General features: G+C 43.3%; 43 protein-coding genes and 3 pseudogenes (2 of these 46 running past the window's edge). 4 read left to right on the forward strand and 42 right to left on the reverse strand.

Going from position 1 to position 57,671, the window contains the following annotated elements; genetic code table 11:
- The 12 genes and pseudogenes from ACY3LV_RS07590 to ACY3LV_RS07645 form a co-directional block, all read right to left on the reverse strand.
- Positions 1-8,645: the 5' portion of an amino acid adenylation domain-containing protein gene (locus ACY3LV_RS07590; protein ID WP_464863604.1), read on the reverse strand. The gene continues 6,493 nt to the left of window position 1, outside the view; 8,645 of the gene's 15,138 nt are visible here — the first part of the coding sequence; its start codon is at positions 8,643-8,645; the stop codon falls past the left edge of the window.
- Positions 8,646-8,690: 45 nt separating this feature from the next.
- Positions 8,691-9,440: a polyketide synthase gene (locus tag ACY3LV_RS07595; RefSeq protein WP_148961767.1), complete on the reverse strand. Its 750-nt coding sequence runs from the start codon at positions 9,438-9,440 to the stop codon at positions 8,691-8,693.
- Between the two features lie 41 nt (positions 9,441-9,481).
- Positions 9,482-10,261: an enoyl-CoA hydratase/isomerase gene (locus ACY3LV_RS07600; protein WP_464863605.1), complete on the reverse strand. Its 780-nt coding sequence runs from the start codon at positions 10,259-10,261 to the stop codon at positions 9,482-9,484.
- Entirely contained in the window at positions 10,249-11,511 is a 1,263-nt protein-coding gene (gene pksG / locus ACY3LV_RS07605) for a polyketide biosynthesis 3-hydroxy-3-methylglutaryl-ACP synthase PksG (protein ID WP_333560397.1), read from the reverse strand. The genes ACY3LV_RS07600 and pksG overlap by 13 nt, the downstream gene beginning before the upstream one ends.
- A complete protein-coding gene (locus ACY3LV_RS07610) occupies positions 11,512-12,759 on the reverse strand; it encodes a beta-ketoacyl synthase N-terminal-like domain-containing protein (protein WP_333560398.1) in 1,248 nt (415 codons plus the stop codon).
- Entirely contained in the window at positions 12,737-12,985 is a 249-nt protein-coding gene (locus ACY3LV_RS07615; protein WP_087991461.1) for an acyl carrier protein, read from the reverse strand. Before ACY3LV_RS07615 ends, ACY3LV_RS07610 begins: the two co-directional genes overlap by 23 nt.
- An 87-nt stretch (positions 12,986-13,072) precedes the next feature.
- Complete coding sequence (gene fabD / locus ACY3LV_RS07620) at positions 13,073-15,382, reverse strand: ACP S-malonyltransferase (protein WP_333560399.1); 2,310 nt, start codon at positions 15,380-15,382, stop codon at positions 13,073-13,075.
- The gene (locus ACY3LV_RS07625; protein ID WP_333560400.1) at positions 15,379-16,353 is read right to left on the reverse strand and encodes an acyltransferase domain-containing protein; all 975 of its coding nucleotides are present in this window, start codon (positions 16,351-16,353) and stop codon (positions 15,379-15,381) included. The genes fabD (ACY3LV_RS07620) and ACY3LV_RS07625 overlap by 4 nt, the downstream gene beginning before the upstream one ends.
- A 507-nt stretch (positions 16,354-16,860) precedes the next feature.
- Entirely contained in the window at positions 16,861-17,727 is an 867-nt protein-coding gene (gene fabD, locus ACY3LV_RS07630) for an ACP S-malonyltransferase (protein WP_333560401.1), read from the reverse strand.
- Positions 17,724-17,994: pseudogene (locus tag ACY3LV_RS07635) on the reverse strand (hypothetical protein). The gene fabD (ACY3LV_RS07630) and the pseudogene ACY3LV_RS07635 overlap by 4 nt, the downstream one beginning before the upstream one ends.
- 111 nt (positions 17,995-18,105) lie before the next feature.
- Positions 18,106-18,783 carry an MBL fold metallo-hydrolase gene (locus ACY3LV_RS07640; protein WP_333560402.1) on the reverse strand — a complete coding sequence of 226 codons (678 nt, stop codon included), beginning with the start codon at positions 18,781-18,783 and terminating at the stop codon, positions 18,106-18,108.
- 180 nt (positions 18,784-18,963) lie between these two features.
- A complete protein-coding gene (locus tag ACY3LV_RS07645) occupies positions 18,964-19,581 on the reverse strand; it encodes a TetR/AcrR family transcriptional regulator (RefSeq protein ID WP_148961775.1) in 618 nt (205 codons plus the stop codon).
- A 119-nt stretch (positions 19,582-19,700) separates the two neighbouring features.
- On the opposite strand from ACY3LV_RS07645, the gene ACY3LV_RS07650 reads away from it, so the two are divergent.
- Both ACY3LV_RS07650 and ACY3LV_RS07655 read left to right on the forward strand, forming a co-directional pair.
- Positions 19,701-20,258: a hypothetical protein gene (locus ACY3LV_RS07650; RefSeq protein ID WP_333560403.1), complete on the forward strand. Its 558-nt coding sequence runs from the start codon at positions 19,701-19,703 to the stop codon at positions 20,256-20,258.
- 1,057 nt (positions 20,259-21,315) lie between these two features.
- Positions 21,316-21,696, forward strand: a complete 381-nt coding sequence (locus ACY3LV_RS07655; protein ID WP_333560404.1) for a hypothetical protein — start codon at positions 21,316-21,318, stop codon at positions 21,694-21,696.
- 209 nt (positions 21,697-21,905) lie between these two features.
- Here ACY3LV_RS07655 and ACY3LV_RS07660 read toward each other — a convergent pair.
- Positions 21,906-22,040, reverse strand: a pseudogene (locus ACY3LV_RS07660) (hypothetical protein); the annotation flags it as partial.
- 279 nt (positions 22,041-22,319) lie between these two features.
- Between ACY3LV_RS07660 and ACY3LV_RS07665 the strand changes: the two are divergent.
- Positions 22,320-22,561, forward strand: a pseudogene (locus ACY3LV_RS07665) (LCI family antimicrobial peptide).
- Positions 22,562-22,790: 229 nt separating this feature from the next.
- Positions 22,791-23,147 (forward strand): Ig-like domain-containing protein, encoded by a 357-nt coding sequence (locus ACY3LV_RS07670; RefSeq protein WP_333560405.1) that lies wholly within the window; start codon positions 22,791-22,793, stop codon positions 23,145-23,147.
- A 684-nt stretch (positions 23,148-23,831) separates the two neighbouring features.
- On the opposite strand, the gene mutL is transcribed toward ACY3LV_RS07670, so the two are convergent.
- The 29 genes from mutL to asd form a co-directional block, all read right to left on the reverse strand.
- Positions 23,832-25,718, reverse strand: coding sequence for a DNA mismatch repair endonuclease MutL (gene mutL / locus ACY3LV_RS07675; RefSeq protein WP_333560406.1), 1,887 nt, complete (start codon positions 25,716-25,718; stop codon positions 23,832-23,834).
- Positions 25,719-25,733: 15 nt separating this feature from the next.
- The gene (mutS, locus tag ACY3LV_RS07680; RefSeq protein WP_333560407.1) at positions 25,734-28,310 is read right to left on the reverse strand and encodes a DNA mismatch repair protein MutS; all 2,577 of its coding nucleotides are present in this window, start codon (positions 28,308-28,310) and stop codon (positions 25,734-25,736) included.
- A 131-nt stretch (positions 28,311-28,441) separates the two neighbouring features.
- Positions 28,442-28,987 carry an outer spore coat protein CotE gene (gene cotE / locus ACY3LV_RS07685; protein ID WP_087991664.1) on the reverse strand — a complete coding sequence of 182 codons (546 nt, stop codon included), beginning with the start codon at positions 28,985-28,987 and terminating at the stop codon, positions 28,442-28,444.
- A gap of 256 nt (positions 28,988-29,243) precedes the next feature.
- Entirely contained in the window at positions 29,244-29,675 is a 432-nt protein-coding gene (ricA, locus tag ACY3LV_RS07690) for a regulatory iron-sulfur-containing complex subunit RicA (protein WP_148961783.1), read from the reverse strand.
- Between the two features lies 1 nt (position 29,676).
- Positions 29,677-31,206 carry a tRNA (N6-isopentenyl adenosine(37)-C2)-methylthiotransferase MiaB gene (gene miaB, locus ACY3LV_RS07695; RefSeq protein WP_087991662.1) on the reverse strand — a complete coding sequence of 510 codons (1,530 nt, stop codon included), beginning with the start codon at positions 31,204-31,206 and terminating at the stop codon, positions 29,677-29,679.
- A gap of 144 nt (positions 31,207-31,350) precedes the next feature.
- Complete coding sequence (locus ACY3LV_RS07700; RefSeq protein ID WP_333517563.1) at positions 31,351-32,529, reverse strand: glycine C-acetyltransferase; 1,179 nt, start codon at positions 32,527-32,529, stop codon at positions 31,351-31,353.
- Positions 32,530-32,542: 13 nt separating this feature from the next.
- Entirely contained in the window at positions 32,543-33,586 is a 1,044-nt protein-coding gene (tdh, locus tag ACY3LV_RS07705) for an L-threonine 3-dehydrogenase (protein ID WP_087991660.1), read from the reverse strand.
- Between the two features lie 265 nt (positions 33,587-33,851).
- On the reverse strand, positions 33,852-34,112 hold the full coding sequence (spoVS, locus tag ACY3LV_RS07710) for a stage V sporulation protein SpoVS (RefSeq protein ID WP_003154135.1): 261 nt from the start codon (positions 34,110-34,112) through the stop codon (positions 33,852-33,854).
- 199 nt (positions 34,113-34,311) lie between these two features.
- Positions 34,312-35,106, reverse strand: a complete 795-nt coding sequence (gene ymdB, locus ACY3LV_RS07715; protein ID WP_333560408.1) for a 2',3'-cyclic-nucleotide 2'-phosphodiesterase — start codon at positions 35,104-35,106, stop codon at positions 34,312-34,314.
- A 73-nt stretch (positions 35,107-35,179) separates the two neighbouring features.
- Complete coding sequence (gene rny, locus ACY3LV_RS07720) at positions 35,180-36,742, reverse strand: ribonuclease Y (RefSeq protein WP_003221010.1); 1,563 nt, start codon at positions 36,740-36,742, stop codon at positions 35,180-35,182.
- Positions 36,743-37,018: 276 nt separating this feature from the next.
- The gene (locus tag ACY3LV_RS07725) at positions 37,019-38,194 is read right to left on the reverse strand and encodes a serine hydrolase domain-containing protein (RefSeq protein WP_333560409.1); all 1,176 of its coding nucleotides are present in this window, start codon (positions 38,192-38,194) and stop codon (positions 37,019-37,021) included.
- Between the two features lie 168 nt (positions 38,195-38,362).
- Positions 38,363-39,406 (reverse strand): recombinase RecA, encoded by a 1,044-nt coding sequence (gene recA / locus ACY3LV_RS07730; protein ID WP_333560410.1) that lies wholly within the window; start codon positions 39,404-39,406, stop codon positions 38,363-38,365.
- A gap of 172 nt (positions 39,407-39,578) precedes the next feature.
- Positions 39,579-40,829, reverse strand: coding sequence for a competence/damage-inducible protein A (locus ACY3LV_RS07735; RefSeq protein WP_464863606.1), 1,251 nt, complete (start codon positions 40,827-40,829; stop codon positions 39,579-39,581).
- A gap of 18 nt (positions 40,830-40,847) precedes the next feature.
- Complete coding sequence (pgsA, locus tag ACY3LV_RS07740) at positions 40,848-41,429, reverse strand: CDP-diacylglycerol--glycerol-3-phosphate 3-phosphatidyltransferase (RefSeq protein ID WP_087991656.1); 582 nt, start codon at positions 41,427-41,429, stop codon at positions 40,848-40,850.
- A 49-nt stretch (positions 41,430-41,478) separates the two neighbouring features.
- The gene (gene rodZ / locus ACY3LV_RS07745) at positions 41,479-42,393 is read right to left on the reverse strand and encodes a cell shape determination protein RodZ (protein WP_464863607.1); all 915 of its coding nucleotides are present in this window, start codon (positions 42,391-42,393) and stop codon (positions 41,479-41,481) included.
- An 18-nt stretch (positions 42,394-42,411) separates the two neighbouring features.
- A complete protein-coding gene (locus ACY3LV_RS07750) occupies positions 42,412-43,203 on the reverse strand; it encodes a DUF3388 domain-containing protein (protein WP_087991654.1) in 792 nt (263 codons plus the stop codon).
- A gap of 130 nt (positions 43,204-43,333) precedes the next feature.
- Positions 43,334-43,591, reverse strand: a complete 258-nt coding sequence (locus tag ACY3LV_RS07755) for a DUF3243 domain-containing protein (protein WP_087991653.1) — start codon at positions 43,589-43,591, stop codon at positions 43,334-43,336.
- A gap of 80 nt (positions 43,592-43,671) precedes the next feature.
- Complete coding sequence (gene ymfI / locus ACY3LV_RS07760) at positions 43,672-44,400, reverse strand: elongation factor P 5-aminopentanone reductase (protein ID WP_464863608.1); 729 nt, start codon at positions 44,398-44,400, stop codon at positions 43,672-43,674.
- Positions 44,401-44,453: 53 nt separating this feature from the next.
- A complete protein-coding gene (gene yfmH / locus ACY3LV_RS07765; RefSeq protein WP_464863609.1) occupies positions 44,454-45,740 on the reverse strand; it encodes an EF-P 5-aminopentanol modification-associated protein YfmH in 1,287 nt (428 codons plus the stop codon).
- Entirely contained in the window at positions 45,737-47,017 is a 1,281-nt protein-coding gene (yfmF, locus tag ACY3LV_RS07770; protein WP_148961792.1) for an EF-P 5-aminopentanol modification-associated protein YfmF, read from the reverse strand. The genes yfmH and yfmF overlap by 4 nt, the downstream gene beginning before the upstream one ends.
- A gap of 339 nt (positions 47,018-47,356) precedes the next feature.
- A complete protein-coding gene (gene bcbE, locus ACY3LV_RS07775; RefSeq protein ID WP_464863610.1) occupies positions 47,357-48,568 on the reverse strand; it encodes a bacillibactin exporter BcbE in 1,212 nt (403 codons plus the stop codon).
- Positions 48,569-48,706: 138 nt separating this feature from the next.
- Positions 48,707-49,432 (reverse strand): GntR family transcriptional regulator, encoded by a 726-nt coding sequence (locus ACY3LV_RS07780; RefSeq protein WP_087991649.1) that lies wholly within the window; start codon positions 49,430-49,432, stop codon positions 48,707-48,709.
- 142 nt (positions 49,433-49,574) lie between these two features.
- Positions 49,575-51,944, reverse strand: a complete 2,370-nt coding sequence (gene spoIIIE, locus ACY3LV_RS07785) for a DNA translocase SpoIIIE (protein ID WP_464863611.1) — start codon at positions 51,942-51,944, stop codon at positions 49,575-49,577.
- Between the two features lie 130 nt (positions 51,945-52,074).
- The gene (locus ACY3LV_RS07790) at positions 52,075-52,287 is read right to left on the reverse strand and encodes a YlzJ-like family protein (RefSeq protein ID WP_148961795.1); all 213 of its coding nucleotides are present in this window, start codon (positions 52,285-52,287) and stop codon (positions 52,075-52,077) included.
- Positions 52,284-53,021 (reverse strand): translocation-enhancing protein TepA, encoded by a 738-nt coding sequence (gene tepA / locus ACY3LV_RS07795; RefSeq protein WP_087991646.1) that lies wholly within the window; start codon positions 53,019-53,021, stop codon positions 52,284-52,286. Before tepA ends, ACY3LV_RS07790 begins: the two co-directional genes overlap by 4 nt.
- 115 nt (positions 53,022-53,136) lie before the next feature.
- Positions 53,137-54,804: a ribonuclease J2 gene (gene rnjB / locus ACY3LV_RS07800; protein ID WP_148961797.1), complete on the reverse strand. Its 1,668-nt coding sequence runs from the start codon at positions 54,802-54,804 to the stop codon at positions 53,137-53,139.
- A gap of 179 nt (positions 54,805-54,983) precedes the next feature.
- Complete coding sequence (dapA, locus tag ACY3LV_RS07805; protein WP_464863612.1) at positions 54,984-55,856, reverse strand: 4-hydroxy-tetrahydrodipicolinate synthase; 873 nt, start codon at positions 55,854-55,856, stop codon at positions 54,984-54,986.
- A 30-nt stretch (positions 55,857-55,886) separates the two neighbouring features.
- A complete protein-coding gene (dapG, locus tag ACY3LV_RS07810; RefSeq protein ID WP_464863613.1) occupies positions 55,887-57,101 on the reverse strand; it encodes an aspartate kinase in 1,215 nt (404 codons plus the stop codon).
- A gap of 91 nt (positions 57,102-57,192) precedes the next feature.
- Positions 57,193-57,671 carry the end of an aspartate-semialdehyde dehydrogenase gene (gene asd / locus ACY3LV_RS07815; RefSeq protein ID WP_087991642.1) on the reverse strand. 562 nt of this gene lie beyond the right edge of the window, so the window shows 479 of its 1,041 coding nt (coding positions 563-1,041); its start codon lies beyond the right edge, outside the window — the gene reads right to left on this strand; it ends in the stop codon at positions 57,193-57,195.

A 57,671-nucleotide genomic window follows, 5' to 3' on the forward strand; every position in this document is an offset into this window, starting at 1 on the left:
ACAATGGTGCATCGAACGGCTCGATCGGCAATTTCCTTTGCAAACAGAAGGCCTAAGCTTCCTGCTCCGCCTGTGATGAGATAAACGCCCTCGTCTCTCCACGGCATATGATGGTCATCAGCGGAAGGCAGAGCCATTTCCCGCCAGCCTTTCACAAAGCGGTTTCCAGCCTCATATCGAATCTGTTTATCAGCAGGCCTCCGGCAGTCGTCTTTCAGCTTGAAATGAAGATCATTCATCTCTTCAGGCTTCTCAATCTCGATGACCTGAGCTGTAAGTTTGCTGAATTCTAATTCAGCTGTTTTAAGCAGACCGGAAACACCAGCAAACAATTGTTTCTCTTTATTCAGCGGAACGATGGCTTGAATGATAACACGGCCTGCAGAATGCTCACGGATCTTTCTTTGCACGAGCTCAAACACGTTCTGCGCGTATAACTGATAACGTTCTGCAATATGCCCTTCAGCTTCATCCAGAGTTATGACACGGGCATCCTTCATGTTTGATGCAAGGCTGTCTATGACACTTCGTTCAGTTTCAAAGAGAACAACGATATGCTCTGCGAATGAAAGGTCTTCGTCCACAAATCCGCCATTCTGTTCTCTCCATACCGGCTCGAGCATTAAGCGTTCATGCCGCGGTGAAGACTTTGATGAGTGAACCTCCCCTTCCAATACTCTCGTGGAGAACCCTTTGATCCTGACACATACATCTCCGCTTTCGTCAATGACATCGATATCCGCTTTCTGAACAATATCCTCGGAGTGATGGCTGTCACTTAAACGAGCATAAGCCCACATAGAAGACGAACATCGATTGATCACCTCAAGCTCTTCAAGCGCAAATGGCAAAATCAGCTTCTGATCCGTCAATTCCTGCATGATGCATATTGTTGCCGTCTGCAAGGCGGAGTCCATGATACTTGGATGCAACACAAACTGTTCCTTCGTTCCAGAAACGATTTCTGGAAGCTGCAGCTGCGCCAAAACCTCTTTGTTTCCTATATTCACATTCTTAATTCCTTGGAAGGCCGAACCATGGAACATCCCCCTGCTTCTGCCTTCTTCGTAAAATTGATCAGCTGACATCTTTCCTTTGCCGCAGCGGCGTAATATTTCAGTGAGATCTGCGACCGGCGTTTTGGCGGCAGATACCAGCTCCGCACTGCCTTGACTATGAATAACCGGGTCGGCCCCGTCTTCCTGTGTACTGTAAATGTCAAAAGTGATTTTCCCATCTTCTTCAGGAAAGAGACCGATATCCACTTGAGCCGAATGATTGTCAACCACAACAGGCTGAACCCAGACTGTATGATTCAATCTGATTCTGACCCCTTTGCCATTATCGCTTCCTGCCGCCTGCTTGATAGCCGCGCGTGCCATTTCTAGGTATGCAACACCAGGGAGCACCGGCTTTCCTCTTACCACATGGTCTCTCAGAAAGAATTCCTCACCAGTGAAAACCGAACTGAATTTCTGTTCAGAAAAATCAGATGTATTCTGATGGAGCAGCGGATGAATGGAACCGGTCTCTGTCTGATCTCCGGATATATGACTCGACGGCTTGCGGTCAGCCTGAGACGGCCAGTATCGTTCCTTTGCAAATGGATATGTCGGCAGATTCATTCTGTATGGACGCTCATCTTTGTAAAGCTGAATCCAATCCATATATGCTCCCTTGCTCCAAATTTCCGCAAGCTTGTTCACTTTTCCTTTGGCCATCCACTTACGGATCAGTTCAGCGCTGTCCTCGTCCTCCGTCAGCCATGAAACTTCCCTGGAATTCTGCTGACTTCCTTGAAAACAGCCTTCAATCACTGTTTTTCCGCTGATAAAATCTGTGAGCTTCTGTTTTAACTCATTCACATGATCGGCAGTAAAGGCAACGCGATAGTCCATCGCTTCCCGCCCGACCTGAAGGGTATACGCAAAATCAGGCAGCTGTTCGTTCTCAAGCCCTTTTCTATCCAAATAGGCCATAATATCTCGTACATACTCCTGCAGTCTCTCTTTATTTTTTGCCGAGATCGGTATGATACAGGTCCCGTCTATCTTTCTCTTATCAGAATCCTTTTTGTATTGTTCAAAAATGGCGTGAGTGTTTGTCCCGCCTAGCCCGAACGAGCTAAGTGCAGCCCTGTGCGTTTTGATATCACGGCTTAACGTTTTCTTTTGATTGACGACGTAAAAAGGAGAGTTGGCTAAATCTATATTTGGATTCGGCTCCTTATAATTGATGCTCGGTGCCAGCTCCTGATGATAAAGACTCATCACGACCTTAATGCAGCCCGCCAGACCGGCAGCTGTATCTAAATGTCCGATGTTGGTTTTGACCGACCCAATGCCGCAAAATTGCGTTTTATTTGTATATTTCCGGTAAACGTTCGTTAAAGCCGCCAGCTCGATTGGATCTCCAAGCTTCGTTCCGGTTCCGTGCGCTTCCACATAGCGGATGGTTTCAGGCTGTATCTTCGTTTGATTCATGACCTTTTGCACCACATCAGCCTGGCCTTTGACGCTTGGAGCATAAAAACCGACTTTGTCAGCGCCGTCGTTATTTACACCTATGCCTCTCAGCAAAGCATAGATATGATCTCCGTCTTTTACAGCATCAGCCGCTTTTTTCAGCAATACTACGGCAACACCCTCACCGCCTATCATTCCGTCAGCTGATGCGTCAAAAGCTTTAATATGTCCGTCGCTCGAAAAGTTCAGTCCCGGCTGATGCATATATCCGATATTTGACTCGGTATGGAGCGTAGCACCGCCAACTAAAGCATAAGCAGATTCACCCGACAGCAGGCTTTTATAGGCAGAATGCATTCCAATCAGGGACGATGAGCAGTTAGCATGGACAAAATAGCTTGGCCCTTTCAGCCCGAGCTTATGAGAAATCATTGTCGGAATCGTCCCGCTCTGCGCAAGCACCCACGAGACATAACCGTCCGGCGTTTCCAGACTCTCTGTTGTATCTGGCGGCAGCAACGCGCGATAAGAATTGTTGCTTGCCGACATAAAAACACTGGTTTGCGGAATCTGTTTCGCAGCATAACCGGCATCTTCTATTGCTTTCCATGAGTGAGTCAGCAGCATTCGAAACTGCGGATCCATAAATTCAGCGTCTTTAGGAGAGATTTGAAAGAAACTTGGATCAAACTTGTCTTTGCCATCAATAGAAGATTTAGCTGGGACATAGTCGGCATTTTCCGCCATCTCCTCTGAAATGCCAAAGCGCTGAAGCTCTTCTTTACTGAAAAACGTAATGCTTTCCTTGCCGTCTCTGAGGTTCTCCCAAAACTCATCATGATTTTTCGCCCCTGGAAATTCACACGATATGCCAATAACCGCTACACTATCCTCATAATAATCTGGCAGATCGTTCCCCTTGAAGGACTGATCTATATAAGCTGCCGGTTCTGTCGGCACAAAGATACTCGTATCCGCCATTCGCTGTTCAGTGATGTATTGGCTGATATTTTTGATCGTTGAGTACTCAAACAGGTCTGTGACAGAAAATTCACAGGATAATTCATGTTTGATGCGGTCAGCCACAGTAACCGCGAGAAGCGAATCCCCGCCCACATCGAAAAATCCGTCTTCCCGTTCAATGTCAGTCATTTTCAATACATCCTGCCAAATGGCCAATACAGCATCCTGAATGTTCTTAGGAGAGATCTCTCTTTCTTTTGAATGCTTCGCAGTTAGTCCGCTATTCTTAAGTCTATTTCTGTCTATCTTTCCGTTCGGTGTTAACGGCATATGGTCAATCTGAATAAAATAAGAAGGCACCATATAGGCAGGCAAAGCGTCTTTCACATAATGACGCAGCTCTCTTGCTGCAAGAGAAGTATTTGCATGTTTAGCTGTATAATAGGCAGCAAGCTTATCCATTCCATTCTCTTCAGCCGCGACCACGACGCATTCCTGAATGCCGGGATGCTCACTGAGCCTGCTTTCAATATCGCCAAGTTCAATACGGAATCCGCGTATTTTCACCTGATTATCGATACGGCCTATATATTCAATTCGTCCTCCCGGAAGCCAGCGCGCCATGTCTCCCGTTCTATAAAGCTTCGATCCAGACTCAAAAGGGCTGTCAATGAATCTCGTATTCGTTAATTCTGGCTTTTTGTAATAGCCTTTCGCCACGCCGTCCCCCGCAATGCAAAGCTCTCCGGGAACGCCAGCCGGTACTGGTGCAAACTGAGAATCTGTAATATAGATTTGTGTATTGGCGATTGGCCTTCCTATCGTGGCATGAGAGCATTCTTCATCAATACGCTGAACCGCTGACCAGATGGTTGTTTCGGTTGGCCCGAACATATTCCAAGCTTCGCTGCCCGTATGTAAGAAATATCGTTTCAATGTCTCAGGCAAAGCTTCGCCTCCGCATAGAATTTTCACCCTCTCTTCATTTTCCCAGCCTGAATAAAAGAGCATCTTCCATGTAGCCGGCGTTGCCTGCATCACTGTCGGTTTGATCGTTTGGATGTCCTGTTTCAGTTTTTCAACGTCTTTCGTATGCTCCGTTTGGCAAATATGGCAGTGTGCGCCCTTTATCAAAGGCAAATATAACTCCAGAGCCGCGATATCAAAACAGTAGGTTGTGACAGCGAGCATGTTATCCTCTGGTGAAAGACCTGGTGTTTCTCCCATCGAAACGAGAAAATTGGTCAAAGCTTTATGCGGTATCATGACACCTTTTGGCTTTCCTGTGCTGCCGGATGTATAAATGACATATGCCAAGTTTTCGGGCGTGACAGTGCGTGTAAGCACTTTTCGATCAGAGGCTGTGTGAGCGATCTCATCCCAGTCTTGATCTAACAGAGCAGTCTTGACACCGCTCCAACTCAACGTGTTTACTAATTCTGATGTCGTCAGCGTGATGGAGACTTCACTGTCCTCCAGCATGTACTCCAGTCGCTCAGCCGGATAGGAAGGGTCAAGCGGCACATATGCTCCTCCAGCCTTGAGAACCGCCAATAATCCCACCAACATGTCCAGCGACCGATCCACATAGATTCCTGTCAAGCGGTCCGGACCCACTCCATGTGCCTGCAAATAAATGGCCAGCTGTGTGCTTCTTTCATCAAGCTCTCGATACGTCAATGTTTGATTTTCATAGCTGACAGCCGCTCTATCAGGCGTCTTTTTCGCCTGCTGCTCAAATAATTCATGAAAACATGTATATGGATACGTTTTTCCAGTGTCGTTCCATGTTTTAAGAATTATCTGCTCCTCTGCTTCAGGCAGTAAAGAATACTCTTTTAAAGGCTGAGAAGGATTCAACACTGCCTGTTCTGTTACATAAACAAATTGATCGAACATCGCGGATACAGATGCCGCATCAAATAGCCCAGTATTGTATTTAATGTTCAGCTCCATTATTTCTTCAGTTTCCCAAAGTTCAAATACTAATTCGTATTCACCCTCTTGATGAATACGCTCAACGAAATCGACAGAAAAGAAGTCAGCATAGCGGCTCAACAAGTTTTGATAGCTTCCTGTTTGAAGAAAATTCTGATAGAAAAAAGCAGTTTGAAACACCGGTGAGCCCGCTTCGCTGCGAGGAATATTCAAATCCCTCACCATTTTCGGAAACGGATAGTCTGCATGATCAAGCCCATCCAACATGGTAAATTGCAATTTAGCCACAAATTCAGAAAAAATATCTTCCGGGTTCAGTTTACTGCGAATCGGGAGCATATTAAGAAAATGCCCAATGGAAGCATCAAATCTTTCTTCCGGTCTCACCATCGCCGGCATGCCGACAATCTGTTCCTTTTGTCCGGTATAGCGGCCCAACAGCATCATATAGCAGCTTAAGAATACCGTCGAAACATTCACAGAATGCTCTTTCGCAAACGTCCTGACCCGATTCATGAAGCCGCTGGACAGCTGCCGGGTGTATGTATCCTCTTCAAACTCAGAATCGGCTGAACTTGTGCTGACCTTAGGCAGCTGAAGATTCGGCAAAGTTCCCGATAGCTGTTTCTGCCAGTATGAACGATGCTTCGCGCCGTCTTTTCCGGCAAGCATGTTCTGCTCCCAGGCCGCAAAATCGTGATAAATGGCAGGAGAAACAGTTATTTCCGGCTGCTGTCCTTCTAAAAGAAGCTTATAGCTGTCAAACAGACTGCGTATAAATGTTACAGACGAAACCCCGTCAAAAATCAAATGGTGAATGACAACTAGTAAAAACTGCTCTTGTTCAGATCTGGAAAAACTCATGACACGCACTAACGGGCTGTTTTCCTTTACATACGGTTCCTTTCCTTTCTTTCTAAGAAAAGAAGGAATGTCAGACTCTTTCATTCCTGAGATGTCTTCTGTCTTGATTTCAAGTGAAAGCGCTGGATCATGTGTAAGATATGGCACTCCGTCTTTCTCTTGGATGACATGCTTTAAGATCGGATGCTGATGGAATACAAAGCCGAAAGCCTCTTGTAATGTTTCAAGGTGAAGCCCTGACGAAAATCGAAAACAGAGAGGTACATGATAGGCACTTTTTTCAGGTGACATTTTTTGCAATGTCCACAATCCTTTTTGTACCTCAGACAGAGACTGAAAAGCTGCCTGACTCTTTTCCGGTTCCGTTTTAGATGTGTCAGTACCCGCTGTGTCATCAGAGAGGCTGCTGATACCTTCTTGTTTAGATAGATAGCCAGCCAAGCGTTCAATCGTAGGATACTGATGTATCTCTCTGGCTGTGAGTTTGATACGGTATTTTTTCTCGACCGACCGAATGAGCTTCATCATCTTGATAGAATTCACTCCAAGGCTCTGGATATTAGCATTTGGCTCCACCCAATCGCGGGAAACGTGCAGCTCCTCAGTCAAACAGCTGAGCAGATGCTCCTGTATCTCTTCCCTTATTCTTCTCACATGATCTGCTTGCTGCATGTCCTCGTCTTGGACCGCCCCGTTCATCCGGTTGGGGTTATGAAGCAAGTAATCGAAATCTCCATTTTCAAATGACGTTTTCAGCTGGGTGCGCTGGATCTTTCCGATAGCCGTTTTCGGAATCTCTTCTTTTTGTACCGGCAGCAAATATTCCGGGGTGACGCCGATCGCCTGTGAGACATGGGATTGTATGTTTCTAAGAAGCTGAGACATCTGCTCATCATTCATGTTTGCGGAAGTAACAAAGAAGATAGCCAGCTGGTCCGTTGAATTCTGATCCACGCGGACTGCGCAGGCAGCAGTATAAGAAGTTTCGATTTCCGCTAATTCTTCAACAGCAGACTCAATCGCATGACTGTAATAATTAATACCATTAATGATAATTGCATCTTTCGTGCGTCCTGTAATGGTTAAGCGCCCATTTCGCAAATAGCCAAGGTCTCCGGTTTCAAACCATCCATCTTCCGTAAACACACTCTCATTTAAATCCGGGCGCCGGTAATAACCGCTTGTAACGGAAAGACCCGAAACTTGAAAACGGCCAATCTCGCCTTCCTCAACCAAATCATTATGGTCATTCACTATTCTCATAGAGAATCCAGGGATTGGAGAACCGATTTCGACAAAATGATCATCATCACTTGTTGCAGCCCGGGTAAATTCATGAGAGAAAATAACGCCGGATGACGTTTCGGACATTCCCCATGCAGGCCGGATCGCATCAGCAGGCAGTCCATGGGGTTCTAAAAGCTCAAGCATTCTGCGCCCTACCTTGGCGACCATTGCTTCACCGCCATTGAGCATGTAACGCATTGAGGACAGATCCCATTTCCTGTTTTTCATTTCTTCTGCAAAATCAGTGACAAGACCGAACGCAAAATTCGGTGCCCACGTAACAGAAGCACGGTAATGATCAATCCAATCCAGCCATTTCAGCGGCTCCATTAAGATCGTTTCACTTGAGACGTTAATTTCTTGGCAGCCTAGATAGACATCCCGCAAATGCAGCATTCCGATGCCTCCGACATGATCAAACGGCATCCAGTTAAATGTGATATCTTCTCTGGTGAAGCCTTTCATTTGAATAATCCCTTTCACCATGCTCATAATGTTTCGATGATTCAGCATAACTGCTTTGGGCGTTCCAGTACTGCCTGAAGTCAGCAATAAAAGCGCTAAGTCTTCAGGACTGGATTGATGCCAATCCGTCTCTGCCTCGGCACTGAGCAGATCTTCCGCAGCAATTGCACGGAATCCTTCAAGGCCTTGTTCACTTGCCCAATCGATCATTTCCTGGTGCATGTCCCGGTCCGTAATCACCGCCGGCTTGTCAAGAAGCGTCCATGCATCTTTCAGCTTTTGAGTCCCGCTGCTGGATTCAGCGTACGTTGGCGGAACGGCTAACGGAGCCGGAACAATTCCTGCTAAAACACACCCCCAGAACGCAGGGAGAAGCTGAGAATTGTCGCCCAGCTGCAAAATCACGTTTTGTTTTGCTTTCAGGCCTGATTGCCGGAGCCCCTTTACGATACGCAGTGCATCATTCCACAATCGTCCATATGATTGATACACTTCTTTTCCATCCGGCTGCAAATAAATGATTCCCTTTGTATCCCCGAGCTCAGCAGCAGTTCTGTATAAAACTTCAGGTATTGTTGCCGGCTGCTCTTCAGATAGATGTAAAGGCTCACCGTAGCTGACAGAAGGATTAGCTAAAATGCGTGTATTATCATTATTTCTCATCGCGCTGCCTCCATTTAATCTGCAAATTTTCATGTGGATTTCTGGTTAATTTCCATACAAACCTTTGATTCTCATTTTGACTTCCTCATGATGAAATGTTTTCTCGTGCATCATCAATTCCTGTTCTATGACGTGAGGCAGCTGCTCACGAAGCGGGGCAACCAAATGGTCTTTTAATGTAATCAATGAGTTTCTCGGCTTTTCCGCGAATTCATGCGCCAGTTCCACCGCATAATCTAATACTTCCGCACGAGGCAGGACTTTAAAGGGAACCCCTCTTTTTTCGAGATCAGCTCCGCGGTAGCTGCCCGCATTCATTAGTATTTCCTGAGCCAGGCTGAACCCCAGTTTTTTAGGAACGATAAAGGTAGCGCCCATTCCAGGCGTAAATCCGTATTTCATAAAATTAGCCGTATACACACTCTCCCTGGCCAGAATGACAATGTCAGCAAAAAGCCCCATGACAAAGCCGCCTCCAATTCCGTGTCCCTGCATTGCCGCGATGACTGGAATCTCGCAATCCAGCGCCAGCGAATAAAGATTGTCATCCGTGAACTTGGTCAATCCCTGCTGAATTCGAAGCAGCCCTTCTTGCGTTCCTCCTGAAGCAAAATAGTTATCATACCCTGTCAAAATGACTGCTTTATAATTGGGGTTTTTCCGAATGAATTCAAACGCTTGAATTAAACCGTCTGTAAGTTCTTGTGAAAACGCGTTTTTATGAGTGCGGTCATGCATTTTTACCTGAATAATAGCAGGCTCAACTTCGATGAGCTCTACAACAGAATGCGTCATGATGTCCTCCTAACGGTTCTGATTGTCATCTTTTCAAATGATTACTGTTCCTCCCATGGGAATTGTCCTGTTTCAACATACCTGATGATTCCCATCTGGTTTTGAGGGTCAGTAAACATGTCTTGATTTGCAGTTAAAGCGATGGATTTCGAACGGCTGACTTGATGATCAAGTGAGCTGATAAACTGTTTATAATCCGCGATTCCCTTTTTATTCAGTCTTCGCAGCCGCAATAAATGCTTTCTCAGCAGCACCTCACTTTGAGCATCAAAGGCATCTATTAACCCCCATTCACCGGCTTCCTGTACGGAAATCGGCTTTGTCATCAGCGTCATATAATGTGCTTTCTGCCAGCCGATCCGGCGGATCAGAAACGGTAAAACACAAGCCGGATACAAACCGAATAACAGCTCAGAGAGACTGAATGACGCCGTTTCATCAGCTATGGCAATATCTGTGGCAGATACGAATCCAAGACCGCCGGCATTCACTTTTCCCCTGACATGCGAAATTGTGACATAAGGGCCTGTCTGCAATTTCAGCCACAAATCATAGAGAGGCTCTTGGGAGCTTGCCTGTTTCCTGCCGCTTTTCATTTCCTGATACATTTCTTGAAAATCTGCGCCGAAGCAAAATACTTCGGGAAGCCCTTCTAAAACGACAACCGTAACCGATGATGTTTCACATTGGTTTAACACTTGCAAACATTCTTCTCTGAGTGTGTCATTAATCGTATTATTCGCTTCAGGACGGTGAAAGGTGATATAGCAAACCGACTCTTGAATGCGGACCTTTATCGTTTGATAGGTCACGAGATCCACCTGTACTTCCGATGAAACTCAGAAATTTCTTCTAAAAATAAGCGCGGCTTCTCTTGAGTAAACTGCATGATGCCCGGTATCATCTCAACATCCAGCTTTACATTGCGCGTTCCGAACCGCACCATCCCGTTCCCCTTAAACAGCTGCTCATACTCTTCCATTGAGAGCTGATATCGGCGATCTAAATGCTTCTCAATGCCAAATGAGCGCTGGCGTTCCTGACCTTGCGGAGTTGTAATACCGCTGTAAAATTCAGAACAGCAGCCTGATCCGTAGGAAAAACAGCCGATTCGTTTAGGTGAATCAAACCGCCCTTGGTCTATCGTGCTGGCCAACGCCAGAAACAAGGCAGCTCCCATAATATTTCCAACCCGTTGGCAATAGTTTAAACCTGGCTTTACCCGATTTAAAAAATCCGTTTCAATCTCAGCAGTTTTCACCTTCGCCACCTTACGCATCATTGTTCGGTGCGCACCTTTCACCATCCCGCCAAAAGGCGTATGGTAAGCAAGGTATTGGAACGTGTCCTGATAACTGGCACCGGGCACACGTTTTTGGTATTCCAGAAAGGTTTGTTCGCAGCAATCCAGATATGACATTAAAGACAGGTCAGAATCTCCCGCTTCACTATCGGGAATAGGACGGCACGTATCCATCACTTCATAGCCGTAATAGCCATTTGCTCCGGGATCTATTTGAAACACCTCGGGATTTTCGCCTACTAAAATGGCCACCGCTCCCGCTCCGGCGCTCGGTTCAGCATAAGACCAGTCTTCACTTAAAGCGTCTCCGCCCTCGGCGATTAAGAAACGTGAAATATCACTGGCGATAACCAGCGCTTTGGCACCCGGAGACGTCTGGGATAATATAAAATTGACCGCCATCTGAAATCCTGCGGTTCCTGAATAACATGCCTGTTTAATCTCAAACAAACGGCAATTGCGGTTCAGGCCTAAATATTCATGGATATATGTACTTAACGATTTCCCAAAGTCGATCCCGGATTCAGAACAAGTGATCAGCAATTCAATCCGGTCCTTCTCGGCTTCAGATAATGCATCAATAATCGGCTTAGCCGCATTGACTCCAAAGGTCACTGGATCTTCATAAGGCAGCGCTACCGCTTTTTCTTTCATTAATAAGTTTTCAAATCTGGCAGTATCTAAGTGTCTATATTTGGCAAGTTCCATGACATCAAGGTATGCCGTCCCGCCAAAGACATTCATCGCTTCTATTCCGGCTGAAACCATTTATGATTCGCCTCCACATTTCTCAATGTTTTGTATACAAACCGCGGTGTTCATTCCGCCAAACCCCATGCTTAAGCTCAGCGCATTTTTGATGCGGTATGAAATCGATTTCTCATTTACCCAATGAAAAGAATCATCAATTGGATGATCCAAATTCCGGCTCGGATGCAGGGCAGATTTTCTCATTTGCAGCAAAACAGAAATCACCTCTACAATGCCTGCGGCGCTGAGGCCGTGCCCGATTATCGATTTTGTTGCGTTAATATAAGCGTGGGAAAGCCCGCACGCATGCAGCGCCTTTAATTCAATTTCATCTCCAATAAAAGAACCCGTGCCATGGGGATTAATATAATCAATATCTTCTGGTGAAAGGCCGGCACGCTCCAGCGCCTCCTGGATGACATGAATCTCCCCTTCTAAAGAAGGATCGGGATTCCGGTTCCCGTCTAGTTTGATTGACCATCCAGACAACGCTGCATAAGGCTTGACACCTCGGCGGACAGCGGTCTCCTTTCGTTCTATCACCAATGCGCCGCACGATTCTCCATAAATAAACCCGTCTCTGTTCTGATCGAAGGGACGGCACGCTTTTTCAGGCACCTCCGCAAATTTGTCCGTTCCCATAGCGCCTAAAGCCCTAAGCGCCTCGCATTCCATATAAGAAAGGTCCATTAATGCACCAAGCGCTATGCAAATATCTACCTCGCCTGACAAGACTTGCTGAATCGCATGAATCACTGCTAACTGGCCGCTGGCCGAGGCTCCTCCCGCGGTATAAGCTAAGCCCGTAATGCCAAACTGATCTGTGCATAATCCGCAAAGGTCGCTATCCATGAAAGACAGGCCATACGCAGGCGAAATAAAACCAGAGCGATTTTGATAACTTTCATAAAGCTGTAAGGTTTCTCTCTGCTGAAAATTTGATCCACCGACTACCAGTCCGATACGTGCGGAATCGACTTCGTTTAATTCAGCTTCCTCCCAAGCCTCTGAGAGAGTCACCAATGCAGCACGGCTGGAAAATGACGCTTTTCTTAATAATTTTTTAGAAAGCCGGTCGGGATAAGACAATGACGCAATTTCAGCTCCAATAAACCGGCTGTCTTTTTGTCTGCCCGAACGCTTCATAACATCAAAGGCATGCCTGCCGGACAGCAGCGAAGAAGCAAAGGCCTCTTTCCCTTGACCGATAGCAGCCGTTACGCCTACACCGGTCACCACCACCTCAGACAGTTTGTACTTTGTCATAAAGCACCTCAGCCAACTCGCCGATGTTTTTCACCCCAGACAGCTCAATGCGGGGAATTTTTAATGATAAATCCTCTAGCACCATTGTGATAATTTCAGCTCTGTCTACAGAATCAGCTCCTAACTCAACTAACTGATCTTCAGGCTCGAATCTGTGTCCGTCTAATTCAGGAAGCACCTCGCAAATATTGGTGACTAACACTTCAAAGATTCTCTGTTTATCCATAACGCGCTCTCTCCTTCAAGGGTTCATTTGAGTACTTTTTATAGGTATATTTTCGTAATATTCAAACTATCAATCTTATACTGTCTTTTAAAACGAAGGTTGATACATTGATTGCATCCTTTCATGAAGCAATGCTGCCGTTTCTGTCATTAATGTTTTTCCGATCTCATCCACATGGCGACTGCGCCAGTTTTCTAATTCAGAACCTTTGGCCCATTGATTAAAGGCTCCCAGCGCCGGACCGCAGTGAATTTGATAATCGACCTTCGAATGTTCGCTTCCGCTGATTGCCAAGTTGGAGCTGTATCTGAAGTACCACCTGAAAATCAAAGCCATTTTATGCTTCGGATTTCGTTCGGCCTTCTCAATTTCTGCCGCAGGATAATGCAATGTCATATCTTTATAGATGTCTTCTATACTGCGTTTGAAGTATTTCTCCTCCAGCTGAGTCAACGTCTTTGCATCCAGCTCACGTATTGACCCGTATCGCTGGTACAGTTCATATAACTTGCTTGCCCGCGCCGGAAAGAACACGCCTTTTTTCAGCACTTGCACTTTGCTGCCCGACTCAAACATATCACCCGCAGGCGCGTAGGCTGTATCTTGTACATTCATCTGTTGAAGCAAATCCTTTACTTTATCACTTGTCGCCGCCTCAACCGTACATTGATTGATTGAGCCTGTTACAATAAAATCAGCACCAAGCATAAAAGCTGCCACCGCTGCATCAGGCGTTCCAATTCCTCCAGCTGCACCAACTCTAATTTTTTTCGGATATTGATATTTTTTCATCATTTCATCTCTTAATGACGTCATCGCCGGCATCAGGCTGTATGCCACACCTCCATCTGTATGGCCGCCTGAATCAGCTTCCACACAAATATCATCAGCCATCGGAATATTACGCAACAACTCAGCTTCATTCACTGTGATTTTATTTTCTCCTAAAAGCTTTTGCAGCATATTCTCAGGCGCAGGACTCAGAAATGATTCTGCAACTTCCGGCCGTGATAATTTCGCAATGATACGATGTGAGCAAACAATTTCACCATCGGGGTTTCGTTTCACTCCTTTTGCGCGATACCTTACCAATGCGGGAGTGACACTTAAAAATGCTGAAGCTTCCACATTTCTCACTTGATGCTTCAATAAAAGATTAATCATTTTTTCTTCTGATTCAGTATGTTTCATATTATGGACGAGATTGATGCCATAGGCTTGTCCTTCCCCTAATTCTTCTTGAATAGTAAGGATCGCATCTTCAACCTCATTCAGACTCAGGCCGCCTGTACCAAAGAACCCCATCATTCCTGCTTTTGACAGCTTTACTACCATTTCTTTCGAAGCAATGCCGCGGTACATTCCTCCTGCAAGATAAGCATATGTAAGTTGATAATCCTGTTTAAACTCAGCACTTCCTAAAGATTCTGCCGTAATTCCAGCTTGAACTTGAGGTCGATGTCCAGCCGCTTCTGCTTGTTCCTTTGAATGCGCACTGAACGTATGACGGGAAGCAAGGTTCTTTTCGGGTGCATGTGTTAACGGTTCTGCTTCATTTTTAATCCGCTGGATGAGGCCGGTTAAAACAGTTCCAGGCCCGATCTCTTCAAACTCCATTTCTCCTCTTCCCATCAGAAAACGTATGCTGTCCGTCCATTTCACTGTGCTGACCATTTGTTCAGATAATGTCTCTTTTATCCTGTCCTGTTGATAGGGCTCTGCATAGACATTGGAGATAACAGGGACAGATAAAGGCGCAAAAAGGAATGGTTCAATAAATTGCTTAAATTCCTGTTTTGCTTCATTCATATATCTGGAATGAAAAGCTCCGCTTACGTTTAAAGGGTGAAATAGCTTTACATCCTTGGTATTTTCAAAAACCGTTCCGGCTTTTTCAATCTCTTTTTTTTGGCCGGAGATCACAATCTGCCGAGGCGTATTTTCATTTGCCACATCAATGTCATAGAGACGGTGCTCTTCTAAAACGGCTGTAACTTGTTCCTTATTCAGCCCGATCACAGCAGCCATTCCGCCTCCTGTAATTCGTCCCATCAGTTCGCCTCTTTTTTTGACAAGTTTTAATCCGGTTCCAAAATCAAAGGCCCCCGCTGCAAACAACGCATTGTATTCTCCTAAGCTATGTCCTGTCGCAAAATCAGGTTTTTTGCCGGTTTCCTCCAGTCTCTTCAAATAACTGAGTGCATTGACGACGTACAAAGCCGGCTGCGTGTATTCAGTATGGTTTACATCCAAATAGGATTTTTCGGTACAGAGCTTTTCTATTGAATAGCCCAAAATTTGATCTGCTTGATCAGTCAAATGCCGATATTGTTCAAATAGTCCTTGTCCCATTCCCTTTTGCTGGGAGCCTTGCCCTGGAAAAACATATGTAATCATCTTGTAAACTTCCTTTCTGGTGTACGGAAACACTCAACCGTATTCAGATTTTTCAGCTCCTGATGAAATGGTGTAATGATCGAGCAGCAGCGGTCAGCTGAATCACCCGGAATCAGCTGTTTCACAAAAGCAGCTAAGGTGCCGGATGGCCCTAAATCGATAAACCGGCATGTATGCTGGCTTTCTAAATATCCAATCGCTTCGCGAAATCTCATTGGCTTTCTAACCGCATCCCAAAAGAAATGCTTGTCTATTTCGCGAAGACAGCCCCCCGTTAAACTCGACACCATTGGTATTGACGGGTTTTTAAAAGAGATTGAACTTAAAAAATCTGCATAGACACTTTCTGCCGGATCAATAAGCGAAGAATGAAAGGCATAGGACACAGGCAGCTGCTGGCAAAGAATCTGCTTCTCTTTTAAAACCTCCATGATCTGCTTTATATTTTCTCCTTCACCAGAAATAACGAAGTGCGAATCATAATTGATAGAGATGAGTTCACTATTTCTAAACAGCTGCGGATGGTCTTTCAGTAATTGCGGATGATCAAGAATGGCCAGCATTTTTCCTTTATCGCAGGATTTCTGGATTAAAATGGCCTGTTCAAGTATGCAATTCAGTATATTCTCTGCGTCTGACACACCAGAAACAGCTGCTGCTGCGAATTCTCCCAGACTTGATCCCAATACGTAATCAGGATAGATTCCCCTATCTGCCAAAACCTTGTATAAGGAGTATTCAATTATAAAGATTGCGGGGTGGGACAAAAGAATGCTGTCAAACGGATCTGACACACGTTTAGCGGGATGATAGATTTCTTGAACAATGGATGTGCCGATTCGCCGTGCTGCAATGGCATCCATTTCAAGCATCGATTGGCGAAACACGGTATTTTCCTTAAATAATTCCTTCCCCATATGATAGTACTGGGAACCTTGTCCGGAAAACATAAAAACGAGCGGTTCATTCATATGCATAACCTACTTTTTTTATATTTATGACAGCTATTTTGATTTCTCATTTCCATGTATGCTGTAAAAGATACACAGCAGCGAGTGAAATCCGATTATTTAATGAAAAGACATAATGGAACTTTAGGAAGATTGTTTTGGTGCTCTGGATGCGGATCTATTATGAAGTGGTCGTAGATGTATGTTGATATCTCTAAATTGGTATAACATGCTGACAGGATCAGCAAAAAACATCGGCTCTATGAATGATTGGGTGCGGTGAAAAAGAGACCATCTAGATGTGAGAGCGATGGTTTGGCATCCATTTGCCGGCTGACTGACATAGTTCAAATGTCTAATATGGTGCGGACATGTTATATCAGCCTCATTATGTAACAGTATATAAAGTTATTCATTTAGAAACAGTGTCGAACGAACGATTGCACCTCTAAAACTTTATACCTTGACTAAAAGGAAATCTATCTCTAGCCTGCCTTTAGCGGTGCATGATCTTAGGGATCATCATTTTCAGCGGGACATTGCTTCCGCATCTTTCTTTATACGGTGAATTAACCCTGTTAAAATATTTCCAGGCCCTATTTCCTCAAAATCTATTTGCCCTTTATTCATTAAGTAGTTTATGCTCTCCGTCCATTTCACTGAATGGTTGATTTGATCGGCCATCGTCTGCTTCATTAATTCGTATGTATACGGTTTGGCATACACATTAGAAATAACCGGGATAGACGGAGGCGAAAAATGAAAGGTATGAAGAAATTGCTCGAATTCTTCTTTCGCTTTATTCATGTATTTGGAATGAAACGCGCCGCTTACGTTTAAGGGGAGTACCATTGTAACTTCAGTCATCGTTTCAAAAAGAGATGCGGCTTTTTCAATATCATCTTTTCTGCCTGAAATCACAATTTGATATGGGGCGTTCACATTAGCGATATCAACATTGTGTAAATCATATTGATTCAGAGCACTTGCAACCTGCTCTTCATTTAATCCCATAACAGCTGCCATGCCGCCGTTATTCACCATACTCATCAGCTCGCCTCTTTTTCTGACAAGCTTTAAACCTGTCTCAAAATCAAAGGCTTCCGCTGCAAATAACGCATTGTACTCACCCAAACTGTGCCCGGCGACAAAGTCGGGCTTAGCTTCCGCTTCACGGATTTTTTTCAGGTAGCTTAATGCGTTTACCACATATAAAGCCGGCTGTGTAAATTGCGTTTTGTTTAAATTAGAATAAGGATTTTCTATGCAAAGACGTTTAATTGAATATCCTAGGATCTCATCTGTCTGAGCCATCAGTTCTTTAAATTCATCGAATAGTTCGCTGCCCATTCCCTGTTTCTGCGAACCCTGACCCGGAAAAACATATGTGATCATTCTCTCAAAGCCACCCTTCCGATTAGTAAATATGATGCACTTCTGTATGATTTTACAACAAATAGTGATGACCGGATAAATAGTAGCATGTTCATGTTGATGGTAACCTCTGTAAATATTAACGTCAAGTTAATTTTTCCTACAGTTCACTCGATTGTTTTCCTATTTTTTTCAATTAGGGCATAAAGGATCAGGGGCTCTAGCAGAACATAAGAAAAATGACCCATATCACTTATAGGGCGTGGATATGATGAGAATGCGCTTCATCTTTTCTCCAGAGCCTTATTCAAATCAAATCAAATCCTTCTATATAATCATTTTAAACATTACTGATCATTTAGATATTCGAAGGAAAATAAGACAATAGATTCAAAAGACTTATTTAAAATCAAAAATACCTTTTTGGTTTTTACGGGTGCGAAATTTCACAAAATGTTCTTTATTATCAATTTGAAAGTAAATATTATACTGGTAAAGATCCTCTATCGTATGGCCGGGTATTTTGCCAAATGAGTGGCCAGGATACACCCGTACATAGGTCGAAACCTCCGACTTAATCCTTTGAATGCTTCTGAACATCTCTTCCGCAGAACTGCCATCACCCTCGCATATGCCGCATCCTTCTATAAATACCGTATCTCCGGTAAAAATACTCTCGGAAAACAAATAACACATTCCTCCGGCTGTGTGCCCCGGAGTGAGAAGGCATTGCACTCTCATGTTTCCTATGCTGATCGTCTGTTGATCATGCAGGCCAATTAAATTGCTGCACCGGAATTGATAATAATCAATTTCTTTTTTTGACATATAAACTTGAGCGTTAAACATCTTCATCAGCGGCTCGACCAGGTTTACATGATCGTAATGAGAATGTGTCAATATGATTGCTGTTAAGTCAGCCTCTAGATCGGAAAGTTTAGTTGTTATTTTACTCAGTTCCCATGAGGGGTCAACAACAATTGCAGATCTGCTTACAATATCTTCAATGATATAGCAATAATTCGTCCAGCCTTGATATCTTGTTTTAATTGGATGTACTTTATAAGTAAGATTCATTTACATCATTCCTATCAAGTAAAGTTCTTAAATGAAAGATGGGTAAACTGTTCAGCCCGAGTCCGTCTTTCATTCCACTTTACCAAACGGCATGCCTGTTTTCCATTTTTTTCAGAGATTCTTGTTCTTTCCGCATATAAAAAAGCTATTCTTTTGGAAATAGCTTTTTCGCACTGCGTCTTAGGGATTTCCTTCTTCTGTCTCATATGTTTCTTCCACGCAAATTGATTCTATATGCTGCATAATGACACGTTCGATCCTATCTTTATTTATTCGCACCGGGTCAAGCATCGCATGTAAAGCCAAGCCGTCAATCAGCGCGTAAAGTCTCTCAGCTTCAATGTCTTTATTAGCAGCCTGCTTCAGTAAATCGAATTCAGCTAAATAGGCAATCAGATTCCGCATGCCACTGTAAATCCCGTCATGATTCGCATCAAACCTATCCTTTTTATGTCTGGCGTAAACCGTAAAAGCAAACCACACCTCCATCTCTCTAATCGTTTCTTCATTCGTTGGGACAATTTCAAGCAGAATATGTAACACTTTTTCCTTAGGGGGCACATCCTTCAATGCAATGTGCTCAATACGGGCCATCACCTTTTCTTGAACAAGTTTCATTGCGAAAACAAGCAGGTCATCCTGTGTAGAGAAATAATGGCGCAGCGCACCTAATGACAATCCTGCTTCCTTTGCAATGTTTCTAGCTGAGGCTCCCTCCATCCCCCGTTCTAAAATGACCCGCCACGTCGCTTCTGCAATTTGTTTTCTTCTTTTCTCATGGTCAATTTGTTTTGGCATAGCTTTATTGTAACAAGAAAAAAAGAAGAGAGCAATTTTATAATACAGTTGTATTATAAAAATAAAGATGATAACATATTATTTAAATAATACAACTGTATTGAAAAGAGGGGAATGAATTGAACGGTATCGCATGGATGATTGTCTTCTGTGAAATTGCGTTTTGGGTTGTGATTGTTTTAGGGCTTGCTGTACGTTACCTATTCAAACAACATAGATTAGGACTGCTGTTCCTTGCCTTAACTCCAGTTATCGATTTGATCTTATTAGCGGCAACTGGTGTGGACCTTTACCGCGGAGCCACAGCGACTGCTGCCCACGGGATCGCAGCAGTTTACATCGGTATATCGATCGCTTTTGGAAAACAAATGATTCAATGGGCGGATGAAAGATTTCAATATTATGTGGCAAAACAAGGATCCAAACCGCTGAAACGCTATGGAATGGATCACGCCAAGCACTATGCTAAAGGCTGGATAAGACACGTGCTGGCGTATCTTATTGGGGCGGGATTACTAGCGGGGATGATCTATTTCATCAATGATACTGCCCGAACCGAGGCATTAAGCGGCATACTTAAAATATGGACAGTTGTCATAAGCATTGATTTTCTCTTTACCGCCAGCTATTTTATCTGGCCGAAAAAAGAGAAAACTTCGGCGAATCTCAGGAGTTAACATGATGAAAAAGAAGGTCCTTTCCGCTGGAAAAGGGCTTTTTTAGTTTATGTAAAAATATGTTACACCACTTTCCAAATGATCAATGATCTATCTGGAGATCCTTGAACGCTTGTTGTTTTCATTAAGAGCAGATTAGGAGATTCATATTCTGGCCTAATTTCAAGGGTAACCGTTTGTATGAGTAAGCAGGTGAAAGGATAATTTAAGCGTTTTTTGCTTTTATATCATTCTTATCATCTAATTTGGCAGATAGTCCATAAGAAAATGTAAAATGATGAGTGGAATAATAGAATCGATGATAGATGATAGAATTCCATAACTCCTTATATTTTGACATTACCAGTTATAAAAGCGGACAAAAACAAGTATTTTCCTTTCATCATTCAAAAACTTCCTGTTCACACGAACAAGAAGCAAAACACAATGAGTTAATTTAAATTATGCATTCTAAAATTATTTTTACATTCGGATCCTCAAGTTCATCTAAAACGATAATCATATTTGGACCACATGCCATGTTTCCACGCCCCTTACCCAAAAATATACTTTAATTTAAATTATTTGTAAATAAACTTGTTGTACTGAAGGCTATGTCTACGAAGTATTAGGCTTTAACACTGTTCACGCATTTATAACAGTTTCTTATGATTTATTACCCCAAATCAGTACAAAAAAGCCGTTTGAACATCTTTTCCATCTCATAAGTGGTGTTATTTTAGATTTTAAAATAAACACACAACCCTAAAAACCTTGATATTTCAATGTTTTCTAAGACTAAACATTTACGATAATGGTAGTGAATTAACATGATTTTTTATAAAACATGGGTTATCTGATCTTGCCCATTTCGTCATTAAAAAGTCTGCTTATTGTTTTGATCAAGTTACTATATGAATTACTTTATAAAAGTACTTTTATTATCATTTTAGTTTATTAAAGAAAATTTAAAGTATGTATCAGCAAAATTATGGTATCGTTATTTCCGTTCATGTGATTTATCACTACTAAGTACCTTTTTTCGTTAGTACATCAATATTAAATAGGAGTTTATAAAATGGTTAAAAAAATCTTACTTTCTTTTATCGCTTTAGCTATTATTGTTGCTGGAGTTTCTTTACTTGTGCATTTTAACAGCAGAAAAGCAGCCGAAGATCAAATTGATCATTATATTTCTGATTACGGTATTCCTCAAAAAGAGATTGAGTCTGAAGAATACCCTATGTTTCATTCTTTAAGTGCACCTAAAGGTTTTACTAAAACAATTTATGTAAAAAATGAAAATAATAAAGACAACTATTACATTTTTCATTATGATCCTTCCAACAAAAAAATAACTTTTTCGGGTGTTGTAGACGGAAATGAAGTATCAATGAATGATAAGTTAATAAAAAAATTAAAGTACCAACCATCTGATAAAGTTTTGAACCAAAAATAAAGGCCCTATCTTTAATACTATCCCCTCTAATTAGAATTTGTTAAAAGCCCTCTTTGCAGAAGTGGCTGCTACACTATACTTGGAGGGGATTTTTTATGGCGAGAAAAGGGCAGCACTTTCAGCACTATACGAAAGAATTTAAGATGGAAGCCGTGCACTTGTATGAAGAGAAGTTTTTGGAGAAATGCAAAGAAGCTTCGGTAGGGCTATCCTCGTTTAAAAATGTTATGTCTGATCGCTCCATTTTCAGAAGCAGTTGTAAAGTCAACAGGAGAGAGAACTGCTATCAATATAATTATCATTGCTGTTAAAAGGGAAAGTATAATTTTAGTTTTCTTTTTCATTTTTTATCCGACACGTTTTTATGCCTTTGAAACTCATGTTAATTCACCACTTGTATTTTATTCCATATTTCAGTGGTGTAAATAATTAATGAAAAGTCTCCTTTTCCATCATGCTATTTCCTCCTCAGCGCCCATGTTGCACCCTCATTTCGGGCAACAGACATTCGGGCTGATATCTATATTCAAATTAAGTTCACAAAATATTAACAAAAATAACCTTGGTATTTTTTATTAATATCGGTAATGCAGTTGCACTAAAAACCAAAGGGAGTGTTTAAAATGGAATTGAAAAAAGTGTTAACTGGTTCCGCATTGTCCCTTGCTTTACTCTTTTCCGCAGCTCCTGCTTTTCTGCAAGTCCTACTGTAGAGGGCACAAGTCATAAAACTGCAACTTCTCAGGCTGTATTAAAAACTATATACATCAATGCTAATACACGTGGAGAACTTCTAAATGTAACAGTATTTGGCGGTATTAAATACTATTTGAAAGACGCCAAGCAGAACAGTGATGGCAATTAGAGTGGCGAATACCAAGGTTGGTTATAAATTTATTTGAGAGATATGTGATTTTTCTCTTATCTCTTTTTTTGGACAAACTCACTATATTTCCAATATAATCCAATTTAGGTAGCGGTTTTCAAATCATAATTATTCGTTCACAAATAATTAACATTTATTTACAAGGTAAATAATTACTTTTGTTGAAATCTTATTTTGCAACACAAAATTTAAAAAGGAGTGTTTAAAAATGAATTTTAAGAAAACTGTTGTTTCTGCTTTATCGGTTTCTGCTTTAGCTTTGTCAGTTGGTGGCGTAGCATCTGCTAAAGAAGTAAATAGCTCTCCAACACAAATTCAAGAAGCCAAGCATGTTTCTGTCTCTGATAAAATTTCTATTCAAAACTATTCTATTACCCTCTATTTAGGGGGAGATCCACATCAAATTAGAGAACCGCTAGCCACAAGTTTTGCAAGTGATAATTCGTATGTTGCATCTGTAAGTTCTAGAGGGATAATTTACGCTAACCATAGGGGCAATGCTAAGATTACTCTCTTTAAAAGTGATGGTTCTGTATTAGGTGCAGTTTACGTTACTGTTGAGTAAACAATTATGAGGGGGGACTCCCCTCTCTCTTTTTTCAAAAAAGTCCCCCCTATTCCTTCGAATAACTCTATGCTTTTCATGCTGTCATTCCCCTATCCCCGGTAGAACTGCAATTATTGGTTTTTGTTATAATTGCGTCATTCCCTACCATTCTTAGATCATCGGCTTGAGAAACAATTATAGGCACTTCCTCCACATTATCTTTTAAATGTTCCGACGTCTCATACTAAAACTAAGGCAAGCGTCAGAACAATTGCTATTGATAACACTTTAGTTAACGAATTAACAAAACATAAAGACTGGCAAGAAAAAAATAAAAATGTACGGGGAAAGATAGAATGACTTCCCTTTCTTTATTACAACCCCAAAAAGGAAAGATTTTTGGCCTTATGCCATTAATAAAGTAATAAACGCGGTATCTAGAAAAAACCGATTTACACCATATTACTCCGCATGGTCTAAGGCATACTCAAGCAATCATGCTGTTAGAAAGTAATGCAGATCTTAAATTATGTAAGTGAGCGCCTTGGCCATACTACAGTCAATATGACTGCAGATGTTTATATTCATATCACCAAAAAACACAATAAAAAAAGCATTGATCCATTCAAAGAATGTCTCAATGCTTGAAAAATGTATGGGCAAAATATGGGCAAAGGGTATATTCCCCTTTGCCGAAACCCTCTACATCACGCGTTTGAACATCTTTTCCATTTCATAAGTGGAGTGGTGAATGATGATCGGGCGGCCGTGCGGGCATGTAAATGGGTCTGATGTGCTTCGGAGGTCGTCCAGAAGCACTTTGATTTCGTCATTTCTGAGGTGGCGGTTTGCTTTGATGGAGCCCTTGCAGCTCATCATAATCGCCGCTTCCTCGCGCAGTTTTTTAATATCAATCTGTTTGGAATCAAGCACCTGCTGAATGATTTCTTCTATCAGCTCGGCTTCTTCACCTTTTGGAAACCAGGCCGGGTGACAGCGGACGATGTAGCTGTTTGAGCCGAATGACTCTAAAAAGACACCGACACTTTCGAGCTCTTGTTTGTGCTGTTCAATAATCAGCGCCTCGTTCGTAGCATAGTGGAACGTCAACGGCACGATCATATCCTGCACCTCAGGCTCAACCTCCCCCACCTTTTCACGGAAATATTCGTACTTAATACGCTCTTGGGCGGCGTGCTGGTCGATAATATACAGGCCATTCTCGTTTTGTGCCAATATATAAGTCCCATGCATCTGACCGATCGGGTACATAATCGGAACCCGCTCAGATGCTGGCTGCGGCTTCTCTTCATGATGATGTTCCTGCTCAAATGCTTCAGGCTGCCCTTCTGAAACATTAGGCGCCTCAATGCTTTGTTCCTGTTCAACGATAGGAGGAGCATCAAATTGAACAGAAGGCAATTCTTCCTCCGCATCAACCGGGTCTTTCACGACTGAGCTGAGCTTCATTGGTGAATAAGACGGCGCAGGCGCTTTTTCCGGAACTTTTCTTTCGGCAGGCTTTTCATCAAAGGTGATGAACTGCTGCTCATTTTTGATAACAGGTGCCGATTTTTTCGGGAGCTGGGCACTCGGAATCAGCTGCTGCTGTTTAAATACGTCTTTAATTCCGTCACGAATTAAGTCATGAAGCTCTGTTTCCTTGCTGAGACGGACTTCAAGCTTCGATGGATGCACGTTGACATCGACTAAAATCGGGTCCATCGTAATTTCTATAAAGGTAATTGGATGACGCCCGATTGGCAGAAGCGTATGATATCCTTCATGCACCGCTTTGACGAGCGGGAAATTTTTAATATAACGGCCATTGATGACAGACGACATATAGTTTCTCGATGCCCGTGTAATCTCTGGGAGGGCGATATATCCCTTGACTTCAAAATCCAATGAGCTCACGTGCAGCGGAAGCATTTTTTTGGCGACAGCCGTACCGTAAATTGCTGCCAGGACATGGCGCACATCTCCGTTTCCGTTCGTTTGAAGCAGGTTTTTCCCATGATGGCGCAGGCGGATAGATACCTCTGGGTGTGCAAGCGCTATACGGTTGACCACATCTGTAATGTTCCCAAGCTCTGTATGAACAGTTTTCATATATTTCAAGCGGGCCGGTGTGTTAAAAAACAGATTGGATACGACAATTTCAGTTCCCTTCCTGCTTGAGGAACGCGATTCGGAAATCATGTTTCCTCCTTGAAGTACGAGCTTCGTCCCTGCTCCTTCACCGGTGCTTGTCGTCATCTCCAGATGAGAGACTGACGCGATACTCGGCAGTGCTTCTCCCCTAAAACCAAGCGTTCTAACCCTGAATAAATCATTTTCATCTTTTATTTTGCTCGTTGCGTGGCGGCTGAAAGCACGCTTGCAATCTTCATTTTCCATTCCTTCGCCGTTATCCAATACCCGAATGGATGCAAGACCTGCCTCCTCAATATCGATTTCAATGACTGTGCTGTCAGCGTCGATCGCATTTTCCACCAATTCTTTGACGACTGAGGCGGGCCTCTCCACAACCTCGCCCGCCGCTATTTTATTTGAAAGCTCATCTGACAGCTGGATGACTTTAGCCACATTCATCACCCCGTTTTAATGTAATTTCTTTTGCAACTTGTACATTTCATTCATCGCTTCAAGAGGTGTCATATCCAGTATATTAAGTGATTTGAAGGCATCGAGCACTTGCTTTTCTTTTTTTGAAAGCTTCGGTGCTTCAGCCGGCTTTTCCGCTTCGTCAAAAAAGGACAACTGTGCCGGCTCTTCTTTCACCACAGATTTCTGCACCGGCACCTCCGGTTTGTTCCCTGAATGCTCAAGATCCTTTAATATATCTTGAGCGCGCGCAATGAGATCTTCCGGCAGCTCGGCAAGCTGGGCGACATGGATACCGTAGCTTTTGTCGGCTGCTCCTTCTTTTATTTGATGAAGAAAGACAACCGTTCCGTTATATTCTTCAGCGCGAACATGAACGTTTTTCAGCTGCGGCAGTTTGTCCTCAAGAACGGTCAGCTCGTGATAGTGCGTACTGAATAGCGTCTTGGCGCCGATATGATCGTGAACATATTCGATAATCGCTTGTGCCAGCGCCATCCCGTCATAAGTGGACGTTCCCCGCCCGATTTCATCAAACAGTATGAGGCTGTTTTCCGTTGCATTGACAATCGCATTTTTAGCTTCTAGCATTTCCACCATAAAAGTACTTTGTCCGGAAATCAAATCATCTGCAGCGCCGATTCGCGTGAAAATCTGATCAAAAATCGGAAGCACCGCTTTCTTCGCGGGGACAAAGCAGCCGATTTGCGCCATGATGGAAATGAGCGCGATTTGTCTCATATACGTGCTCTTCCCTGACATGTTTGGACCGGTAATGAGAAGCATTTGTCTGTTATCGCCCATCATACAATTGTTCGGGACATATTCCTGGCTGTCCATGACTTTTTCCACAACCGGGTGTCTGCCTTCTACCACTTCGACTTCATCTTCAGAGAATTCCGGTTTCGTATAGTGACGATTTTCACTGATTGTCGCAAAGCATTGCAGTGCGTCAAGCTCGCTCATCTGCTTGGCAAGCTGCTGCAGCCGCGGAATATACAGTTTCACTTTTTCACGCAGCTCGGTGAACAGCTCGTACTCCAGCTCGCAGATGTTATTTTCCGCTTCTAAAATGAGCGCTTCTTTTTCTTTTAATTCAGGTGTAATGTAGCGTTCTGCATTCGTTAACGTCTGCTTCCGCTCATAGCGCCCTTCCTCAAGCAAGTGCAAATTCGCTCTTGTCACTTCAATGTAATAACCGAAAACTTTATTGAAGCCGACCTTTAAAGAGCGAATGCCCGTGTATTCCCGCTCCTGCTGTTCCAGGCGGGCAATCCAGTCTTTTCCGTTTCTGCTTGCATCACGATATTCATCAAGCTTTTGATTGTATCCGTCTTTAATCAGGTTCCCTTCTTTTAACGATAAAGGAGGGTTTGCGTACAGCGCTTCTTCCAGCAATTCAAGTACATCCCCGCAAGGATCAATCCGCTCCGCGCGTTTCTTGGCTTTGTCATGAGCCAGTGAAGCAACCAGCTGTTTGATGCCAGGCACTTGTTTTAACGATTCCTTCAGCTGAATTAAATCCCGGGCATTGACATTTCCGAAGGCGACGCGGCCTGCAAGGCGCTCTAAGTCATATACTTCTTTTAAACGTTCACGCAGGTCTTCCCGTTCGAAGAAATGGGACATCAATGTTTCCACCATTTCCTGGCGCTCTTCAATTTGATTGACTCTGATAAGCGGCCGGTCAATCCACTGTTTCAGCAGCCTGCCTCCCATTGCAGTTTTTGTTTCATCCAGCAGCCACAAAAGAGAGCCTTTTTTATTTTTTGAACGGATCGTTTCAGTCAGCTCCAGATTGCGCTTTGAATACAAATCAATTTTCATTGCTTCCTCTAACTCATACACCTGTACGGACTGAAGATGATCGAGGCTGCGCTTTTGGGTTCTTTTCAGATACGTGTATAAACGCAAAAATGTTTTTGTGACATCTTCATTATTTAAGTGCTCAATGATCGTTACGTGTTCGTCTGTTTCTCCATCTTCAATTGAGATCGTTGCACCGCACCGCTCTTTCAGCTGTGCGACTGTATCGGCATCCATGCTTCCCGAAACGACGATTTCCCGTGCGCCGACTGAATAAATTTCTGATATGACATCTTCGATCCGCTCAATCAAGACAGTCAAATTTTCTCCCGTTGTTAAATCAGACAGTGCCAGCCCGTAACCGTTCGAGCAGTCGGAAACAGATGCGATAAAGTTGTTTTCTGATTCATGGATGCCTTTGCCGTCCATTACAGTTCCGGGCGTAATCAGCTGTACCACTTCTCGTCTTACAACACCCTTTGCGGCTTTCGGGTCTTCCGTCTGTTCACAGATAGCCACTTTGTACCCTTTTTTAATCAGCTGCTCGATATACGCAGAAGCGGAATGATACGGCACACCGCACATCGGTATTTTTTCAGCCGCACCGCCGTCTCTGCTCGTTAATGTAATTTCCAGCTCTTGTGACGCTTTTTTGGCGTCCTCAAAAAACATTTCATAAAAATCACCAAGGCGAAAAAATAAAAAGGCATCCTGATGCTCTGCCTTTATTTTTAAATATTGCTGTATCATAGGCGTATAACCGGCCATCGTTTAATCCCTCACTATGTATCAACGTTTCTATTTTCCAGCCTTCATTATAACATAAACAAAAAGTGATAAAAGAATGATATATCAATATAAAAAAGAGACTTGGGGTACCGTCTCCCCTAGTCTCTTTTTTATTCTTCAGGATCTCCCACTAAAAATTCAGGATTGATGTCTTCCAGCTCTTCATCAAGCTCATCTTCCCAATCTTCTTCGTCATCTTCTTCCCAGTCAGGATTAACCTCAATAACAACCTTTGTTTCCCCTACCACTTCCGCTAAGAATTCCCTTTCTGCCTGCACAACAATTTTATTTCCATTCGGTGAAATGGTCACTTCAAGGCAATTTGGCTGCTGAAGGACTTTGGCAATCACTTCATGCTCATCATCTAAGTAATTGTTGTCTCTGTATCTGAGTTTAATGACATCTACGTATTTTACCCGTTCTGTGACAACCTCTGTTTTTGTGTTGTCCGCGTAAGAGTACCATACGTTTATATCATAATACCCTTCAATTTCTACTGTTTTCCCGATTTTTTCAGCGTCATACTTGTGGTTAATGATCCAACCGCCCAAAATGCTGCTCGGTTTTTTCTCAGGGGAGATGGTATTGGTGCATTGGGTGAATTTTCTGCCTTTCGCTACTACCGCCTTCGTAATAATTTCCCTGTATTCAGACATTCCGGCATGCCTCCTTGTTCTTCTTCGTGTTATCTTATGCTGGGCATTTGTCTAGTGTGCATTTTTATAAATAAAATATAAAAATACAAAGTTTCTGTTCCATTGTATGCACGCGTGCCTAGAAACTTTACTTTTAAGTGCGATAAAGTTCATCGCGGCTGAGCACAGAAAAACAAATTGAACATTTGGTACATAGATTATTTAGTTCATTTTTTCGCTTGAATATAAAAAACACGGGCCTGTAAAGGCACCGTGTTTAGAAAGAACAGCTGTTATTTGAATGTTTCACCTTCGAACCGGTTTCCCCTTTCAGCAGGTTGCCTCCGGTTGACGTGATGATTTCATTTGTGACTTGGTTGGAAATGGTGTGTGCAACGAGCTGCAGAAGGTCATTTACCTCCGTCTGCGAGTCCCTGAATTCCTGGATGACAGGGATCTGTTCAAGCTCTTCTTGCAGCGCGTCAATTTTTGCTTCTGCTTGTTTGAGCGCTTCATGCTTTTCATAATGCTTCAGATTGACAGCCTGCTTTTGCAGGGCTTTAATCTGATTAACGATTGCAGACACTTTGTCATTCTCATTGATTTGCGCTTCAGCCCGTTTGAAAAAATCAACCTCTTCTGTTTCCGAGATCATTTTTGCAAGGTTTCGTGCCTGTTGCACGATGTCTTTTTTTGAGTAGAGCGTCATCTTATTTCACCTCGATTGCTTCTCCTACCATTTCTCCGTCAAGCGACCATGTTTTCGCTTGCTGGATTTTCACGCGGACAATTTTGCCGATGGCTTCCTTCGGCCCTTTGAAATTGACAAGCTTGCTTTTTTCAGTGTAGCCGGCAAGAATATCAGGGTTATTTTTGCTTTCACCCTCAACTAATACTTCGACAACCTTGCCTTCATATTCCTTCATTTTTTTAGCAGAAATTTCATTCACCAGTGCGTTCAGGCGCTGCAGACGTTCTTTTTTCACGCGCATCGGTACATTGTCTTTCATTTTAGCAGCCGGAGTGCCCTCACGCGGAGAGTAAATAAACGTATAGGCGCTGTCAAATTCCACTTCGCGGTATAGAGAAAGCGTTTCTTCAAACTGTTCGTCCGTTTCGTTCGGGAATCCGACGATAATGTCCGTTGTTAAAGAAGCGTTTGGCATTGCCTCTTTGATTTTTCTAACGAGCTCCATGTATCGCTCTCTGTCATATTTTCGGGCCATCAGCTTCAGAACCTCTGAGCTTCCTGATTGAACCGGAAGATGAATGTGGTCGAGCAGGTTGCCGCCTTTTGCCAACACGTCAATGAGGCGGTCGTCAAAGTCACGCGGATGACTCGTTGTAAAACGGATTCTCGGGATATCGATTTTTCTCAATTCGTCCATCAAATCACCGAGGCCATACGTGATATCTTCAAAGTCTTTTCCGTACGCGTTTACGTTTTGGCCTAATAATGTAATTTCTTTGTAGCCTTCGCTTGCGAGCCTTCTCACTTCCTGAACAATCTCTTCAGGGCGGCGGCTTCTTTCTTTTCCGCGTGTGTAAGGCACAATGCAATACGTACAGAATTTATCACAGCCGTACATGATATTGACCCAGCCCTTAATTTTTCCGTTCCGGACTTTCGGAAGGTTTTCAATAACGTCCCCTTCCTTGGACCAAACTTCTACGACCATTTCTTTTGAAAGGTATGCTTCTGACAAAAGCTCCGGCAGGCGATGGATGTTATGCGTTCCGAAAATCATATCGACAAACGGATGTTTTTTTAATATCCGGTTCACGACTGATTCCTCTTGAGACATACAGCCGCAGACGCCTAAAATAAGGTCAGGATTGTTTTTTTTCAGCGCTTTTAAGTGCCCCAGTTCACCAAACACCTTGTTCTCGGCATTTTCACGGATGGCGCATGTGTTTAACAAAATGACATTGGCATCGTCAACAGAGTTTGTCGCTTCGTAACCGAGCGCCATAAAGATTCCTGCCATAACCTCTGTATCATGTTCATTCATTTGGCAGCCGTACGTACGGATATAGAACTTTCTTCCGTCTCCTAATCCTTTAAATTGTTCAGAAATTTTAAAGTCATTATGATAGGTAACGGCTTCCTTGCCTCGTTTTTTCGCATCTTTTAAGGAAGGCGGAATATAAACAGCTTCAAAGTACTTGCTGTAATCCTTCTCGGATTTTTTGTCCGATGGATGAACTTGTCCGCTCTCTAATTTTTGTTTTTCATTCATGTCATGATTTCTCCTTTCAAACCAAACTTCCACCCTTCAGTATAAAGGTTATTGAAGCTCTGCACAACTGGCAACCTATCATTGTACACTTATTGAGAATAATAATCAATAAGGAATCAAAAGAGGAAGAGTATACTCTTCCCCTTACAATAGCCGGAGCTCCTTAGCCGTCTTTTCGATGACGTCAAGCGCCTGATCCAGTTCTTCTTTGGTGTGCTCAGCGGTAATCATTGTGCGGATTCTGGCTTTCCCCTTTGCAACAGTCGGGAAAACGATGCTTTGGGCAAAAACGCCGTGAGAAAGGAGCTGATCAGAAAATTGCTTTGCCACACCTTCATCACCTATTAAAATAGGCAGAATCGGCGTTTCACTCTGTGTGAGAGTCAGACCCATCTTTACAAGCATAGATTTAAAATAGGCCGTATTCTCCCATAAGCGCTCCATATGCTCCGGCTCTTCCAGCAAGACATCAATCGCTTCCATACAAGCTGCGGTGACAGCCGGCGGATGGGACGTGCTGAATAAAAACGGACGGCCTTTATGGCGCAAATAATCGATCAGCACCTTTGAACCGGCAGCGTAGCCGCCGAGCACTCCGATTGCCTTGCTTAGCGTTCCGACTTGAATATGGACTCTGCCGTCCAGACCGAAGTGATTCACCGTTCCCCTGCCGTTTTCGCCAAGCACTCCGGATGCATGGGCGTCATCCACCATCACAAATGCGTCATATTTCTCAGCTAGCTCTACAATATCAGGCAAAGGTGCTATATTGCCGTCCATAGAAAATACGCCGTCAGTCACAATCAGACGCATCCGATAATTCATTGACTTTCTCAGCACCCTCTCTAAGTCACTCATATCAACGTGCTGATACACCTTTTTATCCGCCTTTGTCAGTCTGATACCGTCAATAATAGAGGCATGGTTTAATTCATCTGAGATAACAATATCATCTTTTGAAAGAATACTTGAAAGTACGCCTTGGTTTGTTGTGAAGCCTGATTGGAATACAAGTGCCGCCTCCGTTTTTTTAAAGGCTGCCAGCTTTTTCTCGAGCTCTTGATGCATTGTAAATGTACCGGCAATCGTTCTCACTGATCCGGTGCCGGCTCCAAATTGCTGGACGGCCTCCTGTGCGGCTTTGATGAGTCTTGGGTGTGAAGTAAATCCGAGGTAATTATTGGAAGAAAGCTGAATAACATTTTTATGATTTACTGTGACAGAAGGGCCCTGCATTGATTCAAGCTGTTTTATCTCTTGCCACGTATGATTTTCTTTCATTCTATCAAGCTCTGCTTTTAAAAACTCAAATTCCTTCGTCATGTTTATCCCCCTTTTATGGAATTAAGATCACTTTTCCGCACTGGCCGCTTCTCATCAGTTCGAATCCTTTCTCAAACTCCTCTAACGGAAACTGATGGGTAATAACAGGTGAAAGATCGAGTACATTTGATTTGAGCAATTGAGACACCTGCCGCCAAGTCGAAAACATTTTTCTTCCGGTGATTCCTTGGATTGTTAGTCCTTTAAATACCACTTTATTCGTCAAATCAATTGTCACTGGGTGTTCCGGCAAGCTGAGAATATGAAATCTTCCCCCATTTGCGGCCATCGCCAGACCCTGCGCTATAGCTGCGGGATGGCCGGACATCTCACAAACGAGATCCGCTCCTTCTCCACTTGTTAAAGCGCTTACAATTTTGAGCGGGTCTTCTTTTTCAATAGAAACAGTACATGCAGCTCCCATTTGTTTGGCAAGCGTCAACCGATACTCATTTTTATCAATCGCTATTACTTGAGAAGCACCTGCTGCTTTTGCAACCGCAACAGCCATAAGGCCAATCGGTCCACATCCAATGACTGCAGTTGTTCCTCCTGCTGGCTGGCTCTCAAGCACTGTATGAACCGCATTTCCTAAAGGCTCTTGAATGGAAGCAATCGCCGGATCCATATCGGCGGGGTTTTTCCAAACGTTATCAGCAGGAACTTTTACATATTCCGCAAAACAGCCTGCCGTGTCCACCCCGATAATAGCAGTATTGGTACAAACATGAGATTTTCCGGTTACGCAAGGGACACATTCTCCGCAGACAATGTGCGTTTCCGCAGACACATACTCCCCCACTTTTATACTGCCGGCATTCTCTCCTACAGCTTCAACAATACCGCTGAACTCATGGCCGAAAACATAGGGTGTTTTGATTCTCTGACGTGCCCATTGATCCCAATTATAAATGTGCACATCCGTGCCGCATATTGAAGCAGCTTTCACTTTTATGAGGACTTCATGTTTATCGATCTCAGGAATGGGAACTTCAGTCAGCACAGCACCGAACATCCCGTCCTTTTTCATTAGAGCTTTCATCTTTCCACTCTGCATGTACAATCCTCCTTGAAAAATTCTTGTTACATTCGGATTGTACCATGATATGGAATAAGCGTAAACACCACTGTCTTCCTGAGAAAGACAAAAGTATCCGTCTTGAAAAATAGGCAAAATTTTTTTCTGAAACGTTCTAGGTCATTGCTGACTTTTGTATATCATTCATTTATATGACGAAAATACTATTGGAAGAAAACATCACAATAAATGAAAAACAACCTGTTTGCATCATGCAAACAGGTTGAGAATGCTTTATTTGTTTTTAGCGAGGCTCCACGATTAATTTAATTGCCGTTCTTTCTTCCCCGTCGATCTGAATATCGGTAAAAGCCGGAATACAAATCAAATCAACGCCGCTAGGCGCCACAAATCCCCTGGCAATCGCGACAGCTTTTACAGCCTGGTTTAATGCACCCGCTCCAATCGCTTGAATCTCAGCGGCTCCTCGCTCTCTTAACACACCCGCAAGCGCACCTGCCACTGAATTCGGACTCGATTTTGCTGAAACTTTTAAGATTTCCATTTCTGCTCCCCCTTAGTTTTACAATGGATAAGTGAGTGTTCATTAGAACAATCATTATTAGATGTTGCTATCCAAAAAGCCATCCCCACAATGCTTTTCAAAAATAGCGGGCTACCTTCCATTTTTACTATATTCACTAAGGAGTTGCTATATTCCTGCTTTTCTTTTTAATATTTTTATAAAATAACCATATGTTCAATTATTCAAAGAACATGTGATCATCATTGATCAAGATCCGGTCAATTTTGACAGCCTTTTTCGTTTGGTCGTCGATGTCAATGACAACTCCGCTCAGCGTTGTTTTTCCTTCAGCGACAGTAAAGCGGACTGGAAGGTTCGTTTTGAATCGCTTAATAATCGTCTCTCTGTCCATCCCCAGTATACCGTCATATGGGCCAGTCATCCCTACATCAGTAATATATGCCGTACCCTTTGGAAAAATGCGGCTATCCGCTGTTTGCACATGTGTATGAGTTCCGACGACAGCTGATGCCCGGCCGTCTGTATACCAGCCAAGTGCGAGCTTTTCACTTGTCGCTTCGGCATGGAAGTCGATAAAAATGTACGGTGTTCTTTTCGCAGCTTCGGCAATCAACTCATCCGCTTTTAAAAACGGATCATCAAGCGGCGGTAAAAACGTGCGTCCTTGTAAATTAATGACGGCAAGCTCTTTGCCGTTTGCTTTCACATATGTGATCCCTTTTCCCGGTGTTCCTTCTGGAAAGTTTGCAGGGCGAACCAAGTTCGGAACGTCATCTATAAAATCGAAAATTTCTTTTTTGTCCCATGTGTGGTTCCCCATTGTGATTGCATCGGCGCCAGCCTGGATTAAGCTGTGATAATTTTTTTCCGTCAGGCCTTTTCCATGTGCGGCATTTTCACCATTAATAATAGTAAAGTGAGGCTTATATTTTGATTTTAGCTTTGGTACATATTCTTTGACCATGTCACGGCCCGGTGAACCGACAACATCTCCGATAAATAAAATTCTCATTTTGTAAAAATCCTTCCTATTCTTCAAAATTCTTTGGCCGTCAAAAAAATAAAGTGATGCTTAGCGCATCACTTTATTTTGCATACTCAACGGCTCGGGTTTCTCTGATTACTGTCACTTTAATATGACCTGGATAATCGAGCTCGTCCTCAATTCGCTTACGGATATCTCGCGCCAGTCGATGAGCTTCAAGATCATTAATTGAATCCGGCTTCACCATAATACGCACTTCGCGGCCAGCCTGAATGGCAAATGATTTTTCAACACCTTCGTAGGACTCAGAAATTTCTTCGAGCTTTTCAAGTCTTCGAATATAATTCTCGAGCGTCTCACTTCTTGCGCCAGGTCTTGCAGCGGAAAGCGCATCTGCTGCCGCTACCAGCACAGCGATAATGGAAGTCGGCTCTTCATCCCCGTGGTGTGATGCAATACTGTTAATCACGACTGGGTGCTCTTTATATTTAGTCGCAAGCTCAACTCCGATTTCAACGTGGCTTCCTTCTACTTCGTGGTCAATTGCTTTTCCGATGTCGTGAAGTAGGCCTGCACGTTTAGCAAGCTTTGCGTCTTCTCCAAGCTCCGATGCCATTAGACCGGCCAAGAATGCGACTTCCATGGAATGCTTAAGCACATTTTGACCATAGCTTGTACGGAACTTTAAGCGGCCGAGAATCTTGATGAGATCTGGGTGGAGGCCATGAACGCCAACCTCAAATGTCGTTTGCTCACCCATCTCACGAATATAGTCATCGACCTCGCGGCGAGATTTTTCTACCATTTCTTCAATACGTGCCGGATGAATACGGCCATCCTGAACGAGTTTATCAAGAGCAATCCTTGCTGTCTCACGTCTGATCGGATCAAATCCGGAAAGAATGACAGCTTCAGGTGTATCATCAATAATCAGGTCAATTCCTGTCAGCGTTTCAAGCGTACGAATGTTACGCCCTTCCCGTCCGATGATACGTCCTTTCATCTCATCATTTGGAAGATTAACAACTGATACCGTTGTTTCAGCAACGTGGTCCGCTGCGCAGCGCTGTAAGGCGAGTGAAAGAATGTTTTTCGCTTTCTTATCCGCCTCTTCTTTCGCGCGGTTTTCAGTTTCTTTTGTCATGATGGCGATGTCATGTGAAAGCTCGTTTTCAACCCGTTCAAGAATGATTTGTTTTGCCTCATCACGAGTCAGACTCGAAATTCGTTCCAACTCTGACTGCTGCATACGAATCATCTCATCCACTTTGCTTTCCATCTCTTCAATATGTTGTTGTCGTTCATTCAGAGAATGATCTTTCTTCTCCAACATCGCTTCCCGTTTATCAATTCCCTCATGTTTGCGATCAAGGTTTTCCTCCTTTTGGAGTAAACGGTTTTCTTGTTTTTGAAGCTCATTTCGTCTTTCACGAACTTCCTGTTCAGCATCTATTCGAAGTTTGTGGATTTCATCCTTTGCTTCAAGCAGAGCTTCTTTTTTCAGTGCTTCAGCATCACGCTTTGCATCTTCAAGAATTTGCTCGGCTGCACCGCGTGCGCCCGCAATTTTCGCTTCGGCAATGGTTTTACGAACAAAGTAGCCAACAACTAAACCGAGTAGAATCAGCAAAATGGAGATGAGAACCATCATAATTGGGGTCATACTTTCACCTCCTCTTGCTATGAACTTGGTTGTTGCTTAAATAAGTGTCGGCATGTACATTGTCTAGTTTTCTCAACATACAGAACCTTCACAGGGAATGAGTATTTTCATCGCCCTTGTCAAGTTTAAATGGTTTAACAATCATGTTAAAAAAACAAATGTTACAACTTCATTGTAAATGTGTCGGAAATACTTGTCAAGCTTGCCATCTTAACGTTTGCAGACCAGTTGCCTTTTTGGTGCTGCGTGCAATCCTTCCCAAAAAAAGATCATGAATCACTCTTGATTCAGAAGCTGGTATATTTTATTGTTCACTTGGCCCAGTTTAGCGTTATTTTGAATGTTCGACAACAAAATAACAATGGTTTGCCCAGATTTGCTAAAACTGTTCAAGATGTTGAAGCCCGGCATGACACCATGGTTTGAATAGCTCCCGGGAGCAATATAAAATCCCATACCGTATGTGGAGCTGCTCCCCGGCGTAAACATCTTTTCATAGCTTTTTTGCGAATACAGTTTTCCGTCTATCAACGCTCGGTCAAATTTGTACATATCTACAGCGCTCATATAGATATCACCGGCTCCATACAGCTGGGATAAATCGGGCATATATGGTGTAATTGACCTTCTGGCCTTCAGCTTATAACCGACAGCCGGATAAGGTTCTTTATGATATGTTTTGTAAAAGCCCGCATGCGTCATCCCCGCCGGTTTAAAAATATGATTCGTTATGTATTGTTCATAGGACTCACCGCTTGCTTCAGCAACAATATAAGCGAGAACAGAATAGTTGGAATCCTGATAGTCCCATACGCCCGGCTGACGTTTGATTCCCTGACGTTCTATGTCTTTTATTAAATCGTCCGGAGTGATTGCCCCGTTACCCTCAATATGTCCGTTTATTCCCGATGTATGTGTGAGCAGATTCTTCAAAGTAATCGTTTGTCCGTTAGGGAATTGAGGTAAATACGTGCTTACCGGATCACTTGTCTGAAGTTTCCCCTTTTCCTCAAGCTGCAAAATAGCGGTTGCAATCAGCGCTTTTTGTGACGAACCGACATAAAAAGATGTCAAAGGATTATTGTAAATGTGATGTTTACGGTCTGCATAACCAAAACCTTTATGAGTTACGATTTCTCCATTTCTGACAATCATGGCTGTTCCGCTGAAACCGATCTCATTTAAATAATTGCTGATTTTTTGATTGCGGTCCACTGTTTTGATTTGTTCCTCTGTTTTTTTGGCGGTTTTCTTTTTAGCCTCTTTTTTCTGACCGGTATCTGAAACTGCTGCAGTTTCTTGAGATGGCTCGTTCTCTTCACTATCTCGATGAAGCGCATTCCAAATCGAAAAGCAAATCATCGCCGCTAAAAAACCAAGCAAAAGTTTGCCTCTTTTATTTAGTTTTTTCCGTCTGCGTTTCGCAGTTCTTCTGCTGGTTGGGCTTGTCATTTATTTTTTCCTCCCAAAATAAATAAATCCATTTTGCACACGTTTTGTTAGACGAATGAGTCACTGAAAAAGTTGTCAAAAAAAGCAATATTTTTATCATTTTTTACAAAAATAAAAAGGCTGAGTTTTTCACCCAGCCTTTTGTATCATTTCAAACTGATTTTATTTTTATTCTTTAAATTCTAATTCTTCTTGTGCCTCTTCAGCTTGCTGCACTGCTCCGTTATTATCCAAGCCATAATGTTCGCGAATTTGCTCCTGGATCATTAGCATGATATCTTTATTTTCTTTCAAGAATTGTTTTGCATTTTCACGGCCTTGTCCAAGACGCTCTTCTTCATAAGAGTACCATGAACCGCTTTTTTGCACGATATCAAGTTCAGTTCCAAGATCAATGATTTCGCCTTCTTTTGAAATGCCTTCTCCGTACATAATATCAACTTCGGCTGTACGGAACGGCGGTGCCACCTTGTTTTTCACGACTTTGATTTTCGTTTTGTTCCCCATTACGTCGTTGCCTTGTTTCAGCTGTTCAGCACGGCGCACTTCTAGACGTACGGAAGAGTAGAACTTCAGCGCACGGCCGCCGGGAGTTGTTTCCGGGTTCCCGAACATAACACCGACTTTTTCACGAATTTGGTTAATGAAAATCGCGATTGTCTTCGATTTGTTAATGGCTCCTGAAAGCTTACGAAGCGCTTGAGACATTAAGCGTGCTTGTAAACCAACATGCGAATCTCCCATGTCGCCTTCAATTTCCGCTTTCGGAACGAGAGCCGCCACAGAGTCGACAACAACAATGTCAACTGCACCGCTTCGAACCAACGCTTCCGCAATTTCAAGCGCCTGCTCGCCTGTGTCAGGCTGAGACAGTAAAAGCTCTTCGATGTTGACACCGAGCTTTTGCGCGTATACCGGGTCTAACGCATGCTCTGCATCGATAAACGCGGCTTGTCCGCCCTGCTGCTGAACCTCAGCAATCGCATGAAGCGCCACAGTTGTTTTACCCGAGCTTTCAGGACCGTATACTTCAATAATCCGTCCGCGCGGATATCCGCCAATTCCTAGTGCCGTATCAAGAGTGAGGGAGCCGCTTGGGACAGTAGAAATTCTTGTATCTGTCTTTTCTCCCAGTTTCATAATGGAACCTTTGCCGAACTGTTTTTCTATTTGTTTAAGAGCCATATCTAAGGCTGCCTGACGATCACTCATTCTATTTTTTCCTCCTTTATGTTACCACTACATATACTATACCCTGTTTGAAGGGATTTGCCAAGAAAAAAGCGAACGCATATTCGGATTTTTTCTTGGCGTGATTTCTATCAAAATACCATAATGGATCAGAGAAATCATGTTTTCTTAGGAGGATAATGTGCTGAAAATATTATTTTTGTTCTAAAAGCTTCAAGATTAAATGGCAGCCGTATTTGGCGCCGCGTTTTCTGATTCCCGTTCTGGAACCCGCAAAGTGAAACTCGTGAACCTCTTCTTTTCCATTTGCTGAAATGCCGATAAACACATGTCCAGGCTCATGCCCTTCTTGCGTATCAGGACCTGCTACACCGGTAAAGCTGATGCCGATATCGCTGCCAGTGAGCTTTTGAACACCCTTTGCCAGCTCTGATGCGCACTCCTTGCTGACCGCCCCAAAACAGTCTAAAGTGTCATTCTTGACGCCAAGCACATGCTGCTTCACGTCGTTTGAATAGCAAACAACGCCGCCGGTAAATAGTGTTGAAGCACCGCTAAGATCCGTCAGCCATTCAGAAAACAGCCCGCCGGTAAAGCTTTCTGCGGCGGCAATCGTAATGCCTTTTTCCTTACATGCTTTAGAAAGCTCTTTTACAAGGGAAGTATCATCGTAGCCATAGAAAAATTCCCCGACACGTTCTAAGATAACAGCCTCTGTTTCTTTTAACAGACGCTCCGTTTCCTTTTCGTCAGCATGTTTGGCTGTCAGACGCAGCGTTACCTCTCCGTCAGCCGCCAAAGGAGCGATTGTCGGGTTCGTTTGCGCATCAATAATATCTTCCAAGTCAGCTTCAAGCTGAGATTCGCCGATACCGAAAAAGCGAAGAACGGTTGATACAATTTTTTCATTTGAGCCCATCTTTTTCAGCAGAAGAGGTTTTGCCTCGTTTTCAAACATGGGACGCAATTCGCTTGGCGGCCCAGGAAGAAGCATATAAAAGCGCGAATCGTGCTCTGTGAGCATTCCCGGCGCCATTCCGAAGTGATTCGCCAGTACGTCAGATCCTTCGATCACAAGCGCCTGTTTTCGGTTATTAGGTGACATCGTTCGTTTTGTCCGTTTGAAATAATCCTCAATGGATTGGAACGCTTCATCATTTAATACGAGCGGACGGCCCAGTACATTTGCAATCGTTTCTTTCGTCAGATCATCTTTTGTCGGTCCGAGACCTCCTGAAAAAACAATGAAGTCAGATCGTTCTTCAGCAGTACGGATGACCTGCTTCAGCCGCTCCGGATTATCTCCGACTGCTGTATGATAAAATACGTTCACTCCGATTTCAGCGAGCTGTTTGCTGATAAATTGAGCATTTGTATTGGCGATTTGGCCAAGCAGCAGCTCAGAACCGACTGCAATAATTTCTGCTTTTTTTGGAAATTCCATGACGTAAGTCCTTCTTTCTTAATTAGATGTTTTCAGCGCTTCCCAATTTTTGGAGAAGTATTCCCAGCCTGAAACGACAGTAAAGAAGACGGCTACCCACAGCGCCAAGTCAGCAAACGGGAATGACACAAGTTCAAACGGAAGATTATGAAGAAGCAATGCGGAAACCGCAATGATTTGTGCCCAGGTTTTAATTTTACCAAGCATATTAGCTGCTACGACTTCTCCAGTTCCGGCTAAGACAAGCCTTAAACCTGTCACGGCAAACTCCCGGCTGATAATCACAATGACCATCCAAGCTGGAGCAAGATCAAATTGAACAAGGATAATTAACGCTGCGGATACAAGCAGTTTGTCCGCAAGCGGATCAAGAAATTTCCCGAAGTTTGTCACGAGATTCAGCTTTCGGGCATAATACCCGTCCACCCAGTCTGTTGTCGCTGCAACAATAAATAGAATGGCGCCCGCCAAGTGTGCGACTGGGATCGATTCGTCTCCAAATTCGAGCCTGCCCCAGTCAAACGGCGCCAGCATGATCACCATGAAGATTGGGATTAATGCGATTCTAGCTAGTGTGATTTTATTTGGTAAGTTAAACATAAAGCCCCTCCAATTTCATACTCGGACGTGAAGAAAAGTCACCTGGTAATTAAGATGACTTTTCTTCCTTTTTATTTACAATCTTTATGGTTTGTGCCATCACATCTTTCGGATCAAGTTCATAGGAAAGAACCTTACCGTTAATTTTTATTTTCAGATTAGGTGCATATCCGGTGCGGATTTCAACTTGTTTCTGATCGGTTATGTCTTTTTTATAGGTTTCGTCTTTTTTCAGCGTTCCCTCTTTTAAAGAGCTGCTGTTTTCATCGCGCACTCGAATCCAAGAGCTGTCTGATGCCTTCAGTTCAAGCTCGATTATATCAGCGCCGGACACTTCATAAGTTGTTAACGATCCTTCAGTGCCAGTTGCTTTAATCTCCAGTTTATCACTGTCACTTTCTTCTTTTTTATCTTCATTTTCTTTTGTTTCTTTTTTAGTGTCAGCCTCTTTTTCAGAGCTGTTATTTTGATTCTCTTTTAGCGTTGAATCTTTAGGGATTTCGTACTTGCTTTCACTTTGCGTAATTGATTTTTCCGAAGCTGAATGATTATTATCGCTGCTTTTATGATTCGTAAATTGTATGATCGCGTACACAATCGCAATCACAACAATTACACCTAGAATCACAAGTATCGTTGGCAGCAGTTCCAGCGCCTTAGATGCCGACTTTGGCATCTCCTTTTGAAGCTTCATGCCCGAGATCTTTTCAGACACATCGTCATGATACGTATTCGGGATATCTTTTTTATGCTCCTCAAACAGCTGATCGGCATCAAGCCCGACGGCTTCGGCATATTGCTTGATGAATGCCCGAACATAAAACTTCCCCGGAATAATGTCATAGTTTCCTTCCTCCAAGGCGGTTAAATACCTTTTTTGAATCTTTGTTGCCGCTTGGAGATCATCCAATGACATTGCTTTTTCCTCTCTGGCCTCTTTCAGCCGGATTCCTAGTTCAGTCACAACAAACACCTTCCAATTTTAAAAATCAAAGCTTGAAAACCCGGATTGATCAAACAGTTGGGGTTCCTCAGCATGTTCATATGTAATAACCTCATCGGGGCCATTTCTCAGTTCAATAATATAATCAAAGTCATCTAGTGTATACTCTGTGTTTTGAACGAATATGTCAGGATGCTCCACCACTTTTGTTGCAGGCAGCCTCATGATTTCTCTGACCAGCTGGAGATGGCGTTCTGACCCTCTTCGTGTTGATACAATTCCATCAACGATAAAAACATTTTCAGTGCTGTATTCATCGGCAATCAGCTGGCTTCTTATTGTCTGCTTCAGCAAGGTTGATGACACAAACAGCCACCTTTTGCTTGCACACACGCTGGAGGCCACGATTGATTCCGTTTTTCCGACACGCGGCATACCTCGGATTCCGATTAATTTATGGCCTTCTTTTTTGAACAGTTCGGCCATAAAATCGACTAATAAGCCTAGCTCGTCTCGTTCAAAGCGGAACGTTTTCTTGTCATCGGCATCCCTTTGAATGTAACGGCCGTGACGTACGGCAAGACGGTCGCGAAGCCTCGGTTCTCTCAGCTTCGTTACTTTAATTGTTTCCATCGTTTTTAAGATTGATTCTAATCGTTTAATTTGATCTATATGGCGGCACCTGAGGAGCATTCCCCTTCTGGAAAGATCGACGCCGTTTATCGTTACGATGTTAATAGAAAGCATCCCAAGAAGAGATGAAATATCCCCGAGCAGTCCGGGGCGGTTCACTTGAATTTCATATTCAAAATACCATTCGAGCTTTGCCAAATGATATACCCCCTTCATTGTGGCAAAATTTTACCTTCCTTTATCATAAAGCATTTTTCTCTAATTAGAAAGAAGAATGTTGCTGTGATGAGGAAAACATAAAAAAAGAGAGGAAAAATCTCCTCTCTTCCTAGTGAGTGCTGTTATTTTCAACAAGCTTAACCATCATATTGGCAATAGCGTGCTGTTCATCTTTTGATGCTACGCTCCAAAGATCTGCCAGCACTTTTTCCTGCTCGTTTTTAGATTCCACTTCATTAGCCAAGTAACCGCCGATTTCTGTCGCAAGTTCTGTAATGGTATCCTGGCTCATGCCTTTATCTTGCGCATAGTTCAAACGGTCGCCAAGGAAGTTTTTCCAGTTATCCCAGTTTTCTAATACTGACATGCTCGTTTCCTCCATTTCATGTGAAGTTACAAGATTATTGTGTCCTTCGCAAAAGAAACTATACACCGAATATTTTCGGATCAGCAGTGCCAGCCGCCATTCACCGACAGAATTTGGCCGGTGATATATGACGCTTTTTCAGACAGGAGAAAAACTGTTGCATCCGCAATTTCTTGCGGCCGGGCCAGTCGGCCGATCGGGATCTCATCAGCGATCTCTTCTTTTTCAGACGGAGTAAATTGATTCATCATATTTGTATCAACCGCGCCCGGCGCTACAGCGTTTACTCTGATTCCGCTTGGCGCCAGCTCCTTAGCCAGTCCTTTTACAAACGAGTGTTGAGCTCCCTTTGCCATACTGTACAGCACTTCACAAGATGCACCAGTCTCTCCCCAAATAGAACTGACAGCCACAATCGCTCCTGTTTTATTCCGGATCATGCCTGAAAGAAGGTTTCTCGTCAACATATACGGACTTGCCACATGGAGCTGAACCATTTCCTGGACCGTTGCATTATCTACATCTGTAATCAACCCAAAATGGCTTCTGCCGCTATTTAAAATAATGGCATCAACCGGCTGAACAATTGATCTTGTCAGCTTATCTGCTCCTTCCGGTACGGACAGATCGGCTTGCAAAATCTCAGCATGAACGCCAAACGCCTCTCTTAGTTTTTCAGCAAGCTCCGATGCTGCGTTTTGATTTGTATTGTAATGCAGCAGCAGATTGTATCCCTCTGCCGCAAGCGTTTCGCTTATGCTTTTACCGATGCCGCCGCTTGCTCCGGTGATCAATGCTGTTTTTTTCATCCTCTTTCCTTCTTTCCGCAGAAAAACACCCCTCACACAGGAGGGATGTTTTGTTATGATTTGGGAACAACCTTACAGACAGTCAATCTGTCTGCAGCAATTTCCTCTTGTATGACTTGCCGGACATCTTCGAGGGTAATTTGCTCGAGAACCGATACGACGTCAAACAGGCTCATATCCAAGAAAGCATAACGGGTAAATTGATTGGCGATGTATTCAGGTGAATTCAGCGCTTTTAGAAATGTACCGATCTTTTTCTTTCTGGCAAGTTCAATCTTTTCAGCAGTAATCAATTCACCGGCGCGCAGAAGCATGCTTGAAATGTCTTCAGCCAATTGATCAGGTTCGGGTGTATCGCCGCCGATCGCCGCAAAACCGAACCCATATTCAGCAGTAAAATCAAAGCTGAACGTTTCGTCAATATACCCTTTTTCATAAAGTGATTCGTACTGGGCAGAGCTTTTGCCGAAAAGAGATTCAAGCAATAAGTTCATTGAAAGTTCATGCTTTAACAGCTCTTTCCCTAATTTAAACGGATTCTTTGATTTCAGCCCGACAAGGCATTTCGGTCCCTGCACATTCATTTTAATCTCTTTTTCTTTCCGGAAAACCGCTTCTTGCTCTTTTACTTCTTCACGTTTGATCTCCGGCTGGTCTGTATACGGCTTTCTCTCCTGATTTTCTCTTACCTGAGAAATGATCGCTTCAGGATCTACAGGACCGACAATGAAGAGGAGCATGTTACTCGGGTGATAAAACGTTTCATAGCATTCATAAAGATTGTCTTTTGTAATATGTGAGATGCTTTCCACTGTTCCCGCTATGTCAATTCTGACAGGATGTTCTTTGTACATGTTTTCAATGACCCCGAAGTAAAGCCTCCAATCAGGGTTGTCGTCGTACATGTTAATCTCCTGCCCGATAATCCCTTTTTCCTTTTCAACCGTTTTTTCAGTAAAATACGGATCCTGCACAAAATCGATCAGCGTCTCTAAATTGCGTTCAACATTCGATGTGCTTGAGAAAAGATAAGCCGTTCTTGTAAATGACGTAAACGCATTAGCAGAAGCGCCCTGTTTGCTGAAATCTTGAAAAACGTCTCCATCCGCTTTTTCAAACAGCTTGTGCTCAAGAAAATGAGCGATGCCGTCCGGCACGTGAACCATTTCATTTTTACCTAAAGGGACGAATCGGTTATCTATAGAACCATACTTTGTAGTGAAAACCGCATACGTCTTGTTGAAGCCTTTTTTCGGCAAAACGTAAACGTCAAGGCCGTTTGTCATTTTTTCATGGTACAGCGTCTCCTGAAGCTGTTCATATTTGATTGGTTTGATCAAGATGCACCCTCCGTCCCTTTTAAGAAATAAGTCGTATCAAGCTGAATCTTTTCGCCGGCTTTCATGATATCCTCTTTTGTGACCTGATCAATATTGGCGAGAAAGTCTTCGATTGGAATATCGACTTGGGCAGCAGCCTGCTGATATAAAAATTCAGATAGACCGTACGCAGTATCAATGGTTTCTAGCACTTGATTTCGAATGACAGCCTTTGTCTGAGCGATATCCTGCTCACTGTATTCGCCGTTTTTCATTGCCTGAAATTGCTCAGTAATAATAGAAACAGCCTGTTCATAATTTTTCACTTCAATGCCTGACATCACCATTAACAAGCCTTTAAAACTTTCTATACGCGAAGCGGCGTAGTATGCAAGACTGGCTTTTTCCCGAACATTGATGAAAAGCTTGGAGTGAGAGAATCCGCCAAACAGCCCGTTAAACACTTGCAAGGCAGGATAATCCTGATCCGTATAAGTGATACTGGTGCGGTAGCCAATATTCAACTTCCCTTGTTTGACATCTTCATCATCAATTACTTCTTTAGGCTGTGCGTTTTGCTCAGAGTGATTGTTTTTAATCATGCCAAGGGTGCGCTCTTCTGTTTGAAAATACTTGTCAATTGACGCTTGCACTTGGTTACTGTCCACATCGCCAACGACATAAAGATCAAGCTGGTCTTTTTGGATAGCGCTTTGGTATGTTTCATATAATTGATCAGCTGTAATGGCATCGACATCTTCCATTTCCCCATTGACATGGAGCGCGTAAGGCTCATTTTTGCACATTTCCTGTATCAGCCTTAAATTCGAGTAGCGCATTTTATCATCATAGACCGCTTGGATTCTCTGCTTGAGCGTCCGTTTTTCCTGAGCCACATATTGTGATTGAAAAGCGCCCTCCTCCAGAGCAGGTGAAAAGACGATTTCTGCGAGAAGCTGCAGTCCTTTTTCAAGAAGCGGCGTTTGATTTTTTAAATATTTTTCATTCGGGATTTCAAGCCTGAACGTAATGACGTGCCGCTCTCCTTTTTTCGAAAGATCAGCTGAAACGGACGTGCCGTACAGTTCATCTAAATAAGAACGTAATTCTGCGGTTTTCGGATGGCTTTTTGTTCCGCGAAGGAGCACATGCGGGAGCAGCGCCCTTTTGGTGACTTGCTCCTTTGTCAGCGGCGCAAGCATTTTAAAAATAAGCGAGACGGTTTTGAATTTTTCTGTTTCTACAATGTGCGCGGTTAAACCGCCATGCTTTGTTTTGATTTCATTTACATATGACATATGGAACCTCCTTCGTTCATTTCTTATTAGTATGTATTATGACCCATTTTCAGCATACGCAGAATCACTCTTTCATGTAATTATAGCAACTGTAGGATTTATAAGGAAATAATAACCTCCGCCAGACAAGACGGGGGCTGTATCGATTCATCCTTTTTGATTTGAAAGGCCGCCGCCGAATAGCCGCACCATGACAGGCACAAACAGCGGCAGAACGATAAATGTGCTCAAAGAGAAGCCCTGTCAGAACGACAGTCTTCCGATTATAAATTACAGCATAATGATGCGAGAGAAGATTGTCAATATTCGCTATTTTCACAGCGAAAAAAAGACGGTTGGCTAGACCGTCCCCAAGTTTTTTTCTTCCTCCTCACTTTTTTTAGTATCCACAGTGAAGATGACTAAGAATAAAGCAACGATGCTGCAAAACGCCGATAGAATAAAAATCAGCCAGTCTGCATTAGACATTAATGCCGCAAACACAGGGGGGCCGAGAGCTACCCCTATAAAGCGCATGCTATTGTAAAAGGAGGAAATGGTTCCGCATTCCTCGCTTTCAATCCCTTCGGTTATCAGTGCATCTAAAGCAGGAAGAGCCATTCCAATTCCAACCCCGCCAAAACTTAAAAAGACAAATAAAAAATAAAAACTGTGATTCCACCACAAAGCTATATACGAAAGGCTTAACATAATCATTCCTGTAACAACACAAAACTTCATTCGGCTTTTATCTTTGCCAATCTTTTTGCCAGCTATATAGGAACTGGTTGACAAAAATAAAAGTGGGATTGCCAGTAATCCGCCTTTAGCCACTCCGTCAATGGCATACTTCTTTTCCAGCGTATCTGATAAATAAAATAGTACGCCGAATAACAGAAACATAATGACACACCCGATAATAAAAACCGTATAAAGCCAGCGTCCGTCCTGCTTAAAGATTTCCCGCACATTCTTAATAAACTCAGAAACCGCAGGTGCATCCTCATCTTCTTCAGGTTTGGCCACCAGAAACAATACTAGCAAAAAGCTGATCAAACAGAAAAACGGAATAAACCAAAATGGTACAAACCAGTACCAGGTAGCCAGTAAGGCGCCAAGTATAGGACTCAGTACCTTCCCTGATGTGTTGGCGGTTTCAATATCGCCAAGACCGGCGCTGACCTTTTCATCGTCTCCTTCAAACAAATCGCCGATAAACGGCATGACGATAGGAGCTGCACCTGCTGAACCGATGCCTTGAAGAACCCTCCCCGCCAAAATCATAGCGTAGGGATTTTTCATATAGGTTGAAGCAAAAGCAGCCACCGCCCCTCCCAATCCTGCAATGAGGAGACATGGAAGCAATATTTTTTTCCTCCCGAATCGATCTGACAGATACCCCGCAATCGGTATGCAAATAATTGCCACCACCGAATATACAGTAATGATTAAAGACACTTGAAATGAAGTCACCGACAGCTTTTTTTCCATCATCGGCAGAACGGGAATCAGCATGGAATTTCCAAGTGTCATCACAAGCGGTACGGAAGACAATGCAATAATATGTTTCATTCCATCTTTCTTTCTCAACATTTTCACCCATTCACTTTCTTGTCATCCCTTATATCTTGCGTTAACGGGCGTGAAAGTATGTACAAAGAAACATGAATCAGTGCAAATAAAAAAACAGACACATCACAGGCGTCCGTTTTAGAATCGTTTACGCAAAACATGAAATCTGAATTTATCCGCTCTAAAGTAATTTAAAGAGTAAAGCACCGGTTTATCGTGCTGATCGTAATGGGTTTGTTTTAACAGCAAAAGAGCTGTTTCCGGATCGCATTCAAGCACCGGAGAAATGGTATCATGATAGCCGATCGGCTCAATATCAGTCACGGCATAGCTGATCACGGAGCCTGAATTTTTCTCAAGTAAATCAAACATAGATTCTTGCTGGTGAGAAAAAGAATTCGGCAAAATATCCATCGGAATTTTGTCTATACAATACACAATCGGCTGTCCGTTAGCTGTCCTGACTCGTTCGAGGTAAAAAAGTTCCTGCCCCTCTTCCAAGTGAAATCTCATCATATCATCCTCAGACGGCATAAGCACTTGTGATGATAGAAAAATCGTGCCAGGCGTCATATTTGCCTGTTCAATCATCTTGGTTACACTGTTCAGCTGTTCAATGCCCGAAAGAAATAACGGCTTAGAATGGACAAAAGTGCCTACACCATGCCTTCTGATAATCACATGCTCTTCTTCAAGGATCCGCAAGGCTTCTCTTAGCGTCGCTCTGCTGACGCCGAGCTTTTTGGAAAGCTCAAATTCAGAAGGCAGCTTTTCCTTCTCAGTGTAGATTCCATTTTTAATATCCTCTTTAATTCGTTCAATTACTTTTAAATACAAGTGCCGATTATCAGCTTTTGTAGACATGTTTTCCCTCCGTAAACCACTTTCGATAAAAATTATTGAACAATTGGGACAACTATATCATGTTTTGTCGAAAAAATAAATAGAAAGGTTGCAGTTTACATAATGTTATTATCGATAACTAAAGAAAGCTGAACTCCCTTCATTAAGAAGAGAGTTCATCATATTTCTCTTTGGATAATAAAACTTCTCTCGGTTTGCTGCCTTCATATGGCCCGACAACGCCTCGTTCCTCCATTGCGTCAATGAGGCGCGCCGCCCTCGTATAACCGATTCTGAATCTTCTTTGCAGCATTGAAACAGATGCCGTCTGCATGCCGACGATTAATTCAACAGCTTCATCATAAAGTTCATCGGTAACCTCGGAATGCGTTTCCGTAGTCTCCTCAGGAATCATTTCTTCCTGATATTGCGCTTTCTGCTGCGTAATCACATGGTCGACGATCTTCTCCACTTCGTCATCCGACAAAAATGCTCCCTGCACGCGGACAGGTTTGTTAGCCCCGACAGGCAAAAACAGCATATCGCCGCGGCCGAGCAGCTTCTCAGCGCCACCCATGTCAAGAATCGTCCTTGAATCCGTCTGTGAAGAAACGCTGAACGCGATTCGTGACGGAATATTCGCTTTGATCACCCCTGTGATAACGTCAACCGACGGCCTCTGTGTCGCAATGATGAGATGGATGCCGGCAGCCCGCGCCATTTGGGACAATCTCGTAATCGAATCTTCCACATCAGATGAAGCGACCATCATGAGATCGGCAAGCTCGTCCACAATGACAACGATATAGGGCAGCTCCGGCTGTTTCGCTTCTTCTTCATTATTAGAGCGTTTTATATAATCATTGTATCCTTCAATATTTCTTGTACCCGTATGAGAAAATAATTCGTACCGCCTCTCCATTTCATTGACAACCTTTTTCAAAGCCTGGGACGCTTTTTTCGGATCGGTTACAACTGGAGCAAGCAAATGCGGAATCCCGTTGTAGACATTCAGCTCTACCATTTTAGGATCGATCATCATCATTTTCACTTCATGCGGTTTCGCGCGCATCAAGATACTTGTAATAATGCCGTTGACACAAACGCTCTTCCCGCTTCCGGTTGCGCCTGCGACTAAAAGGTGGGGCATCTTGTTTAACTCAGCCAGCACAGCTTCACCTGAAATATTGCGGCCAAGTCCAATTAGCAGCTTCGCATCCGGTCTGTCGTTTAATTTAGACTCCAGCACTTCCTTCAGCGATACCATCGCCACTTCTGCATTCGGCACCTCAATTCCAATTGCTGATTTTCCTGGTATTGGCGCCTCTATCCTGATATCCTTCGCAGCAAGTGCTAGCGCTAAATCATCGCTTAAATTCACAATTTTGCTAACCTTCACTCCGACATCAGGATACACTTCATATTTTGTTACGGCCGGGCCGAGATGAACCTGTGTGACTTTCGCCTTTACGCCAAAGCTTTGGAAGGTGTGTTCGAGCTTTCTCGCATTTTCATAAATATTCTTTTTATCTGCCTGCTGGCCGGTATGCTTCGGATCGGCCAGTAAATCCAGTGACGGCATCTCATAATCCTTGTTTTCAAGCTCCGTAAAGGTCATAGGGGGAGCAGAAACAGTTTCCTGATCACCGGTCTCAGTCTGGATCTCCTGAAGCGGCTCTGATACAGGTTCAGCTCGCTTTTCTATGGCTGGAGACTCTTCATTTTCATTCCGATCTGAAAAGCTTGAGATAATCGGCTCTGAATGAATGAGGGGCGATGCCGTTTCCGTTTCCAGGTCCCCCTCTTCATCAGAAGGCTCTTGTTCCAATTGCTGTTTTTTGCGGGCCGGTTTTTGTTTTTTGCTCGGCGCTTTCGTTTTTTTCGAAGACTTCATATTTGTTTTGACGGATTTCATATCATCAATAAATGCAAACCATTGTTCTTTTATAAAGCGGCCAATCGGGCTCATCCACTTTTTCAGCGTTTCTTGAAGAGAGCGCCCTGTGACTAAAATCATTCCGATCAAAATCATGACAATCGCCATAATCTGAGAACCGGTTGACGCAAATAAAAAGTGTGAAGCCGCAAACAGCAAAGCTCCGATCATCCCTCCGCCTAAATCAGGTGAAGCGGATCTTCCATTCATATCCATCAAAAACAATTCCCATGTGTTGCGCACCACGCTTGCAGACTCAATCGACCCATTGTGCGTCAAATTTTTAAACAGCTGCACGTGAGAAAGCAGCAATATGCTTGCGATAATACAGTACAGTCCGGCCTTTCGCCTCGTTAATAGGCTCGGCGTTTTCTTCTTCCAAAACAGCGAGACTCCTAACACCAATAGACCTAACAAGCATAAAATAAACCACTCTCCAGCAAAAAAGCGGAACAAATAGATAAAGGTTTGCCCGACTACCCCAAGCTGCAGAATCGCGATAATTGAAATGGCTATACACAGCAATCCGTTAAGTTCGTATTTTATATTGAGCTGTTTCGCCTGTTTTTTTCTTGATTTTCGTTTTTTCTTTGCCACACTCATCACCTTACTGCGTTAAAAAATGTAAGTTCATACATAATGAAGAAAGCAGCCGTTTACAGGCTGCGTTTTTTCTGTAGGATTCCCCTATTATAGCATATTTTGCACTTAAAAAAGGGTTGGAATCTTATACGTTTAATTTCAGCTTTTGTCCCGGAGAAATGTCCGGGTGCAGAAAATGCATTGGATTTGTGCTCATGATTTGAATGACTTCCGCTTCATTGCCTTTCATCTCGACAAGAAGCGGTACACCTTTATACTCAATCTGCTCATGAACGCTTGTCTCTTGGTTCTGATCTGCAAACACAATTTCCTGCGGCATCACGGTATACAGAATCATTGAATCATCCGTCCTTCTTCTTCCCTTGCTTCCTCAATGAGCTCATTCAGTTTATTGATCGCCTGTCCGACACCGCCTGCGTGATCGATCAGTCCGTATTCAACTGCATCCTTACCCACTACATTTGTTCCGATGTCGCGTGTTAAATTTCCTTTTGAAAACATCAGTTCTTTAAACTTCTCTTCGGTTACATTGGAATGGCTAGTTACAAATTTAACAACTCTTTCTTGCATTTTATCCAGGTATTCAAACGTTTGCGGCACGCCGATTACCAATCCGGTCAGCCGAACCGGATGAATGGTCATTGTTGCTGTTTCAGCGATATAACTGTAATCACAAGATACCGCAATCGGAACGCCGATAGAATGCCCTCCGCCAAGCACAATGGAAACGGTCGGTTTTGATAAAGATGCGAGCATTTCCGCTATTGCGAGACCCGCTTCAACATCTCCTCCGACCGTATTTAATATAATCAGCAGACCTTCAATTTTGGGATTCTGTTCAATTGCGACAATCTGCGGGATAACATGTTCATATTTTGTTGTTTTGTTTTGCGGAGGAAGCTGAACATGGCCTTCTATTTGGCCGATAATGGTCAGACAATGAATATTTGTATCCTGGGGCAGCTGCGGGAGCGCCGTTTCACCAAGCTGCTGTATTTTATTCATAATGCTGTCTTTCGCATCATTTTTTTCAGGACGCTCTTCTTCTGTGTTTTCCATACGATGATCCATCTCGCTTTCACCCTTTCCGAGTTTCTCTTTGTATTATGAACAAAGTTACTCAATTCAATCCCCGGCTTAAAAGGCAAAAAATAAAGACCGGAGCAGCTCCGGCCTTAGTCAGTCATTACACTTCCATAATAATTGGAATGATCATCGGTTTACGTTTCGTTTTTTCATATAGGAATTGGTTCAAAGCATCTCGCATAGCCTGCTTCAGCGTTGACCATTCAACATTTGATGTTTCAGTCGCTTCTGTCACGATGGAACGGACAAGCTCAGTAGCCTCTACGATAAGGCCTTCAGACTCTCTTACATAAACAAAACCGCGAGTGATAATTTCTGGTCCTGATACAAGATGTTTCTTTTGTTTATCAAGTGTAATGACAACGATTAAAATTCCGTCCTGTGAAAGTAAGCGGCGGTCTCGCAGCACGATATTGCCGATATCGCCGACGCCTAAACCATCAATTAAAATATTGCCATACGGAACTTTATCCCCAATTTTTACGTTCTGGCCGCGAAATTCAACGACGTCTCCTTTTTCAATTAAGAAGATGTCACTGCGCTTCATGCCGATTTCTTCAGCGATTTTTGAATGAGCTTTTTGCATTCTGTATTCGCCGTTTACAGGAATTAAATATTTTGGTTTAAGCAGATTGATCATCAGCTTTAACTCTTCCTGTGAACCGTGGCCAGATACATGGACACGCTTTTGGGCAAAGGTGACTTGCGCGCCGGCTCTCGCGAGAATATCTACTGTTTTAGAATAAATAAGTTCCTGTCCAGGGATTGGGGTGGACGCAATGACAACTGTATCCCCTTCTTCAATGTTCAACTGTTTGTGAGCTTTGTTTGCCATTCTTGTCAGGGCAGCTAACGGTTCACCTTGGCTGCCGGCTGTCATAATGGCCACTTCGCGTTTTGGATACTTCTTGACATCCTGCACAGAAATAAACAGTTCATCATCAGCTTCGATATATCCGAGCTTTCTTGCCAGTTGTAGGACAGATTGTAGATTTTTTCCAGCAACGGCAATCTTTCTTCCATTTTGAGAAGCTGCATGAATGACTTGCTGAATCCGGTTAATATTGGATGCGAAAACAGCAATAATCACCCGGTTCTCTGAATTATACAGCGCGTCCGAAATTTCTCCGCTGACAGCTGCTTCCGAAGGCGTATAACCCGGACGTTCCGCATTTGTACTGTCTGAAAGCAGGGCAAGCACGCCGCTATTGCCGATCTTGGCGATCTCGCCAATGTCGCACATTTGATTAAGTGCAGGTGTTTGGTCAAATTTGAAGTCTCCCGTGCATACTATAGATCCAAGTGATGTTTTAAAACTCACACCTACAGAATCAGGGATGCTGTGAATCGTTCTAAAGAACGATACTTTTGTTGATTCAAATGTAATGACAGATTTGGAGTGAATTTCTCTTAAATCAGTTTTTCGGTTATGTCCGTATTGTTTTAATTTTTCTCTTAATAGTGCAAGCGTCAGCTTTGTTCCGTACACTGGAACGGACAGCTTGTTTAACAAGTAAAAAACGCCGCCGATATTTTCATCATGCCCGTGTGTTAAAAAGATTGCCTTGACGCGGTCAGCCCGTTCAATCAAATATGATATGTCAGGAATCACTACATCAATACCGAGCATTTCGTTTTCTGGATGCATAAGGCCGGCATCAACGACAAATATGTCTGAGTCAATTTCGATGACATAAAGATTCTTCCCAATTTCTCCGACACCGCCAAGGGCGATAATTCTAACGTTTTCTGTATTTTTCTTTTTCAAAATCTATATCCTCCTAGTCTCATACCCGTCCATCATCACTTGTTCCTATTATAACTGAAAGTAAATTTAGAAAACAAGATAAAGCAGAAGGTTTAAGCAAAACCAATATGTATAAGAAACGGTCAAACTCAGCTGAATGTGAGAATGACCGCGTTTGTTTCACTGTATGAAATTTTTTCTTACAGTTCGCTGATCGTGCTGCTTAAGCTCAGTCGTTCATCTTCGCTAAGCGGGATAAGAGGAAGTCGCACCGATCCGACATGAAGGCCTTTCAGTTGAAGCGCTGTTTTGACAGGAGCCGGGTTAGGCGCTTTAAACAGTTCCTTCATAATCGGCAGCAGTTTCTGATGAATCAGTGCCGCATTAGCTGTTTGCCCATTCGTATAATTTTTGATCATTTGCTGCATATCAGAGCCTGCAATATGGCTCGCCACTGACACAACTCCTCTTCCTCCGACTGAGAGAATAGGAAGGGTCAGGGCGTCATCCCCTGAATAGACAGAGAAGTCTTCGGGCGTTTCCGCAACAATTTTCGTAATCGCTTCGAGGTCTCCGCTCGCTTCTTTAATCGCAACTACATTCGGGATGTCTGCCGCCAAACGAATCGTCGTTTCAGGAGCGAGAGAAGCTACTGTGCGGCCCGGCACATTATACAGCATGACCGGAAGAGACGTTTCTGCCGCAATTGCTTTAAAATGCTGGTACATTCCTTCTTGAGAAGGTTTATTGTAATACGGCGTAACGAGCATGACCGCGTCTACGCCCGCTTCCTCAGCTTTTTTTGTCAGCTTTATGGAATCTTTCGTGTTGTTGCTGCCAGTACCCGCGATAACCGGCACCCGACCGTTCACTTCTTTTACCGTATATTCAAACAGCGCAATTTTTTCTTCAGTTGAAAGGGTTGGCGACTCTCCAGTTGTTCCCGCCACTACTAAAGAATCCGTTCCGTTTTTCAACAAGTAATCAATCAATGTAGACAGTTTTTGAAAGTCTACATTCCCTTTATTGTCAAAGGGTGTAATCATCGCTGTAGACACATTTCCGAAATTCATTTTATTCACCTCATCATGATTCAATCACATTTACTTGGAAAGTTCAAACACTTCATGCAAAGCGTTTACAGCAGGAACCAAATCTGCTTCATGGACAAGCACCCATATCGTCGTATGGCTGTCAGCCGACTGAAGGATCGGAATTTCTTTATCGGAAAGAGCCGAAACAATTTTGGACGTGACGCCGGGAACACCCATAATGCCAGCTCCGACCGCCGATACCTTCGCGCAATTTCTCGTTACCAACGGATCATAGCCCATATCCATTAAAATACGCTGAGCTGTTTCTGTTTTATTACCGGCCACCGTATATACGATTTCACTAGGTGTAATGTTGAAGAAATCAACACTGATTCCCGCATTCGCCATCGCCTTAAACACTTCAGTCTGCACGTTATACTGGCCGATTTTCGCAGGCACTTTAAACTGCGTGACATCTTTGACATGGGCAATTCCCGTAATCAGCCTTTCGAAAACATCGCTTCCGACTTTGGAAGAGTGATGCGATGTCACCAATGTGCCTTTATCTTTCGAATAAGTCGAACGGACGCGGATGGGAACCTTTGCCTGCATCGCAATCTCTACAGCCCGCGGATGAATGACCTTCGCCCCTTGATACGCCAGGTTGCAAATTTCAGTATACGTCACGACAGGAAGCGGTTTCGCATTTTCCACCACTCTCGGGTCAGCAGTCATCACACCTTCTACATCGGTGAAAATATCGATGTATTCCGCGTCAATCGCTGCGCCAAGTGCGGCTGCGGACGTATCGCTGCCCCCTCTGCCGATCGTTGTTGTATCACCCTTTTCAGTGGCACCCTGGAACCCTGCGACGACTACAGCGTCATGATTTGCGAGAACACTGAATAAACGCTCCGGTCTCATTTCAAGGATTTTCGCATTGGTATGCTGATCATTCGTTAAAAAGCCAGCCTGAGCCCCTGTCAGGGCAGCTGCTTTCACACCGTTATCAAGCAGCATGCTTGTAAAGACGACAGAAGAAATGGTCTCTCCGCAAGATAAAAGCAAATCCTGCTCTCTCGGGGAAATCGCTGACTGATCGCCGTAAAGCAGCCCCAGCAAAGAATCCGTTGCGTACGGGTCTCCTTTCCGGCCCATCGCTGAAACGACAACGACAACCTTATATCCCTCACTGATTGCTTCTTTAATATGCTCTAAAGCCAGTTTACGGCCTTTATCATCTTTTACAGATGTTCCGCCGAACTTTTGAACAATTATCTTCACTGTTTTCACTCCAAATTATTCGGACGTAACAGAAGAGAGCAGGCTGATAGCACCTTACTCTCTTCTATTCGTCTTTAGGAAATTCTCTCTTTTATACGAGGTTTAGTTTTTTCAGGCTTTCTGCAATCTGAACAGAGTTCCATGCCGCGCCTTTTAACAGGTTATCAGAAACAACCCATAAATGAAAACCGTTTGCTCTGTCCAAATCTTTGCGGATGCGGCCAACAAACACATCGTTTTTACCGACGGCATCAGCAGGCATCGGATAAAGCTGCTGGTTTGGGTCATCCTGAAGTGTCACGCCCGGAGCTTCTTTTAATAGTTTTTTAATATCCTCAACTGTAGCGTCATCACGGTCAACCTCAATGTAGACGGACTCTGAGTGCCCAGTTTGAATTGGCAGTCTCACACATGTAGCCGCTACTTGAAGGTCCGGCATGTGCATGATTTTTTTCGTTTCATTTATCATTTTCATTTCCTCAAACGTATAGCCGTTATCTTGGAATTTATCAATTTGCGGAATCGCGTTGAAGGCGATTTGATAGTGTTTTTTGTCGCCTTTTACAGGCA

Source organism: Bacillus sp. 11C (assembly GCF_055486375.1).

Excerpts from the sequence above, each read along its gene's own strand:
- ACY3LV_RS07595 (WP_148961767.1), bottom strand. The coding sequence starts at position 9,440 with ATGACGCATTCTGTTGTAGAGCTCATCGAAGTTGAGCCTGCTATTATT.
- pksG (WP_333560397.1), bottom strand. The coding sequence starts at position 11,511 with ATGGTTTCAGCCGGAATAGAAGCGATGAATGTCTTTGGCGGGACGGCA.
- ACY3LV_RS07610 (WP_333560398.1), bottom strand. The coding sequence starts at position 12,759 with ATGACAAAGTACAAACTGTCTGAGGTGGTGGTGACCGGTGTAGGCGTA.
- ACY3LV_RS07615 (WP_087991461.1), bottom strand. The coding sequence starts at position 12,985 with ATGGATAAACAGAGAATCTTTGAAGTGTTAGTCACCAATATTTGCGAG.
- fabD (WP_333560399.1), bottom strand. The coding sequence starts at position 15,382 with ATGATTACATATGTTTTTCCAGGGCAAGGCTCCCAGCAAAAGGGAATG.
- ACY3LV_RS07625 (WP_333560400.1), bottom strand. The coding sequence starts at position 16,353 with ATGAATGAACCGCTCGTTTTTATGTTTTCCGGACAAGGTTCCCAGTAC.
- fabD (WP_333560401.1), bottom strand. The coding sequence starts at position 17,727 with ATGATCACATATGTTTTTCCGGGTCAGGGTTCGCAGAAACAGGGAATG.
- ACY3LV_RS07640 (WP_333560402.1), bottom strand. The coding sequence starts at position 18,783 with ATGAATCTTACTTATAAAGTACATCCAATTAAAACAAGATATCAAGGC.
- ACY3LV_RS07645 (WP_148961775.1), bottom strand. The coding sequence starts at position 19,581 with ATGCCAAAACAAATTGACCATGAGAAAAGAAGAAAACAAATTGCAGAA.
- ACY3LV_RS07655 (WP_333560404.1), top strand. The coding sequence starts at position 21,316 with ATGGTTAAAAAAATCTTACTTTCTTTTATCGCTTTAGCTATTATTGTT.
- ACY3LV_RS07670 (WP_333560405.1), top strand. The coding sequence starts at position 22,791 with ATGAATTTTAAGAAAACTGTTGTTTCTGCTTTATCGGTTTCTGCTTTA.
- mutS (WP_333560407.1), bottom strand. The coding sequence starts at position 28,310 with ATGGCCGGTTATACGCCTATGATACAGCAATATTTAAAAATAAAGGCA.
- cotE (WP_087991664.1), bottom strand. The coding sequence starts at position 28,987 with ATGTCTGAATACAGGGAAATTATTACGAAGGCGGTAGTAGCGAAAGGC.
- ricA (WP_148961783.1), bottom strand. The coding sequence starts at position 29,675 with ATGACGCTCTACTCAAAAAAAGACATCGTGCAACAGGCACGAAACCTT.
- miaB (WP_087991662.1), bottom strand. The coding sequence starts at position 31,206 with ATGAATGAAAAACAAAAATTAGAGAGCGGACAAGTTCATCCATCGGAC.
- ACY3LV_RS07700 (WP_333517563.1), bottom strand. The coding sequence starts at position 32,529 with ATGACGAAGGAATTTGAGTTTTTAAAAGCAGAGCTTGATAGAATGAAA.
- tdh (WP_087991660.1), bottom strand. The coding sequence starts at position 33,586 with ATGCAGAGTGGAAAGATGAAAGCTCTAATGAAAAAGGACGGGATGTTC.
- spoVS (WP_003154135.1), bottom strand. The coding sequence starts at position 34,112 with ATGGAAATCTTAAAAGTTTCAGCAAAATCGAGTCCGAATTCAGTGGCA.
- ymdB (WP_333560408.1), bottom strand. The coding sequence starts at position 35,106 with ATGAGAATTTTATTTATCGGAGATGTTGTCGGTTCACCGGGCCGTGAC.
- rny (WP_003221010.1), bottom strand. The coding sequence starts at position 36,742 with ATGACCCCAATTATGATGGTTCTCATCTCCATTTTGCTGATTCTACTC.
- ACY3LV_RS07725 (WP_333560409.1), bottom strand. The coding sequence starts at position 38,194 with ATGACAAGCCCAACCAGCAGAAGAACTGCGAAACGCAGACGGAAAAAA.
- recA (WP_333560410.1), bottom strand. The coding sequence starts at position 39,406 with ATGAGTGATCGTCAGGCAGCCTTAGATATGGCTCTTAAACAAATAGAA.
- ACY3LV_RS07735 (WP_464863606.1), bottom strand. The coding sequence starts at position 40,829 with ATGGAATTTCCAAAAAAAGCAGAAATTATTGCAGTCGGTTCTGAGCTG.
- pgsA (WP_087991656.1), bottom strand. The coding sequence starts at position 41,429 with ATGTTTAACTTACCAAATAAAATCACACTAGCTAGAATCGCATTAATC.
- ACY3LV_RS07755 (WP_087991653.1), bottom strand. The coding sequence starts at position 43,591 with ATGTCAGTATTAGAAAACTGGGATAACTGGAAAAACTTCCTTGGCGAC.
- ymfI (WP_464863608.1), bottom strand. The coding sequence starts at position 44,400 with ATGAAAAAAACAGCATTGATCACCGGAGCAAGCGGCGGCATCGGTAAA.
- yfmF (WP_148961792.1), bottom strand. The coding sequence starts at position 47,017 with ATGTCATATGTAAATGAAATCAAAACAAAGCATGGCGGTTTAACCGCG.
- bcbE (WP_464863610.1), bottom strand. The coding sequence starts at position 48,568 with ATGAAACATATTATTGCATTGTCTTCCGTACCGCTTGTGATGACACTT.
- ACY3LV_RS07780 (WP_087991649.1), bottom strand. The coding sequence starts at position 49,432 with ATGTCTACAAAAGCTGATAATCGGCACTTGTATTTAAAAGTAATTGAA.
- ACY3LV_RS07790 (WP_148961795.1), bottom strand. The coding sequence starts at position 52,287 with ATGATTCTGTATACCGTGATGCCGCAGGAAATTGTGTTTGCAGATCAG.
- tepA (WP_087991646.1), bottom strand. The coding sequence starts at position 53,021 with ATGGATCATCGTATGGAAAACACAGAAGAAGAGCGTCCTGAAAAAAAT.
- dapA (WP_464863612.1), bottom strand. The coding sequence starts at position 55,856 with ATGAATTTCGGAAATGTGTCTACAGCGATGATTACACCCTTTGACAAT.